Origin of the sequence: Anabaena sp. CCY 9910, from assembly GCF_963920875.1 — a bacterium.
GTDB lineage: Bacteria > Cyanobacteriota > Cyanobacteriia > Cyanobacteriales > Nostocaceae > Trichormus > Trichormus variabilis.
In genome coordinates, this window is record NZ_CAWUDJ010000013.1 from 1 (window position 1) to 57,671 (window position 57,671).

Annotated in this window: 40 protein-coding genes, 1 pseudogene and 1 CRISPR repeat array (1 of these 42 running past the window's edge); of the genes and pseudogenes, 24 read left to right on the top strand and 17 right to left on the bottom strand. The window is 40.2% G+C overall.

The window, feature by feature from the left end; translation table 11 throughout:
• The first annotated feature begins 86 nt into the window (after window positions 1–86).
• The 6 genes from ACM5QX_RS12115 to ACM5QX_RS12140 all read left to right on the top strand — a co-directional run bounded on the left by ACM5QX_RS12115 (window position 87) and on the right by ACM5QX_RS12140 (window position 5,616).
• Window positions 87–1,217, top strand: a complete 1,131-nt coding sequence (locus ACM5QX_RS12115; protein ID WP_414753816.1) for a M20 family metallopeptidase — start codon at window positions 87–89, stop codon at window positions 1,215–1,217.
• 97 nt (window positions 1,218–1,314) lie between these two features.
• On the top strand, window positions 1,315–1,569 hold the full coding sequence (locus tag ACM5QX_RS12120) for a type II toxin-antitoxin system Phd/YefM family antitoxin (protein ID WP_414753729.1): 255 nt from the start codon (window positions 1,315–1,317) through the stop codon (window positions 1,567–1,569).
• Window positions 1,570–1,672: 103 nt separating this feature from the next.
• A complete protein-coding gene (locus ACM5QX_RS12125) occupies window positions 1,673–2,443 on the top strand; it encodes a hypothetical protein (RefSeq protein ID WP_414753730.1) in 771 nt (256 codons plus the stop codon).
• A gap of 253 nt (window positions 2,444–2,696) precedes the next feature.
• A complete protein-coding gene (locus ACM5QX_RS12130) occupies window positions 2,697–3,074 on the top strand; it encodes a sulfite exporter TauE/SafE family protein (protein ID WP_414753731.1) in 378 nt (125 codons plus the stop codon).
• Between the two features lie 203 nt (window positions 3,075–3,277).
• Window positions 3,278–4,777, top strand: a complete 1,500-nt coding sequence (locus tag ACM5QX_RS12135; protein WP_414753732.1) for a Rieske 2Fe-2S domain-containing protein — start codon at window positions 3,278–3,280, stop codon at window positions 4,775–4,777.
• A gap of 152 nt (window positions 4,778–4,929) precedes the next feature.
• The gene (locus tag ACM5QX_RS12140) at window positions 4,930–5,616 is read left to right on the top strand and encodes an alternative oxidase (RefSeq protein WP_414753733.1); all 687 of its coding nucleotides are present in this window, start codon (window positions 4,930–4,932) and stop codon (window positions 5,614–5,616) included.
• Between the two features lie 268 nt (window positions 5,617–5,884).
• Here the strand turns inward: ACM5QX_RS12140 and guaA are convergent, their stop codons facing one another.
• The 5 genes from guaA to ACM5QX_RS12165 form a co-directional block, all read right to left on the bottom strand.
• Window positions 5,885–7,507: a glutamine-hydrolyzing GMP synthase gene (guaA, locus tag ACM5QX_RS12145; protein WP_011317902.1), complete on the bottom strand. Its 1,623-nt coding sequence runs from the start codon at window positions 7,505–7,507 to the stop codon at window positions 5,885–5,887.
• Window positions 7,508–7,735: 228 nt separating this feature from the next.
• The gene (gene cbiD, locus ACM5QX_RS12150; RefSeq protein ID WP_414753734.1) at window positions 7,736–8,848 is read right to left on the bottom strand and encodes a cobalt-precorrin-5B (C(1))-methyltransferase CbiD; all 1,113 of its coding nucleotides are present in this window, start codon (window positions 8,846–8,848) and stop codon (window positions 7,736–7,738) included.
• Window positions 8,849–8,884: 36 nt separating this feature from the next.
• Complete coding sequence (locus tag ACM5QX_RS12155; RefSeq protein WP_414753735.1) at window positions 8,885–9,181, bottom strand: hypothetical protein; 297 nt, start codon at window positions 9,179–9,181, stop codon at window positions 8,885–8,887.
• 40 nt (window positions 9,182–9,221) lie between these two features.
• Entirely contained in the window at window positions 9,222–9,815 is a 594-nt protein-coding gene (locus ACM5QX_RS12160; protein WP_011317899.1) for a DUF3177 family protein, read from the bottom strand.
• Between the two features lie 450 nt (window positions 9,816–10,265).
• Window positions 10,266–10,502 (bottom strand): Calvin cycle protein CP12, encoded by a 237-nt coding sequence (locus ACM5QX_RS12165; protein ID WP_011317898.1) that lies wholly within the window; start codon window positions 10,500–10,502, stop codon window positions 10,266–10,268.
• A 343-nt stretch (window positions 10,503–10,845) separates the two neighbouring features.
• Between ACM5QX_RS12165 and ACM5QX_RS12170 the strand changes: the two genes are divergently transcribed.
• Complete coding sequence (locus ACM5QX_RS12170; RefSeq protein WP_414753736.1) at window positions 10,846–12,066, top strand: FIST N-terminal domain-containing protein; 1,221 nt, start codon at window positions 10,846–10,848, stop codon at window positions 12,064–12,066.
• A 108-nt stretch (window positions 12,067–12,174) separates the two neighbouring features.
• Here ACM5QX_RS12170 and ACM5QX_RS12175 read toward each other — a convergent pair whose 3' ends face one another.
• The 3 genes from ACM5QX_RS12175 to ACM5QX_RS12185 form a co-directional block, all read right to left on the bottom strand.
• Window positions 12,175–13,284, bottom strand: coding sequence for a metallophosphoesterase family protein (locus ACM5QX_RS12175; RefSeq protein ID WP_414753737.1), 1,110 nt, complete (start codon window positions 13,282–13,284; stop codon window positions 12,175–12,177).
• Between the two features lie 315 nt (window positions 13,285–13,599).
• A complete protein-coding gene (gene galE, locus ACM5QX_RS12180) occupies window positions 13,600–14,610 on the bottom strand; it encodes a UDP-glucose 4-epimerase GalE (RefSeq protein ID WP_414753739.1) in 1,011 nt (336 codons plus the stop codon).
• Window positions 14,607–16,016, bottom strand: a complete 1,410-nt coding sequence (locus ACM5QX_RS12185) for a sugar transferase (RefSeq protein WP_414753740.1) — start codon at window positions 16,014–16,016, stop codon at window positions 14,607–14,609. Before ACM5QX_RS12185 ends, galE begins: the two co-directional genes overlap by 4 nt.
• Window positions 16,017–17,507: 1,491 nt before the next feature.
• Between ACM5QX_RS12185 and ACM5QX_RS12190 the strand changes: the two genes are divergently transcribed.
• From ACM5QX_RS12190 to ACM5QX_RS12230, 9 genes and pseudogenes are all read left to right on the top strand, one after another.
• Window positions 17,508–19,718: a GumC family protein gene (locus ACM5QX_RS12190; protein ID WP_414753741.1), complete on the top strand. Its 2,211-nt coding sequence runs from the start codon at window positions 17,508–17,510 to the stop codon at window positions 19,716–19,718.
• A gap of 394 nt (window positions 19,719–20,112) precedes the next feature.
• A complete protein-coding gene (locus ACM5QX_RS12195) occupies window positions 20,113–21,435 on the top strand; it encodes a flippase (RefSeq protein ID WP_414753742.1) in 1,323 nt (440 codons plus the stop codon).
• A gap of 20 nt (window positions 21,436–21,455) precedes the next feature.
• On the top strand, window positions 21,456–22,160 hold the full coding sequence (locus ACM5QX_RS12200) for an FkbM family methyltransferase (RefSeq protein WP_414753743.1): 705 nt from the start codon (window positions 21,456–21,458) through the stop codon (window positions 22,158–22,160).
• A gap of 1 nt (window position 22,161) precedes the next feature.
• A pseudogene (locus tag ACM5QX_RS12205) lies at window positions 22,162–23,010 on the top strand (glycosyltransferase family 2 protein); the annotation flags it as partial.
• A 138-nt stretch (window positions 23,011–23,148) separates the two neighbouring features.
• Window positions 23,149–23,814 carry an FkbM family methyltransferase gene (locus ACM5QX_RS12210; protein WP_414753817.1) on the top strand — a complete coding sequence of 222 codons (666 nt, stop codon included), beginning with the start codon at window positions 23,149–23,151 and terminating at the stop codon, window positions 23,812–23,814.
• A 94-nt stretch (window positions 23,815–23,908) separates the two neighbouring features.
• Entirely contained in the window at window positions 23,909–25,186 is a 1,278-nt protein-coding gene (locus ACM5QX_RS12215; RefSeq protein ID WP_414753744.1) for a glycosyltransferase family 4 protein, read from the top strand.
• Between the two features lie 93 nt (window positions 25,187–25,279).
• Window positions 25,280–26,458, top strand: a complete 1,179-nt coding sequence (locus ACM5QX_RS12220; protein WP_414753745.1) for a hypothetical protein — start codon at window positions 25,280–25,282, stop codon at window positions 26,456–26,458.
• Window positions 26,459–26,486: 28 nt separating this feature from the next.
• Window positions 26,487–27,254, top strand: a complete 768-nt coding sequence (locus tag ACM5QX_RS12225; protein WP_414753746.1) for a glycosyltransferase — start codon at window positions 26,487–26,489, stop codon at window positions 27,252–27,254.
• Window positions 27,251–28,318 (top strand): glycosyltransferase family 2 protein, encoded by a 1,068-nt coding sequence (locus ACM5QX_RS12230; protein ID WP_414753747.1) that lies wholly within the window; start codon window positions 27,251–27,253, stop codon window positions 28,316–28,318. Before ACM5QX_RS12225 ends, ACM5QX_RS12230 begins: the two co-directional genes overlap by 4 nt.
• A gap of 10 nt (window positions 28,319–28,328) precedes the next feature.
• Here ACM5QX_RS12230 and ACM5QX_RS12235 read toward each other — a convergent pair whose 3' ends face one another.
• The 5 genes from ACM5QX_RS12235 to ACM5QX_RS12255 all read right to left on the bottom strand — a co-directional run bounded on the left by ACM5QX_RS12235 (window position 28,329) and on the right by ACM5QX_RS12255 (window position 34,238).
• On the bottom strand, window positions 28,329–28,895 hold the full coding sequence (locus tag ACM5QX_RS12235; protein WP_414753748.1) for a YdcF family protein: 567 nt from the start codon (window positions 28,893–28,895) through the stop codon (window positions 28,329–28,331).
• A gap of 98 nt (window positions 28,896–28,993) precedes the next feature.
• Window positions 28,994–29,677 (bottom strand): hypothetical protein, encoded by a 684-nt coding sequence (locus ACM5QX_RS12240; protein ID WP_414753749.1) that lies wholly within the window; start codon window positions 29,675–29,677, stop codon window positions 28,994–28,996.
• Window positions 29,678–29,716: 39 nt separating this feature from the next.
• A complete protein-coding gene (locus ACM5QX_RS12245; RefSeq protein WP_414753751.1) occupies window positions 29,717–31,021 on the bottom strand; it encodes a hypothetical protein in 1,305 nt (434 codons plus the stop codon).
• Window positions 31,022–31,341: 320 nt separating this feature from the next.
• Entirely contained in the window at window positions 31,342–33,237 is a 1,896-nt protein-coding gene (locus tag ACM5QX_RS12250) for an ArnT family glycosyltransferase (RefSeq protein ID WP_414753752.1), read from the bottom strand.
• A 389-nt stretch (window positions 33,238–33,626) separates the two neighbouring features.
• A complete protein-coding gene (locus ACM5QX_RS12255) occupies window positions 33,627–34,238 on the bottom strand; it encodes a hypothetical protein (protein WP_414753753.1) in 612 nt (203 codons plus the stop codon).
• Between the two features lie 777 nt (window positions 34,239–35,015).
• On the opposite strand from ACM5QX_RS12255, the gene ACM5QX_RS12260 reads away from it, so the two are divergent.
• Together ACM5QX_RS12260 and ACM5QX_RS12265 are read left to right on the top strand one after the other, a co-directional pair.
• The gene (locus tag ACM5QX_RS12260) at window positions 35,016–35,348 is read left to right on the top strand and encodes a DUF565 domain-containing protein (RefSeq protein WP_414753754.1); all 333 of its coding nucleotides are present in this window, start codon (window positions 35,016–35,018) and stop codon (window positions 35,346–35,348) included.
• A 29-nt stretch (window positions 35,349–35,377) separates the two neighbouring features.
• Entirely contained in the window at window positions 35,378–36,382 is a 1,005-nt protein-coding gene (locus ACM5QX_RS12265; protein ID WP_414753755.1) for a glycerate kinase, read from the top strand.
• Between the two features lie 43 nt (window positions 36,383–36,425).
• Here ACM5QX_RS12265 and ACM5QX_RS12270 read toward each other — a convergent pair whose 3' ends face one another.
• The 3 genes from ACM5QX_RS12270 to ACM5QX_RS12280 all read right to left on the bottom strand — a co-directional run bounded on the left by ACM5QX_RS12270 (window position 36,426) and on the right by ACM5QX_RS12280 (window position 45,127).
• A complete protein-coding gene (locus ACM5QX_RS12270) occupies window positions 36,426–37,418 on the bottom strand; it encodes a response regulator (protein ID WP_011317878.1) in 993 nt (330 codons plus the stop codon).
• Window positions 37,415–42,877: a PAS domain S-box protein gene (locus ACM5QX_RS12275; RefSeq protein ID WP_414753756.1), complete on the bottom strand. Its 5,463-nt coding sequence runs from the start codon at window positions 42,875–42,877 to the stop codon at window positions 37,415–37,417. Before ACM5QX_RS12275 ends, ACM5QX_RS12270 begins: the two co-directional genes overlap by 4 nt.
• Window positions 42,878–43,669: 792 nt before the next feature.
• Window positions 43,670–45,127: a protein adenylyltransferase SelO gene (locus tag ACM5QX_RS12280; protein ID WP_414753757.1), complete on the bottom strand. Its 1,458-nt coding sequence runs from the start codon at window positions 45,125–45,127 to the stop codon at window positions 43,670–43,672.
• A gap of 579 nt (window positions 45,128–45,706) precedes the next feature.
• On the opposite strand from ACM5QX_RS12280, the gene ACM5QX_RS12285 reads away from it, so the two are divergent.
• The 6 genes from ACM5QX_RS12285 to ACM5QX_RS12310 all read left to right on the top strand — a co-directional run bounded on the left by ACM5QX_RS12285 (window position 45,707) and on the right by ACM5QX_RS12310 (window position 53,205).
• Window positions 45,707–47,083, top strand: a complete 1,377-nt coding sequence (locus ACM5QX_RS12285; RefSeq protein ID WP_414753758.1) for a CmpA/NrtA family ABC transporter substrate-binding protein — start codon at window positions 45,707–45,709, stop codon at window positions 47,081–47,083.
• A gap of 113 nt (window positions 47,084–47,196) precedes the next feature.
• Window positions 47,197–48,036, top strand: a complete 840-nt coding sequence (gene ntrB, locus ACM5QX_RS12290) for a nitrate ABC transporter permease (RefSeq protein WP_414753759.1) — start codon at window positions 47,197–47,199, stop codon at window positions 48,034–48,036.
• Between the two features lie 81 nt (window positions 48,037–48,117).
• Window positions 48,118–50,121, top strand: a complete 2,004-nt coding sequence (locus tag ACM5QX_RS12295; RefSeq protein ID WP_414753760.1) for a nitrate ABC transporter ATP-binding protein — start codon at window positions 48,118–48,120, stop codon at window positions 50,119–50,121.
• Between the two features lie 169 nt (window positions 50,122–50,290).
• Entirely contained in the window at window positions 50,291–51,157 is an 867-nt protein-coding gene (locus ACM5QX_RS12300; protein WP_011317872.1) for a nitrate ABC transporter ATP-binding protein, read from the top strand.
• Window positions 51,158–51,575: 418 nt separating this feature from the next.
• Window positions 51,576–52,451 (top strand): lipid kinase, encoded by an 876-nt coding sequence (locus ACM5QX_RS12305; protein WP_414753761.1) that lies wholly within the window; start codon window positions 51,576–51,578, stop codon window positions 52,449–52,451.
• Window positions 52,452–52,572: 121 nt separating this feature from the next.
• Window positions 52,573–53,205: an exopolysaccharide biosynthesis protein gene (locus ACM5QX_RS12310; RefSeq protein ID WP_414753762.1), complete on the top strand. Its 633-nt coding sequence runs from the start codon at window positions 52,573–52,575 to the stop codon at window positions 53,203–53,205.
• 306 nt (window positions 53,206–53,511) lie between these two features.
• Window positions 53,512–54,958: direct repeats of the CRISPR family, unit length 37 nt; unit sequence GTTTCAATCCCTGATAGGGATTTTTGTTAATTAAAAC.
• A gap of 267 nt (window positions 54,959–55,225) precedes the next feature.
• On the opposite strand, the gene ACM5QX_RS12315 is transcribed toward ACM5QX_RS12310, so the two are convergent.
• Window positions 55,226–57,671: the 3' portion of an ATP-binding protein gene (locus tag ACM5QX_RS12315; RefSeq protein WP_414753763.1), read on the bottom strand. It continues 854 nt past the right edge of the window; 2,446 of the gene's 3,300 nt are visible here — the last part of the coding sequence; its start codon lies off the right edge, out of view; the stop codon is at window positions 55,226–55,228.

The window sequence follows — 57,671 nt, forward strand, 5'->3', positions numbered from 1 at the left end:
ACTTTCGGCGTTTTTACTTAATTATTCTCTCATGGAAGTGACAACAAAGGGTTAAAGACTTAGCCACAAAACTAGCGCCTCGCCTCATTGAAATTCGCCGTCACATCCACTCTCATCCCGAACTTAGCGGTCAAGAATATCAAACTGCTGCCTTTGTGGCTGGTGTCTTATCTTCTAGTGGTCTGCGTGTACAAGAAGGTGTTGGTAAAACTGGTGTAGTTGGGGAATTACAAGTTACTGAGAAAAATCATAATTTCTTGGCAATTCGCACAGATATGGATGCCTTGCCCATTCAAGAACGTACTGGTTTAGAATATGCCTCAAGGGCGGATGGTGTAATGCACGCTTGCGGTCATGATATCCACACTACAGTAGGTTTAGGGACGGCAATGGTACTGTCCCAAATGACAGAGGAGTTGGGTGGAAATGTGCGGTTTTTATTCCAGCCTGCGGAAGAAATTGCTCAAGGTGCAAGCTGGATGGTGGCAGATGGGGCAATCAAGGATGTTTCCGCTATTTTAGGTATTCATGTTTTCCCTTCGATTCCGGCTGGCTCGATTGGAGTGCGTTATGGGGCTTTAACGGCGGCGGCGGATGATTTAGAAATTATGATTATTGGTGAATCTGGACATGGTGCGCGTCCCCATGAGGCGATTGATGCCATTTGGATCGCTTCCCAGGTGATTACTAGTTTGCAACAAGCCATTAGCCGTACCCAGAATCCTTTACGTCCGGTGGTGTTGACCATTGGGAAAATTACTGGTGGGAGAGCGCCGAATGTGATTGCGGATAAAGTACAGTTGTTGGGAACAGTGCGATCGCTCCACCCAGAAACCCGCGCGCAACTCCCCAACTGGATTGAAAGAATTGTTGCCAATGTCTGCCATTCCTACGGGGCAAGTTATCAAGTGAATTATCGCCAAGGTGTCCCCGGTGTCTACAATGACTATGGTCTAACCCAGTTGTTTCAATCAGCAGGTGAAGAAGCTTGGACAAGCGATCGCGTCCAGGTATTACCTGAACCTTCCTTGGGTGCAGAAGATTTTTCTGTATATTTAGAACACGTTCCTGGTTCTATGTTTCGCTTAGGCGTAGGCTACCCTGAGCGAATTATCAATCATCCCTTACATCACCCTGAATTTGAAGTCGATGAATCTGCGATCGTCACAGGTGTGGTAACTATGGCTTACGCTGCTTACAAGTATCTACGAGGATGATTACTCAATGTGTTCAGCCTATGGGCGATGTCCTCATGGCTGAATTCATTTTGTTTGCTCAATTCCCTCTGTTGAAATTACCACTTTGCAAAATATTATGATAAATCCTGTTAGCGCTACCGAAGCCCGTGCCAAATTCCCAGAAATTATCAATCGGGTAGAGTACGGAAAAGAGCGCATCTTGATAGAACGCCACGGTAAGCCAGTTGTAGCGATAATTGGAATGGATGACTTGAAACGCTTAGAAACTCTAGAAGATGCCATAGACTCGGCTCAGTTGAGAGAAGCTATTACACAAAACGCAGGTTTTACAACTTTAGAAGCCGTGATTGCTCAACATCCTCATGAATGAAGTGTATCAAAATTTGTGAATAAAGGTGATGTCTACGGCGGGCTGAACCTACGCACAGCATAACATCTCAAGATAAACTAAAAATTTATTACGGAAATTGCCAATGCAACTTCTTGAATTCCCCAATATTGCCATCATTGCCGGAGAAAACGCTGTTCCTGTTGCTCAACTACCTCTTGTATGGCAAGACATCGCTAAGGGTACAGCCAATGTGGGACTCTGCAATCCCCAAATTTATGTGGAGATGGCGCAGTTATTCTTATACAAGTTAGAACAGGGTGATGTTGATTTGTTTAACGAACGTCCAGAGTTAGAACACCTCAAATCATCATTTTGTCAGTTATTTGGACAACTAGGACGAGAAACGCTGGAGTTCTATGGTTATGATTTCATGACTCATAACTATCCCAATTTTGAGGAAATTCTGCGGGAAGTGGAATCGAAAGATGCAGATTACGGGAAAGTTGCACGGATTGGTTTAGAACTGTTCCAAGAATTTGGTTACGAACTACCAGCAAGTTTTTATCATGTGCATCTAGCACCGATTTACCGAGATCATGTGTTTGAGGAACGTGCCTTGAGATTTGATAAGCGGGATATTGAACACAAGCGTTCTTGGGATGCCATTCTTCATGCTGGTAAAGTATTTGCCGTGCAAATGAAGGTGCAGAGTATCGCCTCCAAATATGGTTTTACTTACCAACATGGTTGCGGTTGTAACTCTCACCTATCTTCTATTGATGAGTCTCGTGGCACCTTTGCTTATGAATTGAGCCAAGAAAAACGCGATCGCTGGATTCGCAGTTTTATCTGGACTGCTTGGTATGAGTATGCCTTTTTCCCCATTGTACCAAATACAAGTTATCTAGTTTAATAATATGGGGATATTTCCCAGATAATTGGGCTGTACAATGACCTACTATTGAAGTCCAAATGTAGGGTGGGCAATGCCCACCATTCTTGATTTTTGCTAGACACTTTCTACTCTACTTATAGTTCAAAAATTAGGTAATAATTGTATAACAATCGTTCTTATAGCCGTAGCCAGATAGATTCTGTATAATATTTGCTCAATTTAAAATAATACTATTGCATATACTAAACGTAAATCGAGGCTAAATATAAGCATGAATAGCATTTTAATTTGCTTAATTCTAGGACTAGTGGCAGGAATTGTTAGTGGTATGACAGGTATTGGTGGCGGCATAATTATCTTACCTGCACTGATTTTTCTCTTAGGTTTTTCCCAACAGCAGGCGCAAGGTACTACATTAGCCTTATTAGTGCCACCAATTGATTTATTAGCAGCTTGGGTCTACTACAAACAGGGATATGTTGATATCAAAGTAGCCGCACTTATTTGTTTAGGATTTATTTTAGGTGGCTGGTTAGGTGCAAAAGTAGGAACAGATTTACCAACTGGAACTTTAAGTAAAGTATTCGCTGTTCTGATGATCATCAGTGCGCTCAAAGTTTTATTTACGAATCCAGCCGAGGGCATATAAATAATTGCAGAAATGTAGTATGAGGTGAAGTAAAATTACTGGGAATATCTCTCAGGAAATAGTATTGGTAATCTATTCCTAAGATAAAATCCACTAAGTACAGCCTTTAATTAAGTTCCTAGCTGACATCTTCCAGCAGAGGATTAAAACCCCGTGCTTCTGTGCGCTTAAATTTATACGTCACAATAGGCAAAAACTCTACCATGACTACTGAAACCAGGTTGCAAGGGAACTCCCAAAACGAAAATTTATTAGACAACGCAACTAACGAACAATCCTCAAAAGAAGAAAATACCTTCCAATGGACAAAACAATGGTATCCGCTAGCTGTGGTAGAGTTCCTTGATCCTAGCCGTCCTCATGCTATGCAATTATTAGGTAAAGATATTGTTTTGTGGCGGGATGGTTCTAGTCAATGGCGCTGCTTTGAAGATTTTTGTCCCCATAGACTTGCACCACTTTCAGAAGGTCGAGTCGAAGCAGATGGTACACTTTTATGCGCTTACCATGCTTGGCGTTTTGATGCTCAAGGGAATTGTGTAAGTATACCCCAGTCTAAAGATGAAAAAACGGCGGCGAAGAACTGTGAAAGTCAAAAATCCTGTGCAGTAGTTTATCCGACGCAGGAACGCCAGGGGTTACTGTGGGTATGGGCGGAAGCAGGAGAACAAGCCAAGGTAGAAAGCCAATTGCAGACACCGCGAATTGTTCCAGAACTAGAAGATAACTCAGGTAAAGTGATAAAATCACCCTGGAATTTCCGTGATTTGCCCTATGGGTGGGACTACTTTATGGAAAATGTCTCAGACCCTGCTCATGTACCTGTTTCCCATCACGGTATCATAGGCGATCGCTACAAGGATGCTAAATTCTACGATATGATTCCTGTACGCCACATATCTACCCAAGAAGGGTTTGCCTTTGAAGTTCAGCCAACACAAGGCAAAACAGTACGGGGAATTCACGATTTTCAACCACCTTGTCACATGAGAATAGCTTCGACCTCTGAGGATGGTGGACAGTTAATTTTGGCTTTGTATGCTACGCCAACTCGTCCCGGTTGGTGTCGCCACATTGGTTGTCAAGTTTTCGTCAAAAATCCCCAAGGAAAGAAACCCCAAGGATTATCTTTCTTTGGACTACCATTACCTGTTTGGTTGGTTCATGTATTAGCATCCTTATTTCTGCACCAAGACATGGTCTTTCTGCATTACCAAGAAAAAATTATTGCCCAGAAAAGAAACGGTAAATGGCTGAACGCTGTATATACACCAAATCCTCAAGACAAGATGGTGATTACATTGCGTCAGTGGTTGAAAAACCGAGCTGGTGGTGGTATACCTTGGGCAGAAGGATATAGCAGCGATATACCTCCAGCCGAAAAAGACAAGCAGAAGCTATTTGATGTCTGGACAACCCACACTCAACATTGCACAGTTTGCCAAGATGCGCTAAAAAACATCAATCGTCTGACTGTACTAGCTTATATATCTGCGGCTGTCTGCTTGTTTTTAGCTGTGATTTTAGATGCCAGAACTGTGGCAATGCAAGCAGCTTTAGGTGCATCTATATTCACATTACCTCCTGTAGGATTTTGGTTAGCACTTGGCGGCGGTATTTTGTTGGCAGTAGTTGGATATCAACTCAAAAGATTTAGTCGGCTATTTTATGTATACGAATTTGAACACGCTCGTAATGATTAAGAACAATTACTGAGTCTGTGTCAGAGTCTCATAATTTTTCTAATTACCAATTATTCATTACCTCCAATCCTCACAAGTTCCTCAACTTTCCCGTTTATAACAGGTTAAACGGTGAAAAAAAGCACACTGTCGATACTTGATGGAGAGTCAGAATGATCCGCTTATTAGTTGGTATTTTAGTATTTGTCATTAATACAGTTTATCGCGATCGCCCCTATCCTCGCTTTTATGTACTAGAAACCGTGGCGCGAGTACCTTATTTTTCTTATCTGTCGGTTTTACACCTCTACGAAACCCTGGGATGGTGGCGTAAAGCAGACTGGCTAAAAGTTCACTTTGCTGAATCTTGGAATGAGCTGCATCACTTGTTGATTATGGAATCTTTGGGAGGTGCAGGTTTTTGGGGCGATCGCTTTTTAGCTAAGACAGCTGCTTTAATTTATTACTGGATTATTATTGCGGTATATTTTGTCTCTCCCCGTTCTGCCTATAACTTTATGGAACTGGTGGAACAACACGCTTACAGCAGCTATGACAAATTTCTGACAACTCACGAAGCAGAGTTAAAAACCCAGCCAGCTCCTGAGGTAGCAAAAATATACTATCGTGACGGAGACTTCTATATGTTTGATGAATTTCAAACAGCGCACTCTCCTTCGGAACGTCGTCCCAACATCGATAATCTTTATGATGTGTTTGTCGCCATCCGTGATGATGAGATGGAACACGTCAAAACGATGGTGGCTTGTCAACAAACTAATGCTCAATACTCCCTCAAGAGTCCTCATAACTCAGAAGGTAAGACAGTAGTATTAACAAGTGCGGAGATGAATCCTTAAGTATAACTGAGACAGGTTCAAGGGTTGGAAATGGGTAATTGGTAATGGTAAAAACTAATTACCCATTAGCTATTACCTATTACCGCCTAAACGAATATATAGCTGTCGCCAGTAGTGTTAGGACATCAATAGATGATACAACCTAGACACAAAAGGACTTTTCACCCAGTCCCCAGTCCCTAGTCCCCAGCTATATCGCCAGAATCAGCCGGAATCTCAAAAAATAAGGTGGGCATTGCCCACCCCATCTAATAGTTTAAAATTGCTATTATTCCCACTCGATGGTTCCGGGTGGCTTGGAGGTAATATCAAACACTACGCGATTAACGCCTTTAACCTCGTTGACAATGCGGTTAGAAATTGCTTCTAAAACATCGTAAGGTACACGCGCCCAATCTGCTGTCATGCCATCTTCGCTTTTAACAATGCGTAAGACTATAGGATAAGCATAGGTGCGTTGATCACCCATTACGCCCACACTACGGATAGGTAGTAAGACGGCGAATGCTTGCCAATATTCGTTGTATAAACCACGTTGGTTAATTTCTTGGCGCACAATCAAATCAGCATCGCGCAGAATGTTCAATCTGTCGGCGGTGACTTCACCTAAAATCCGAATAGCTAAACCAGGGCCAGGAAATGGCTGGCGTTGGACAATCTCTTCTGGTAAGCCAACAGACCGCCCTACTTTACGGACTTCATCTTTAAATAGTTTCCGCAGGGGTTCAACTAGTTTAAATCTCAAGTCTTTGGGTAATCCACCAACGTTGTGATGGCTTTTGATTTTTACTGCTACCCGTTCCCCGGTTTGGGGGTCAACATTGGTATCAGCCGATTCGATGACATCTGGGTAAAGAGTTCCTTGTGCTAGATAGTCAAAGGGGCCTAGATTTCTCGATGTTTCTTCAAATACCTGGATGAATTCATGTCCAATGCGACGACGTTTTTCTTCTGGGTCTGTCACGCCAACCATGATATCTAAGAAGCGATCGCGGGCGTTAACATATTCAACAGGGATGTGAAACTGCTCTTGAAATAGCTTCACCAACCTTTCCGGCTCATACTTCCGCATAAAGCCTTGGTCGATAAATACACAGGTCAATTGGTCGCCGATGGCTTTGTGCATCAAGAAAGCCAGTGTAGAAGAATCGACTCCTCCCGAAAGCGCCAATAGTACTCGCTTGTCACCAACTTTTGCCCGAACTTCCCGAATAGCTTCTTCCACAAAAGCAGCTGTTGTCCAGGTGGGTTCACACTCGCAGATGTGATACACAAAGTTGCGGATTAATGCCAAACCACCGATGGAATGGACTACTTCTGGATGGAACTGCACGCCATAAAGCTTTTTGTCATGGTCAGCAACAGCAGCACAGGGAGTATTATCTGTATGTGCCAACACTTCAAACCCTGGGGGCATTTTTGTGACTGAATCGCCATGACTCATCCACATTGTTGTGCCATCTTCAACGTTGGTCAGTAAGTCGGTGGGATCATCAATATGTAATGATGCTTTGCCATACTCACCCCGGTCGGCTTTGGCTACTTCGCCGCCGAGTTGGTTGACCATCAGCTGCATTCCGTAGCAGACACCCAAAATGGGAACTCCCAAATTCCAAATTTCTGGGTCACAATGGGGAGCGCGATCGCTATAAACTGAACTGGGGCCACCAGAAAGAATGATGCCCTTGGGATTCAGTTGGCGTAAATGTTCAGCAGAGGTGCGATAAGACAAAACTTCAGAGTATACTTGAGTCTCGCGGATGCGCCGGGCAATCAGTTCTGAATACTGAGAGCCGAAGTCTAATATGATAATGATTTGACGCTCAAGCTGCCCAAACTCTTCTATTGGTTGAGGGGCTTGTTCGGTTAGTAGAGTCACCGCTGTATTCATATAAATGGCGAAAGTGTGAGTCTGGTAGTAGATGGTTGTTTTGGTTTCTGAACATAAACACCATTTTCAGCTTGTTTAAACTGATAGATGGTGAGTTAATCCGTGACAAACGCTAGATAGAATGCGTTTGTTTTACCACTAAGGGATTTTATGAAACTGTATAAATTAAACTAAGACCACTACTGAAAAAGATATTTATTGGGATTATTTATGATTATTCATAATAAATTAACATAAATTTCCCATTAAGTTACAAGCAGTTTTGCTCTTCACGATAATTTTGCGATCGCGATCAAAGAGAATTGAGCCGCAGATTGTGGTTGCTGTGCCTCTGCTGCTATGGCTTTGCATATATTCTTGGCAACGAGAATCGATAGTTTCGGCGATCGCACTATAAACTTGATTTACCCAATCACTACCTGTAGAACTATCTAACGCTTTTAAGTGCTTGAGTGCAGCTTCAGCCGTTGGGGCGTGAAACACTATTTCTATATCTTGTTTACTTAAACCCGCCAAAGCACAGTGTGTTACCAATACTTCCCGTCGTCCATCAGCCAAGTGGTGGTGGGTATGAAAAATACCCCCAGCTAGTTTCATCAACTTGCCATGATAGCCAAACAATAAGATTTCCTTAACACCCAAAGCATCAGCTTCTACCAGCATCGGCCCTAACCAATTAGCAGTTTTTACTAATTTCTCAGCATTAATACCGATTTTTCGCGCCAAATCTAAACCATTCTCGCCAATGCAGAATACCAGACTTGCATACAAACTAGCTTTGTGCTGCAATTCGCTACGAAACGCGTCTAACTGATCTGGTGAACTCAAAGGTTGAGAAATACCTGTGGTTCCCAGTAGGGATAATCCCTCGACAACCCCAAAGGCAGAATTAGAAGTCCGAACAGCGAGCGATCGCCCCTCCGGTAAGATGATAGTGACAATAATGCTTTCCTCTGGGGCTAATAATCGAGTTAAGTTGGCTTGTAACAATCTTTGAGCATAACTATAAATAGCCGCACGGTTATCAGCATTAACCTGCTTACCAATCCCTTCCCCACCCTTGATGGTTACCTGCTCACCCCCACCTTGTCCCCATTCCACCACAGCCCAAATCGGGGTATTTTTAGTCAAATCAAGATTATCACCCGGATCACTGCGGGTAATTGCCAAGGCCATATTTTCTGATAGTCCCGCCACCTGCTCAATAGGTACTTCAGCGATTTGTGCAGGCTCAATTAAATCTACCAACCCAAGTTGTAGAGATTGACGCTGGCGTAACCAGTGTAAAGCGGCGATCGCGCCAGCACAAGCAAAAACAGGTAAAGTATATCCGCTACGCATTAGTCATTAGTCATTAGTCATTAGTTCTCCTCTGTCCTAAACACCCACTTCCGTGAGAACACTTTCCATCGCTTCCCAGGAGATATCACGTTGGATATAACGGGGGGATTCTGGATTGTAGGGGCTGGCTATGCGATCTACACTAATAACTCTTGCCTCATCTGGAATCACTGGAACATCGGGATCAAATGCAGTGGGACGCATCAATGAACTAGAAAAACCTTTGAAGATGGCTATTTTGTCTTGTTCATTAGCGATTTCCACCGTGACTAATAAAACTTCTTGTGGACGTTTGCTGGTGTATTGTTCTAGCCGCTTGCCAATTGAATTCATTTTGAAAGCTGGAAATTGAGAAACGAAGCGCAGTGACAGTTTACTGTGGTGTAGCCGAGCGTCCCTGCTTGCCCAGCTTCACGACGACAAAGTAGCTTAGATATAGTACATAAATAATTAGACAAACTATACCTAAAAAGCCTAAGAAACCGGGTTTACTATTGTGGTGAAAATAATCTTTAAACAGTAAGGGAGCTTCTAACCAGACGCTGCAAGTGGGATTTTGTCCAATATTGCTGGAAAACGCACAACCCAAAAAAGGTACGAAGGCTATAGTTCCCAAAATAGAATAAATGGTCACAGCCCAGCGCCAAGAAGTAAAAGCGAGTTTTAACACTCCACTGGGTTGATACTCAATTTCATCGTTGATATCCACCCAAAACCACAGGGAAATCGGAATAAGGATTTGTCCTATTAACCCAGAGATAAAACTAACTGGATATTGGGCAATCATTAAGTAGATGGTGATGGCTAGTAGGCTAGAAACTCGCCAATAAATCATTAATAGCTTTTGTATTGCTTCTGCTTGTTGAGCATAAGCCCAAATTAACAGAACTATCGGCACAATCATCAGAAATAATACTGCTAGTCGGTAATCAATCCAGACTAACTGGCGCAACACGTTATTTGGCATAGTTAACTGTCAGTTTTTAAGAATAGGGACTAGGAATAAGGAGTGAAGGATATTTTAAGTTAGATAGGACTTACGCAAGTGTCATAGTCAAAGTAACTTTAGGGCGCGTCAGTCCCAATAATTTCGCACACATTAGAGGATTTTCCGCATCTGACACACCCTAATATTGTGCCAGTTGCTTAAGTCCTGTTAGAAATACTTTTGTTGATTTTGTTGTCACCATGTCCGAGTGTAAAAAAACAAGCAACTGACAGAATCTCATCGCCAATATTTTGCACCTACCGTAGCAAATTGCTCTGAGAACTATCTCATCAACAACTAGCTCAACAAGCTTAAACTTGTGTAAGTTGCAAGGAGATGGGGTGCAAAAGCCTCATGAACAGAGGTGAAAACTACTGAATCAAAGGATTCTGGTTGCTTGTCTGCCGAAAAAGTTCACAAACTTAATTGTTATTCATCGTAAACACGGCACTCAGCAGCATCTGGATTATCATCGCAGTACTGTTCTAGAGAATTTTTCTTTTTGTCTTGGCGTTGGTGGGAGGCTTCCGCTTGCAGTTCTTCAACTGCATCCCAAGCCGCAGCACACTCAGCTGAGTTGCTACCTGAGATATCGCAAACGGCACGCGCTTGTTCTACTTCTTCTTGGATTTGGTCTTGAATGTCTTTTGCTTGAGTGTCAGTCATTGCTTTAGTCTCGTTGTGTGTTGATAATAACAGTATAGAAAAGTTGCAAAAGTTGCTATTTTTTTGTTCTATCAATCACCATTCTACCTAATGAGCTGCATCAGCTAGTTGGGTAGCTTGATGTATCGATTAAAATTACCGCCAACTGTAGCATTTATTTTAAGATTTTAGAAAATGGTAACGAAGTAAATAAAATGTGGAAGTAGGGGAGATGAAGAAGATCAGGGAGATGTGGCGATAGTTTCCCACGGGGTGAGAGAATAAAAATTACTTGTCGCACTCTTACTCATCACTGATAACTCAGCCAACGACTAACCACAACAGAAAAAGAAGCCCAAAATTCATGGCAGACCGAATGCAGTGGGCAAATGCCCTATCAACTCGCCCTTCTCTAGAAGCAGCTGTTACAGATGTAGTACAACGGGCTGTCTCGACTTTAACAGCTCCTGCGGATTTGGGGTTAGTGTTCATTTCTTCTGCCTTTGCTAGTGAGTATTCTAGGGTGTTACCCTTGCTGGCTGAACAACTTTCTGTGCCAGTGATGATTGGCTGTAGTGGTGGTGGTGTGATTGGCACGGCTGCTAGTGGACAGACCCAAGAATTGGAAGCAGAAGCCGCCCTCAGCTTAACTTTGGCGCACCTACCAGGGGTGAATTTACAGGTTTTTCATGTTCTGGGGGAAGAGTTACCAGATTTAGATAGTCCTCCAGATACGTGGATTAATTTGATTGGTGTGCCTCCATCGCCAACGCCGCATTTTATTTTGCTGTCTAGTGCTTTCTCTTCAGGAATTAACGATTTATTACAAGGGCTAGATTTTGCTTACCCAGGGTCAGTAATTTTAGGTGGACAAGCTAGCGTCGGGGGGATGGGTGGTCGTCTGGCTTTGTTTTGTAATGGTAATCTGCACCGTGAGGGTACTGTAGGCTTGGCTTTAAGTGGCAATATTGTTTTAGAACCGATCGTGGCGCAAGGATGCAGGCCGATTGGTGAACCATTACAAGTAACTAAAGCTGAACGCAATATTATTCTGGAACTGGATGAGAAAGTGCCGTTAGTGGTGCTGCGAGATTTGATTGCTAGCTTGAGTGAAAAAGAACGAGCTTTGGCACAACATTCATTGTTTGTTGGTGTAGCAATGGATGAATTTAAGCTATCTTTGCAGCAAGGGGATTTTTTAATTCGTAGTATTTTGGGTGTAGATCCATCTGGAGGTGCGATCGCTATCGGTGATCTCGTCCGTCCTGGCCAACGCCTACAATTCCACCTGCGAGATTCCCAAGCCTCCGCCGAAGAATTAGAATTTCTGTTAGAACGGTATCAAACAAAACCTGAATTTGACAACTCTGCTGTTGGTGCGTTGATGTTTTCTTGTGTAGGACGTGGTGAAGGACTCTACGGCAAACCTAACTTTGATTCTGAGCTATTCAAACGTTACATTCAAGATGTCCCCGTAGGTGGTTTTTTCTGCGGTGGTGAAATCGGCCCAGTCGGCGGCAGAACTTTTTTACATGGTTATACATCCGTATTTGGGATTTGCCGAGAGTTGTCGGTAGAAGATTAAGGGGCGAGAAAGAATTTGTATAGTCAATGGTCAGTAGTCAATAGTCAATAGTCAACAGTCAATAGTTAAAGTAACTCTCCCCCCAATCCCCAATCCCCAATCCCTAGTTTATTTCCTGTCTAGCAAGAGGGTACTATTGTTATCAATCATGGTGGGGGTACCAGTGTGGGCGATCGCACTATAGGTTTGAATATAGCGGCGTACTTGTTGTGGGAACTGGGGGTAGTCTAATACTGCGTCTCCATCGGCGATGGTTGCCCAAAAGTCACGCAAGCTGGGAGCTAGTTCTTGTGCCTGGGCTAATGGTAAATTTAAGGGTGATAAAGTAAGTAGTTTTACTAGGAAGGGAAAAGAGCGATCGCCCATCCAATCTCGTGATAATTGTTGTAAATTTGGAAACTCTGGGACTGATTCCACCCGATGAGAGAGAATTTGCAACCATTCCTGACCCTGCTGATCACGATGAAACTCTAAAACCCTGTAGGGATGAGGATAGCTGACTAAAGAACCTGTAGTAATATCATATACACCTTCAGTACAAGCAACATCTTGGACGTGTAAGTGGCCTGTAAATACTAGTTTGACCCCATATCGTTGCAATAGCCGCACTAGTTCTGGTGCATTTTCCAACATATAGCGAGATGCCATTGGGTGGCGAGATTGATGAGGTAAATGTTCAACTACATTGTGATGCACCATCACTAACACCAGTTCATCCACGGTTGCGGCTAATACTTCTTCTAACCATTGGAATTGCTGGGCATCTAAACGCCCCATTTGCTGGCCTTGTTCATTAAAAAAGTTAGAATTTAGACCAATTAATCTCACTCCAGGTAATAATTGTTGAGTGTAGTAAAGTTGATCAGTATTGTCATAACCAAACTGACGATAATACTGGGGAAAATCAGCACAAGCGATCGATTGCTCATTTGCCATGACTACAGGAACATCATGGTTACCAGGCACAACATAAGTAGGAAAAGGTAGTTTAGATAATCTTTCTTCTAACCATCTATGGTTTTCTGGTTCACCGTGCTGGGTTAAATCTCCAGGGAGCAAAAGAAAATCTAAATTAAGTTTTGTTAAATGGTTTATGGCGTTTTCAAAAGCGGGAATACCCACTTCTACCAAATGAAATCGGCTCGGATGATCCCAGATTGTGTGAGGAAGCGCGATGTGTAAGTCGCTGACTACAGCAAAGCGAAAATTTAGCACCATTGATTTCTAAAAGTGATTAAAAACAGTAATTTAAGCAGGTCTTTTCCACAAAGTATAACCTTTGCTACGTTAACCTGCTGAAGAACTACTTGTCTTAATATTTGTACACACGTACATAATTATCGCTTTTGCAGTGAGTCTCTTGCTTAAGTCCTAAGTTTGATTTTGATCCCTTATGGTTTCTATCAATTTATAATTTGCAATTTGTAATTCTTAACTAAGATTTTGTTACCTAGTAATCACATAGACTTTCTGCATGAACAAGTATTGAGTTATGAGCGAAAAGTCTTGAGTCCTTAATTACGCATTTCTAAATTATGCAACTCCAGCTAATGAATTGAGGAACAATTCTTGTTTACTTATTTCCCAGGTGAGGGTGCTATAAACTATTTGATCCATATCATCATACTTAGGTTGCCATCCTAGTACTTGACGAATTTTATCACTACAAGCTGTTACACAAACCGGATCACCAGAACGACGCTCCGCTTCTATCACCGGAAAATCTACGCCAGAAATTGCCTTAACCCGCTCGATAACTTGACGAACACTATAGCCTTGTCCATAACCACAGTTAAGGATTTGGCTAGCATTACCTTGCTCTAAATAAGCTAAAGCGTCTAAATGTGCTGTTGCGAGGTCTTCTACATGAATGTAGTCTCTAATTGCCGTTCCGTCCGGTGTGGGAAAATCTGTACCAAAAATTTTTACTCCCAGTCTGCGTTTAAGTGCAGCATCACAAGTGACACGAATTAAATGGGATGCGTCTTTTGACATCTGTCCCAATCGCCCACCAGGCTCGGCTCCAGCAACATTAAAGTAACGTAGAATGACATAGCGTAGATCAGAAGCCTTGGCGTGGTCACGAATCAACCATTCACAAGAAAGTTTTGAGCGTCCATAGGGATTAATCGGTTCAGTTGGTGTAGATTCAGTGACAACGGCAGTTTCCGGTTGTCCATAAACTGCGGCTGTGCTGGAAAAGATAATTTGGTTAACACCAGTTTCGTGACAACAGCGAAGTAAATTGAGGGTGTTGCGCGTGTTGTTAGCGTAGTAGTCCAGGGGACGGGCAATAGATTCTGGTACGCTCAGACTAGCCGCGAAGTGTAAAACTGCCGCAAATTGATGTTGATGAAATACTTGAGAAAGACATTCAGAATTTTTTAAATCGCCGATAATTAGCTCACCATGTAGTACGGCTTGGGGTAAACCAGTAGAACAGTTGTCATACACAACAACATCGTAACCTGCTTCACCTAGCTGACGCACCACATGAGAACCTATGTAGCCAGCACCACCGGTAACTAAAACTTTTTGATTCATCTACCTTTACCTAGTAATACTACTCGAATAGTTTTGAGAGCGATCGCTAAATCTAAAGCTAGGGAGTAATTCTTGATGTAGTAGAGGTCATAAGCTAGCTTTTCGTAAGCATCTTCTATGGATGCACCGTAGGGATACATGACCTGCGCCCAGCCTGTAATACCGGGTTTGACCACATAACGCAAATCATAATAGGGAATTTCTTGACGCAGTTTGACATCAAATTCTGGTCGTTCTGGGCGAGGGCCAATGAGGCTCATTTCTCCCCAGATAACGTTTAATATCTGCGGTAATTCATCAATTCTAGTTAAGCGTAACCAACGCCCTACCCTGGTAATTCGCGGGTCTCGTTCATCTGCCCACTGCGCCCCACGTTTTTCGGCATCTTGATACATGGAACGAAATTTGTAAACTTTAAAAGGCTTACCTTCTAGTCCGGTCCGTATTTGAGAGTAGAACACCGGGCCAGGGCTATCTAACTTAATTGCTAAAGCTGCCAACAACATCAATGGAGATAAAAACACACATAAACAACACGTCAGCATAATATCTACTGAGCGCTTGAGCTTTTGACTAATGCTGTCAGCAGTTAAATTAAAACCATTACCAAAAGCCAGCCAATTATCCTGAAGCAGAGACGAGGGAAGCTTATACCACAAGGTTTCACAAACATCGGGAAGACCGTAGATGGAGACACCAGATAAACGCAACTGCATCAGTTGTTGCATTTGTACGTCAGATAACTCCGTTGGAGTCGCCACTACTACCCCTGACCAAGGTTGTTGGCTCCATTGAGGTAAGTCATTAAGACTCCCTACAGAAACTTGATGATTTTCTGTTAACTCATTGCTGTTCTGCTCTGGGGTTGAGAGAAAAATCAAGCGCCCCAAGGAACTGCGTTCGAGAAAAGTTTTGCCGAAGAGGATGGCTTTTTTACCTGCGCCCAAAATTAACCAACGGCTATGTTGAGCTTGGGCTTTTGCCCATTTTGCTGCTGTTATTCTTAATCCCACAGCCCAGATAGTGAATAGCCCTAAGCTAGGAAGCCAAACTCCCCGTTTCCAAAGCAAGTCTGTTGCCCAAGCACTGGTACAGTAAATGAGTGCTGCAATAATAGCGCCAACGACAAAATTACTAATCAGAATGCGGGATGGGGCGCGTAAACCTGCTATTTGCCTATCTGGATGGTAGGTATCTGCTAAATACAAACCTGTGAGAACTAGAAAGAAAAAGATATAAATTAACGGGTCAAAACCATGCAGGTTTTGACCCAATCGCAACCATAAACAGATGGAATAACTCAACACCAAACCCAAAATATCCCCTATCAGCAGCAATACACAGAGGATGTTACGTGTCTGATGTGAATTGCTGATTTTTTTTCCAGCAATAATACTAATAACCATGTATGTCGGCTACTAAAAATTTCCAAGATTACAGAAAAGATACTGACAAGATGAGATATAAAAAGTAATTACTCTGGAACTCTTAGCGGTAGATGCAAAAATCTCAAATATTTGCAAATCTGTCACAACAAAATATATTCAGCATTGATGTGAAGAAGCGCAATCCTAATACCCAATAACAAAAGCAACGTATGGCCACTCAAAAAAAAGACGAGTGTTTGAGAGTAATTTACTAACCATTTATTTTTAATCCTGTTTATGGTGATATAACCATGTGGATATTACGTAAAATGATGCTCATGTTTGATAGATTAATAAAAATAATGCTTAATAAAAAGATACGAAATCGACCTGTTTCTAATGTGAAGTGATTTTCATTTTTGTAAATTTGTAATTTTGCAAATAACAGATATACAGTATCTGATTTTTGAAATAAGCTTGTGTTGTGTAATGACTGTCATCTAAGCACAATGCCTAGATGTTGCCTACCTTACATTTAAAATTATTTTCCGTGGAGTTAGTCACAAGACAAAAGCGAATTTACATAGATTGTGCGTAAATTTGATAGACAAAAACTTGTGTAATGATAGTTAGAATATATTGAAGCGCTTTATAAAATGCTAGTAAAAGAGTTAGCCAATTACTGACAGCATATATTCCTCAATTGGGTATTATTGTTAATACAGTGACTTAAACTCTGCTGTTATGTGCGCCTTACGCGATCGCTAAAATTTTCCATAAGAAAATAAATATAACTTAGTATTTGGCATATTAAGCAAGCAAAACAACATAAAAACGTAAAAATCCGGCAAAAGTGGGATGTATCATGCTTTAACTAACGTATAGCAACAGATATCAAGATGTTACATTGGACTGTGTGACAAAACAAACTGCTTTTTTGACCTACCAGATAAATAGATATTGACTCAGAAAAAAGAACAGTGAAAATACGTAGGCTATTCTGGGGAAAAAGCTTGATAATCTTTTATTAAATCTTTATTGATTATTTAAATCAGGTTGCATCCAGTCAGTAGCAGTTATTAAGGAAATTAAATCAGCGAACAGTGATTACAGTTTCACAGCTTTAATCAATAGAGAAACCTGGCATAATGCTTGAAAAAAGCCCGTACACTCGAACCCTAATTTTAGAGTGAACAATGCCTACAATACCCCTATTGTGATAGGTACTGACCTACGTGGATCTCAAAAAATATAGCGATTCTCATTTGTATGCAATACACTCTGAACTCTTCTCATAGAGTACCTTTCTCCTACAAGGAGAGAGGCTTTGATTCTTACTCCCCTTCCTTTGTAGGGAAGAAGCTGGGGGTTAGGTCTGTATTTGACTCAACTGCAAATCGCTTTATTTAGGAATTCTATAAGTGATAACTGTTGAATATTTCCTATGTTCATCTGCATTACTGCTCTACATCAATATAAATGAAATAACTAATTTTTAGTAGTGTCAATCTTTAGGGTATTATCTGAACTATGCCTTCCCATCAAGACGATCAAGACCTGATTAACTTCCAACAGTATTGGCTGATTGCAAAAAGACGTTGGTTACTGATAGCCACGATTATGGGATCGGTGTTTGGAGTCACAGGGTTGCTTACTTTTAGTCAAAAACCAATCTATGAAGCAGAGGGTAAACTCCTCTTTAATAAGCAAAGTGGCGTTTCTTCCCTGACAGGTGTAAGTGAGCAATTGGGACAACTTAGTGGGGTGACTAATCTTTCTAACCCTTTGGAAACTGAGGCAGAAATTATTCGCTCAAACCCCATAATTCAAAAAACCATTGCTGAGTCGCAGCTTAAAGATGAACAAGGAAAACCTTTAGAAATAGATGATTTCCTACGAAACTTAAAAATAAAAAGTGTCCGAGGGACTGATATTTTACAACTTACCTATCGTAGTGCTAATCCTGAAGAAGCAACAGCGATTATTAATAGACTGATGAACACTTATCTGGAGAACAATGTTCGCAATAATCGTTCTGAAGCTACAGCCGCAAGGGAATTTTTAAGCAAGCAATTACCTCTAGTCGAAGCGAAAGTCACAGAAGCAGAAGCAGCACTACGTCGATTCAAAGAAAAATACGAGGTTGTTTCCCTACAAGAAGAAGCTATACAAGGAGTCAAAAGGCTGAATGAATTATCCGGCCAGGTAACTCTACTGCGCGCACAGTTAGTTGATGCTAGAACTCGTTCTGGTGCTTTGCAAAATCAATTGGCATTGAACACAAAGCAAGCTATGGCACTGAGCAGCTTAAGCCAATCCAATGCAGTACAACAAGTGCTATCAGAATACCAGAAGGTTCAAGACCAGTTAGCTGTGGAGAGGTCACGATTTACTGATGAACACCCAGTTATTGCTAATTTATTAAATAAAGAACAAGCTCTCAAAGAGCAGCTAGAAGGAAGAGTGAGCAAAACTTTAGGTAGTTCGCAGCCGATTCCAGAGCAAGATTTACAAATAGGGGAACTCAAACAGACTCTAACCGCTAATTTAGTGCAGGTAGAAGTTGAAAGATTGGGATTAGAAAATCAAGTTGGTGTGTTGATGAAGGCATTTGTACTTTATCAAGCACGTCTGAGAGTCTTACCCAAGTTAGAACAACAACAACTACAGTTACAAAGACAGCTACAGATAGCCCAAACAACCTATGAACAAATGCTAAAACGATTGCAAGATATTGAAGTGGTGGAAAATCAGAATGTGGGTAATGCCAGGATTGTTTCTGAAGCTTTACTTCCCAAAACACCAGTTTCTCCTCGTATCTTCTTAAGTTTAGCACTAGGTGGATTTTTGGGGTTTTTCTTAGCTATTGGCGCAGCTTTGTTGCTAGAGGCTGGAGACAAGTCTGTAAAGACACTAGAAGAAGCTCAACAGTTGCTGGATTATCCTTTGTTGGGTACAATTCCAGCTTTTGACCAAAAAGCTAGACTGGCTCGTGGTGAGAGTATCACCGAATTACCCGTACTCAATAACCCTTACTCTTCAGTTAATGCAGCTTTTGAAATGCTCCAGATTAACCTGGGCTTCTCCTTTTCTGATAAGAAACTGAAGGTAATTGTGGTTAGCAGTTCTGTGATGAATGAGGGTAAATCTTTCATCGCGGCTAATTTGGCGGTAGCAACTGCCCAAATGGGAAAACGAGTATTATTGATTGATGCAGATATGCGCCGCCCACGTCAGCACGAAATGTGGCAACAACCCAACTTGATGGGATTAAGTAATGTTTTAGTGGGTCAGGCTACCTTAGCCGAAGCTACTAAGGAAGTGGTAATTAATCTAGAGTTACTTACTTCTGGCACCATACCACCTAACCCAGCTGCATTATTAGACTCACAGCGCATGAATGGGTTACTTCAACAAGCGGCTCAAGATTATGATTACGTAATTATTGATACTCCTCCTTTAAGTGTTTTAGCGGATGCTTCGATCATAGGCAAAATGGCAGATGGAATGTTGTTAGTTGCACGTCCTGGTGTGCTTAATTCTGCTGCGGCTAAGACTACAAAGACACTTATTGAGCATTCTCGTGTGTCAGTGTTGGGGATGGTAGTGAATTGTGTAGCTACTGATAGTAATGACTACGGTTACTACTACTCCCATAAAAATACTGGAGATAATAATTCTGGCAAAAAGGATAGGATTAAGTCAAATTTAAGTAAAATCACTGGCTTAAGATTGCTTTAACCAGTGAATAATTTAGGTAAACTAGTGTTTTTCCTGAGGCATTAAAGATTTAGCTTGTTTAAAGTTATAGGCGCAATATAAAGTTAATAAATTCAATTCAGAGATTGAATAGACGCATAGCAAATATGCTAAATATTCCGTGCTGAATGTAGCAAAACATCTTACAAATTTATTAACTGCATTGAATTTTATCCTTCAAGAAAAGGCTAAGTTTACATAATTAAACTTTTAAGAAATCCCATAGTTTAAGGTTGCTTATATCTGCCTTCTGACACTGATGTAAATAATAGCGATGCCTTGATTTTGACTTGTTTTATGAGCAAGGAAAGAATATATACTTTTCCACACAAGGTATCATGACCTAAATTGAGTCCTCTTTTTAACCTTGAGCCAAATGCCAGACAAATATAAAACTCAGATTTTATTCTCATTTCGTCAAAAGTTTGGCTCTGACAAGTTAGCGGTTATTCAAAATATAGCTTGGTTATTCATTGATCGCATTCTTCGTATGGGTTTTGGGTTAGTTGTAGGTGTTTGGATTGCTCGTTATTTAGGAGTGCAGCAATTTGGTCTTTTTAACTATGCCACCGCTTTTGTAGCACTATTCAATCCTTTGACAACTCTAGGGCTAGATAACTTGGTCATACGTTCTATTGTGCGTGAACCCGAAGCTAGATACCAAATTTTAGGGACAGCTTTTTTGCTCAAGTTAGCTGGTGGAATAGGATGCGTATTGTTAACAGTTAGCTCTATTTTTGTATTGCATCAAAATGACCAGTTGACTATTGGGATAGTAGCAATTTTAGCAACGGCAGGGATATTTTCTGCCTTTGACACGATTGACATTTGGTTTCAGTCTCAAGTGCAGTCTAAATATACTGTAGTTGCTAAAAACACTGCATTTATTATCATTGTACTCTTAAAAGTTACTTTGATTAAAATGCAGGCACCATTACTTGCCTTTGCTTGGGCTGGATTAGCAGAAATTGGATTGGGTGCAGCAGGTTTAATACTCGTTTACAAAGCTAAAGGTTATTCACTATGGTTATGGCGTTGGAATCTTCCGCTTGCTAAGACTCTTCTTAAGGAAAGCTGGCCTTTGATGTTATCTGGTTTAAGTATCATGATTTATATGAAAATTGACCAGATTATGTTGGGGGAAATGGTTGATGCTAGTGCCGTAGGTCTTTATTCAGCAGCAACCCGTATTTCCGAAGTTTGGTACTTTATACCAATGGCGATCGCTTCTTCGGTTACTCCTTCAATTTTTGCAGCTAAAGAAGTAAGTGAAGAACTTTATTATCAACGAATAAAAAAACTACTCCGAGGGTTGGTATTGATTTCAATTGTAATTGCTTTACCAATATCGTTTATGTCTGAAAGAATAATTACCTTGTTATTTGGTAATGGCTATACCGCAGCAGGATCAGTATTAGCAATTCATGTCTGGGCCTCTTTATTTGTATTTATGGGGGTTGCTACATCCTCTTGGTTCGTTGCAGAAGGTTTAACTCACCTTTCTTTACGCAGAACACTAATTGGTGCAATTACTAATGTTTTGTTAAACCTATTGTTGATTCCCCACTATGCTGGAGTTGGTGCTGCGATCGCAACTGTAATTTCTTATGTAATTGCCGCATTTTTAGCCAATCTTTTTCACTCGAAAAGCCATAAAATTTTCTGGATTCAATTTCAATCAATTTTATTATTTTTATAGTTATTACATCGTTTAATCTCATGAAAGATTATTTATATGAATTACGCAGAAATATTTATGAATCTTTTGGAAACTCTAAATATTCTAAACCTGGGCTTAATAATTTGGATAAAAAACTTGAAAATTATCTTAATTTCAGAAATGGTTTTTTTATTGAAGTTGGTGCTAATGATGGTTATAGACAAAGCAATACTTATTACCTAGAAAAATTTTTGGGTTGGCATGGAATTTTAGTTGAAGGTATTCCTAGTTTGTATAAAGAATGTAAAAGGATCAGGAATAATTCATCTGTATATAACTGTGCTTTAGTTGCGCCTGATTTTCCAGATAGTTTTGTACAAATGCACTATGCAAACCTTATGTCAGTAGTTGAAAATTCGCTAAAAAATAAAGAAAGTCAATATGAGCATATTCAAAGAGGTTTAGAACTTCAGAAAATTCAGCAAAGTTATGGTATTCAAGTTCCTGCAAAAACACTTGAATCTATTTTAGATAAATTTGTCGAATTACCTCAAATAGATTTTTTATCTTTAGATGTTGAGGGATATGAGTTAGATGTATTAAAAGGTATAAATTTAGCAAAGTATCAACCTAAATATATTCTTGTGGAAGCAAGATTTTTTGAAGAAATAAATTTATATTTAAATTTTAATTATGAGCTGACAGATCAGCTTTCTCATCATGATTATCTTTATAAATTAAAACCTGCTAATAAAATACAGTAGTATGAAAACACCAGTAACTTTTTTAATATTTAATCGCCCTGATACAACAGAAAAGGTATTTCAAGCTATCCGTCAAGCTAAACCTCCTAAGCTTTTGGTTGTCGCAGATGGGCCACGTAGCGATCGCCCTGGCGAAAAAGAAAAATGTGCTGCTGCAAGAGCTATTATTAATGGCGTGGATTGGGAGTGTGAGGTTTTGATAAATTATTCTGATGTTAACTTGGGGTGTAAAAAAAGAGTTTCGAGTGGGCTAGATTGGGTTTTTGATACAGTTGAAGAATCAATTATTTTGGAAGATGATTGTCTTCCTAATCCAAGTTTTTTTCTGTTTTGTGAGGAGCTTTTAGAGCGTTATAGAGAAGATAATAGAATTGCGGTTATTTCTGGACAAAATGTACAGTTTGGCCACAAAAGAACACATTATAGTTACTACTTCTCTCGATATAATCATTGTTGGGGATGGGCAAGCTGGAGACGTGCTTGGCAAAATTTCGACTATGATATGCAGTTGTGGCCTTTAATCAAAGAGAATGGCTGGTTAAAAGATATTCTTAAAGATGAGATTGCTGTTAAATATTGGACTAAAATTTTCCAAGATACTTATGATGATAAAACAAATAGCTGGGCATATCGTTGGACATTTTCTTGTTGGACACAAAACCATCTGAGTATTTTATCTAATATCAATTTAATATCTAATATCGGATTTGCTAGAGAGGCAACAAATACAAAAAAAGATGTAAGTATTTTTTCTAAAATACCTACTGAAGAAATTTATTTCCCTTTAAAGCATCCACCATTTATAGTTCAAGATGTTGAATCTGATGATTTTACCCAAAGAACCTTATACTGTCCGCCTTTAATAAATAGGATTAACACAAAAATAAAAAATATTTATTCTGATATTTTAGGAGTTTATTATTTAATATTTATGTTTTTGAAGCAATTAATATTAAAAGGAATCAAAAAGAGTTCTAATTTTATTTGTATGGCGCTTGGTAGGGATAATATAACTTTCACAAAGATTTTTCCTCGCAATGACTTAGTTGAATTAGGCACAAAATATGGCGGTTGGATTATTCCGAAAAATTTACTTGATTCAGGCTCTATTGTTTACTGCGTAGGTTGCGGAGAAGATATATCATTTGATCTGTCTCTAATTGATAAAGTTGGTTGCAATATACTGGGATTTGATCCGACCCCACGAGCAATCCAATACGTAAAAAAAGTAACCATTAATAATACTAAATATCATTTCAATGAAGTGGGTTTGTGGGATAAAGATGATGTTCTGAAATTCTATGCACCAAAAAATTCTGATCATGTTTCTCATTCTCTTCTCAATTTACAGAGAACATCAAAATATTTTGAAGCCAAGGTCAAAAGGCTAAGTACAATTATGCAGGAGCATAACCACAAAAAAATTGATCTACTAAAATTAGATATTGAAGGTGCCGAGTATAAAGTCATTAATTCAATAATTGAAGATGAGCTTGATATTAAAATTATTTGCGTTGAATACGACGAATATTTTAACCCCTTAGATAGTAGTTACAAACTAAGAATTAAGCAGTCCATTAATAAATTAGTCAATGCTGGTTTTTCTTTAGTTTGTACACAAGGTAATGGTAACTATACATTTGTTAAGAGATGAAAAGAAAGCCGATTAATTAAGGGTGTTTTATTTAAGTAAATTAATAAGCCTAGTAAATGTATTGGTGTATTTTAATAATAAAAGGGATTGATAATTGAAGATTTTACATCTTAGCACTTACGATAATCGCGGTGGAGCAGCAATAGCTACCTATCGATTACACGATGGGCTACAAAATATTGGCATAACTTCCCAGATGCTTGTACAAATTAAATTTAGTGACGATAAATCTGTTATTGCAACAGGCAACAAAATAGTTCATAAATATCCCAAACTTAAACCCCATTTAGATTCGTTACCGAAACTATTCTTTAGACATATCGATAAGAGTCGAAGAACTTCATACTCTTTGCAATGGCTTCCAGATTCTATAGCGACTAGCATTATAAAAATAGATACTGATATCATTCATCTTCATTGGATATCAGGAGGACTTATAAATATAGAAACAATAGCTAAATTAAATAAACCGCTTGTTTGGACTCTACATGATATGTGGGCTTTTACTGGTGGATGTCATTATAATCAAGAGTGTCAGCTTTACAAAGAAAAATGTGGCAACTGCCCACAAATGCCAAAAAGATTCAATATAGATTTATCTAGCTGGGTATGGGAACGCAAAGCTAAGGCTTGGGCTGATTTAAACTGTACAGTTGTAACTCCAAGTCATTGGTTAGCTAAATGCGCTGCATCCAGTTCTCTATTTAAAGATTGCAATATCAAAGTAATACCCTATGGTTTAGATACAGAAGTTTACAAGCCTTATCAAAAAAACTTGGTAAGAGATAAATTCAATCTACCTCAAGACAAACTCTTAATCCTCTTTGGTGCTGAAAATGCTGCTAGTAATACGCGTAAAGGGTTTCACTTTTTAAGGTGTGCATTAGAAATATTAAAACATACTTACTGGCATGATAAGTGTGAGCTTGTTATATTCGGTGCAAGTAAGTCAGATTCTATAAGTAACTTGGGTTTTAATACTCACTATCTTGGCCGCTTAAATAATGAATCTACAGTAGCGCAAGTTTATTCAGCAGCAGATGTTTTTGTTGCTCCTTCGATACAAGATAACTTGCCTAATACGGTTATGGAGTCACTTGCTTGTGGTACGCCCTGTGTTACTTTTGATATTGGGGGAATGCCTGACATGATTAATCATAAACAGAATGGCTATTTAAGCCGGCCTTACAACATTGATGACTTGGCAAATGGAATTATTTGGGTAATAGAAGATAAAGAGCGACATCAAAAGCTTTGTGCTAGTGCTTGTGGAACAGTCAAGGAAAAATTCACACTAGAATTACAAGCGAAAAATTACTTGCCTTTATATCAAGAGATATTAGAAAGAAAAATATTTATCAAAAAAAAATAACGGAAAATGAACATTTCTTCCATAATTGGATTAATTCATGGCTTTGATAATTTAATCATTAAATTAAAAAGTAAACTTAATAAATGAAATTATATGTTAAAAAAAATATTATATATTAATTTTTTTCTTTTATTCTTTCCTGCGTTTTCTTTATCTTATCCATTTACTGGTGTCTATTTTCAATCAAGAATATTAGGACTACCATTTTTGGTATTATACTTTTTATTAAATATTTTCAATAAAAAAATAATAATCACAAAACAAATATTTATATTTTTATTTCCTTTGAAAATAGCGATTATTGTTCCTTTTTTAGGATTATTAGCAAATAGAAAATTTAGCCTAATAGATATTGGCTATATGACTAGCTTTTTATATTTAATATTGTTTACCTTAGTGGTAAAGAAAGAAAAAGTTCTATTTGTTAAATTTACGAAAATATTTACAGTTGCAAACATAGTTTATTCAATTTGGCAAGTCTTTTTAATGAATCTTGGGTTAGCACAATTTGCTATGATACATTGTAATTTGCCCTCAAAATCTGACTATACAATCCCTGTAGGAATTTTGCCATCTATATACAGATTTAGTGGATTATTTAATGAATCTTCTCCTTTGCTTTTTTATCTGTGTTCTTCATATATATTTTTATGCGAGATTAATAAAAATAAACTAGAAAAAGATGTAAAAATAATTCAATATGCTACATTATTCATGATAATTATATCTGGTTCAAAATTGTCATTTGCTTTTTTAAGCTTATTATTCATTTCTAAATTATTATCTTTAATTAAAGATAGAGGCTATAGAAATTTGTTAAATATATCTTTGATTGCAATTGGACTATTTTTTCTGACTACAAATTATTCAGAGATAATTGATATACTATCCCAAAATCTCACCGCTTTCAAACCTAGATATGAATCTATTCATAACAGTACTACTTCACTTTTACAGATTGAAATTTTGGGAAATGGATTCCTTCCAAGCAGTACTGGTGAAGCTGGTGGATTAGATGCGATTACAATAATAATTGGCGGATATGGAGTTTTATTTGGCTTTACAATAATACTTACTTTCTTGGTTTGGATATTAGTGGAAACTAATTTTAACTTTATTTTTGTTGCTGTATATATTTTAGGACTGGTTTCTAATGGTTCTTTATTAGTTTCTCAATATACATTATTATTTGCAATGATATATGTTCTTGGTAAGCCATCATTGTATAAAATTAGTGATTTTTTAAAATATACGGCCAAAACTTCAAATTAGTTTAATAGTAGCAGAAAGGTCATATTCTATGAATGTAGTTGTTAATATAATAACCATAGCTAAAGATTGTGAAAAAATAATTACTAAAACACTTAATAGTGTAAGCTTTCAGGATTACAAGAATATAAGTCACATAATTATTTATGGTGAATCTGTAGATTTCACAAATAAAATACTTACTTCTTATCAACATACAAAAAAATATCAAATATACAACCAAAAAAATATTGGTATTGCATCAGCTTTCAATGAAGGAATTAAACAAAAATCTGGCGATTTAGTTTTATTTTTAAACGCTGGCGATTCACTAATAAATAATACAGTAATAACACAAATAGTAGAATCTTATAAAAATAAGAAATGGCTGTGGGCATTTGGAGAAACTATCTCAATTAGTCGTAAAGGATATTTAAAAAGATATATTAGACAGCATGAGGAGTGGCGGCAAGAATTATTTTTGTATGGTAATCCTATATGCCATCAGTCTACTATTTTTACTAAAGAAATTTTAGATACGGTGGGATTATATAATGAGTTACTTCCTCTAGGAATGGATTATGACTTTAACATTAGAGCTTCTTTAATAGAAGAACCACATCTTCTAAGGTTTCCGATTTCCTACTATGAAACTACAGGTGTATCTTCTATGAAAGTATTTCAAGCTTACAAAGCTCATAGCGATATTAGAAAAAAATACTTTATGTATACTCATCAGCGTAATTTACAAATTGATTCTATTGGCTTTATTAAGGCAATTAAACGTTTCTTGATGATCCCATTAAAGCTATATCTATGAGTATTGCAAATATAGAATATCCAAGCTTAATTTTAGCTATTCCAGCTTATAACGAAGCTGGGAATATAGAACATTTGATTAGGGAATTTTTGACAACTGAATATCCAAACTTAGTAGAAGTAATTGTGGCTGATGGTGGTAGCACTGATGGGACACAGGATATTGTCAATAAATTGTCATTAGAAGATTCTAGAGTCAAGCTGTTATACAATTCGTTGAAAATTCAATCGGCTGGTCTAAATCTTATATTGCAAGAATGCACTAGTGATATATTTCTTAGGGCTGATGCTCACTCTGATTATGCACCAGATTATATAGAAAAATGTGTGGAAGCATTATTAGAATCTCAAGCTTTTAACGTGGGGGGCGCACAAAGATTTGTGGCTAAAACTCCCTTTCAGGCTGGGGTAGCACTAGCTTCTAAAAGCTTTTTAGGTAGTGGTGGAGCTAAATACAGAAACCCTAACTATAATGGATATGCTGATACAGTTTATTTAGGATGTTTTTGGACGAAAGAATTGCGTGGCGCTTCTGGTTTTGATATTTCGCAAATTACTAACCAAGATGCTGAATTAAATCAAAAATTACTGAATAAAAACCCAAAAGCTATATATATAAGTTCAGATATTCATGTATGGTACTATCCCAGAAGAAGCTGGAAATCTATTTGTATTCAATATTTCAAATACGGAAGAGGACGTTACTTAACGAGTATTAAACACACAAAGCAACTGCAACTGAGAGGAAAGATACCATTTTTATTTATATCAGCTACATTGTTTTTATCGCTAATTGATTTCATCATTCCTCAGTTATCTCTACATACAGAAGTATTAATTTTGAGTTGCTTACTTTTTCCATTTGGGGAAAGTTTACGCACAATTTTCAAATTCCGTAACGAATTTACTAAAGAACTCTGGCGCGGTAGCGAAGATGAAATTCCTTCTAGTTTAAGTCTGTGGTTTTTCTGTGGAGTTACATTACTAACTATGCCAATTGCTCACTTTTCTGGCTATGGATATCAGCTATTTAGGCGTAGATTTCTAAAAGTTACAGGTTGGTAAATCAAAGAGATTATTTCAAACGAGAGTTAAATCTAGCAGCACTCCGCCCAGTCACAATCCACAAAAACGATCGCCCTCCGTCTCTTAATACTCTTACCAATGATTCTGATGGCTGATTTTTTGACGTTACAGCCACAGGTGTAACTACAATTCCCTGGCTACCCAAAACGATAGTTGCGATCGCCTGCGCTCTTCTCATGTGATAATCTGACGTGATCAAATATATATGCTGTAACCTCTGCTCAACAAAATCTCCTGCCAAAGTCGTAAAATTAGTCACAGTATCCGTTGCTCTCCCATCCAAATGCAACTTTACGTCAGGAACACCATACTTTAGACATATCCGAAGATTATTGTCTAAATTCCAAGCAAAGTCAGAAATCCAAATATCTAAATTCTGGTGAGATTGCCAAAATTTTGCTGCAAACCTCATTCGTTCAGCATCACCGCCCAACACAAAAATAGCCTGTGGGACGGGGGATTGTTGAAAAGCGATCGCCATCCTCACAGGAATGATACTAGTAAATATCAAGGCGATCGCTAAAATCAACTTTACTAATTTCAGTTTACGTCTCATCTCATACTATTTAGATTTTGAAAACAATAATCCTCTGGCTTTAGCCAAAGGATTATCAATTGCGCCTCTAATAACTTTAATATCATCGCATTGAACTTTTAACTTTGACTCAAAGCAGTCCTTAACTGCTTGAGTAGATTACCGATTTCTCGAAAATTCTCATCTTTTGCCAGTTGTTGAAGAACCTGTGGACTACTTTCCCTCACAATCTTGTTGTAAGCATTAATAGCAGCGCTCAATCTGTTGATATCTACATTCAGAAAATCTTTATTTTGATCTGTTTCTGAATCTACGACTAAGTTACTACTAAAAGCACATGACTCTGATGTGGATGTATTTCCAGCTAGACAGAACAAAGCTCCCATCAATGTTTGTATTGATGATGCAGAAGCTCCTGAATTTCCTAGAGAAGATTGTAGCTGATTAGCCGCTTCTTCTGCTTTTGAGTCTCCTTTTAAAATAGCTATAAAGTTAGCAACTGTGGTATTTTCTGGTGGAGTTTGGCTGAATGTATTAGCGATGGTTGCATTTAAACGCTCCTGAATTTCCCTGGATATAGTCAGGTCTCCATTTCTACTAAACTCCACATTTACACCAGGTGCAATTTCAGGTGACGATTGGTAACTTGCTGGATTAAAGCTATCACCAGATGAGGAAGAAGAATCTTCACTACCGCCTGTTATATTAGCAGTACCTGCATTTACACTCCTTGGCGTACCTAACGAATAAATAGATAAAATTAAGGCTAGAGCCAAGGTGAAAGAAAATTTGTGTTTTTGCATTAGCTTTACTGTTGATGAAATTTCCCAATTACTCAGCATCTAAAACCGAAAACTGTATCCAGCACTCAGGGAAAAACCCAGACCACTATTAAAGTTACTAGTAACATCCGTGAAGATAGCATTGATAACTATAGGTGTCTTTTTGAAAGGAGCAAAAGATGCACCCATATTGAGACGATTTCCCGTCCAGCTACTGACTAAAGATGCTTGAGGTATCACTCTCAAACCTAAACTAGCAAAAAGATTTGCCGGATTTTCATTTGCATCTATTGCACCTTTAGAACGGAAAGCACCACTACCAAGGCCGACGGAAACAGTCAAAGGTAATTGATTATTTGGATTTTCGGGTTGCAGTAGAAACGCTCTAGTAACTACACCATAGATGGTATCTTTAGACCTACTTACATCTCCCCATTTAATAGCATTTGACCACCCCACAGCTACTGCTGTACCGTCACCCAAATACCTATGTAGTTTGAATCCCACACCCCCGCTATCACCAAAATCAAAAGTGTCGCCACCACCCACACTGGTAATATTGACGTTAACTTCTAACCCTACAGATTTAGCAGTATCCCCTAACCCAAAACCAACAGATAAAGAACCATCTACCCTATCTTTGTTATCTTCTAGAGGAAAAAATAAACCACCACCAATATAGGCCTGACCAAAACTTGCACCATAGGCAGAAGGAGTACCAGCCGTTGAACCAGGAGAAGCTTTTGAAGTTTCCCTTGTTTGCACAATAGGTTCAATTAAAAGTTCTTGGCGTAGCTTATTAGTATCGCCAAAAGTATCCCCCACTGTTTCTGAGGAGTCTATTTGAACAATGATTGGTGGTTGTGGATTTTGGGATATGTTAGCTTGTTGTTCTGTGATTAATTCAGGATTACTAACTGGAGAAGTAAATAAATCTTGCTGAGAGTTATCCTCCGTTACTAAAGCATTTTGAGATATAGAGGAAAACGTGTTTTCAGCAAAGGAATTACTAAAGGTTTCTGGTGCAACATTAGCAGTAAAACTATCATTAATCTTGATAGTCTCAGACTGACCTAGCTGGCGACTTTTTTGATGTGCTAGCAAGCGTTTCTTCAGGCTAATATCTGGTTGTGAATTAACTTTAGATGCTGTGAACAAGTCTTGAGGTTTTGCAGAGGTACTCAATTCGGGCTGTTGATCTTCCGTGGTAATAGTATCTGCCGCGACTGCTGATTTGTGAGAAATAGCCGTAAACATGAGCAGTAGATAGATTAATCTTGTCCCCACGTTCCAGACAGTATAGTTAATACCAATAAATGGAGAGGTAAAATCACCAGTATTTATATTGGTTTGTATTTTATTCATCTAAATTTTCCTGCGGTCAAAAACTGTACGCAAAGATGTCAGCAATTTATACGTAAAATCTATTAATTGAAAATAGTGATCTTACGTAAAGATAATTTATTTATATAGAGCCAAAATTTTTGCGATCGCCTGTAGTGGAACGCAGTCATTTTCGCTCTAAGGTAGTGACCTGATCTAACTCAATTTTTGCCCAAAAAGCCATCATTTCATACATCCTTTGGGCAATACACTTAGGGTTATAACACAAATAAACAGAATTCATATAAAAATCCCTAACTTTTCCAAAAAGTTAGGGATATGAAGCTTTCAATGATTACCAATCAGGAAATTTTAACTTTTTCAGTTTTCATCTTCTTGAAATTAATCCGAGTCAATTGGTAAGCACCTTGAATTTCTAAATTTTCGTAATTATCTGGCGGTAAGTCCATTTTGAAAAAGTTTTTTTTGTTAGTCACAAGTAATAGGGAAGATGGTTTAACTGCTTGATTAGCTAAATTATGGATATATTCCACACCCTCTTCTGTTGTCTGGACAAAATTTATCTGTTTGTGACTATAAAAAACTACACTTGGCTTTTTGAAACCAACCATCATTATTTCTTCTTTTGGTTGTTGTACTTGAGCTACAACAGCCGATAAGTCTCTTAATGGTAGTTGACGCTCTTGATCCATCAAAAACAAAGCTGGCATGGTGACAACTAGCAAAAAGGCCGCGAATCCGAGCATATTAACGCCGATAATAGAATGCCAATAGCGACGCAATATTAAAACAGCAGCAAAAATTGCCCCGGCGAGCCAAAGCCAGCCGCCGATCGCCGGTAATCCAGAATCTTGTAAATTTTGGCGGAAGTTGGGGGCTGCATCATCATTACCCAACAGATGATATGTATGAAATGACGCTACTGCCACAATGGTTAAAAATATAACATTTACCCAGCCACTGGCTAGTAAGAGAGAAGATGGATAAGTAATCTCTATCTTGTTTGTTTGTTCACCACTGGGGAAGAAATCACTCCATAACAATGCTACTAAAATAGCGGCCGCCGGCATTAAAGGTAAGACGTAGCTGGGCAGTTTGGTAACAGCGATCGTAAAGAAACTAAAAACGCTCAGAAACCAAATACAGGCAAATAAACCCAACTGTTGAGAACGTTCTTGATTTTGCCAGTGCGATCGCTGCCAAAACTTCAGTCTGAAAAGTGCTAAAGGTAAATAGACTGAATACGGGGCGAAAAATAGTGTCACTATCACAAAGTAAAAATACCAAGGAGCCGAGTGACCATTAACTACTTCCGTAAAACGCTCCACATTGTGATATCCAAAAAAAGAGTTGATATAACTCTCACCATTACGCCAAATCACCAAGGCATACCAGGGAACAGATAAACCTAAGATAATAACTGTTCCTAAAACGAGGCGCATTTCCCGCAGTACTGTTCGCAACTGCCCCACATATAGCAAAAATACCAAGACAATGATCCCCGGTAAAACAATACCCACAGGGCCTTTAGTCAAAATTGCCCCAGCAGTTAGCACATAACAAGCCAAATACCACTTGTTAGGGAATAGCGATCGCTTATTTCTCGTGCCTTTTGGGTTCGGCAGTCCCCCATCTCCTGCTTCCTGCCTTTCTCCAGACTCCATTGCCGCGTATCCGAGGAAAAAGCATAACAAAGCTGAGGCGATACACCCAGTTAAGAGCATATCTGAGACACCAGTTCTTCCCCAGACAATCATTTGTGCATTAAGTGCCATGACACCTGCGGCTACACCGGCTGTTAAGTAGCGGCGAGTTGGCAGTGTCACTTGTTCTAACTCATCTTTTTTCGTTATAGACCAATGAACTGTATAAAAAGCTAGGGACACTGCTCCCATTGCTGCTAACGCTGAGGGAAGACGCACTGCCCACTCATTCACACCAAACACCGCATAGGCGATCGCTTGACACCAATAAACTAAAGCAGGTTTGTCAAAACGAGTTTGACCATTGAAAAACGGCGTGATCCAATCACCCGTAACTAACATTTGCCGTGAAGCTTCAGCAAATAATGGCTCTGTTTCGTCAACCAAGCCAACACTGCCCAAGTTCCATCCATAGCCTATCCAACCAATTAGAATCAACCACAGAATTGAGGCAGTCACAGCAAGGGCTGGACGCTTTACTAGATTATTGAAGCACCGCTCAACAGCGCCAAGAACGCTCAATTTTAACCTCATCAGTCAATAGTCATTAGTCAACGGTCAGTAGTTAGTAGTTAATAGCTTTTTGGCTGTAATACCGTTTCTTGATGAAGATGCACTTTATTCTGTACTGTAGAGACGTTGCATCAACGTCTCTACAGTATTTGGCGCAACTTCATAGAGAATTGGTATACGCTATTAACTTTTTATTTCTTGCATTGATCATAAGTCGTTCAGTGGCTATGTTTTGTTCTTGAATATTCCTACTTTTTTATTGCGTTGTGCGTGTCGGTTATTAGTAGGACTTACCCATGAAAACGCAAGATCAAGGGTTTAGAGAAGGGTATAAATGTTTAAAACCCCTAAACCCCTACGTAAGTCCTAATTAGTTATGTTGCCACTGACCACTGACAAAAACTCCATGACTATTGACTAAGAACTAAAACCCATTCTTGACTTTGGGGATTCCAAGTGGGTTGAGGCGTTTCTCCGACAACATAAGGACCCCAGTAACGTCGGGAACCATCTTGGGCAAAGGCTACTAAAATATCGCCTTTTTCCAGTTTCATGCTTCCATTTGGTAGAGAGAGTATTAATCCTCTGGCACTACCTTCTTGGGGATCAAAATCCCAATGAGCAGGAACACCACTTTCTTTGGTAGTTGAGCCTTTATTGGCTGACTGGCGAGCTAATAAAGCCAATCGCACAGGTTGATCCGTTTGATTACTCATACGTAATTTCCCCAGATGCTTGTTGTCACGGGGTAATGATTGGCGTGCAGCCAAGATGGAATTCGTTGGCTCACTCTTTTGCGTGATTAAATTCGTTGGTGAATTTGTTGTATTTACAACTTCAGTAGAATTACTCGGCAAAGACGAATTGGTTTTCATCTCTTCTATATCAGTAGATATACTTGAAGGAACATCTGGATTTGTAGCTTCAATTGATACTGTCATTCCCCAGCAACCTACCAGTAACCCCAGTAGACCCAAGGCGCAAGCTGTCACCACAGCGTTACGATACACTGAAGATTTCATATTGATATTGATTTTAGAAATAATTATTTTTGTAGGCTTGACCAAATAGTAGCCTATTCTCCCTAGAGATAATCAAAGAAAATTGCTTACTTCCTGGGTGTGGACTTCTGTAGAATTTGGCTCAAGAATGTAGCATAAGTATCAGTTTTTGGAAAAACTGGAAGCATGAATAATTACCTGATTTTTCAACTAAGAAAGGCTCTAAAAGCTTGATTATACTGGAAATGAAGTATAATTCTATCCAGCCTATGGGTATTTTAAAGTACATTAATTATATATTTATACTGATAGAGACAATAATAATTTTTGGGAAATAAGTAGTTTGAAGCACAGGCCATTTTCCCCCAAAACTGGATCTTGATCAACCAAAAATGTTTACATTTCGTAACATTTCTCCAGTGAATTAATCAGCTGCCCTTGCTTTAACTTGCACATCTTTCCGTTTTGACTATTAACCGTCAGTAGTCAACAAACCATACAAGAAATATACAAGGTTGGGCATTGCCCACCCTACAGATACTTAGAGGGTGTTTGAAAAGTCGAAAAGTATACTAGAAACCCCTCTCCAACCCTCTCCCCGAAGGGTCGAGAGGCTTTGAAACCCCCATTTCCTCGTAGGGAAGGGGGCTAGGGGGGTTAAGTTTTTAAGATTTTGGTGTTAGCAATGATACTTTTCAAACATCTTCTTAGATATTTTCAATAGCATCCCGGTAATTTGTGTCAAACTAATTTGATGGAGCATTCCTGACTGCCCATCATTTTCCAAAAACCTCACCGATGCAAAACACTCGTCTTAACAACTTGTTCGATACCATTGCTAGGCAGTTGGGGCAATGGTTTTTAAATCCTTGGCGGCGGTTGTCGCTACTATTGATTAGCTTTTTATTCGGCATTTTTCTGGGTACAGCAATCTCTACCACAGCAGGTCAAAGGTCAGAACTAGATATTGTGATCGCGGCATTTTTAGTATTTCTGACGGAGGTTACTAGCAGAATATTTTACAGTCAAGGTTTTTTCGCTAGGCGATCGCTCTTAGTAGAATCACTCAATCTTCTCAAAGTCGGCTTTACCTATAGCCTGTTTATTGAAGCCTTTAAGCTGGGATCATAGTTAGAAGTGGGGAGGAGTTGGGCGACGTGATGCAAGTCGGGCAGAAGGAAGCGGCAGCAGCAGCTTTAGCAGATGAATTGAGGGCTAAAGCTTTTGGGATCACGCCGGCAAACGTGGAGGAAATGATCCAAGAGCGATCGCTTCTTTTACAAGCGGTGCTGCCAGCTTTTAATCAGTTCTGTCAAAATAATCTGAAAATACCACCAGAAAAAATGTTCCGGGTTTTGTGGGACTTATGGCTACCACTGGGAATGAAAATAGCCGCACAACATCAAAAGTTAAAACGCCCCTTTATCCAAGGAATTTTAGGTAGTCAAGGAACTGGTAAAACTACCACTTCCCTAGTGATTCAGATCATTCTCCAGCAGTTGGGATATCGTACCTTAAGTTTGTCGCTAGATGACTTATATAAAACTTATAGCAATCGCCTAGCTTTACTACAGCAAGACCCTCGTTTAATTTGGCGTGGCCCCCCAGGAACCCATGATATCGATTTAGGTTTGAATGTTCTAGAACAAATCCGTCAAGGAAAAAGTCCTGTAATTGTTCCCCGCTTTGATAAATCTGCTCACTCTGGTGCAGGCGATCGCACTGATTCTGATGTCATTACAGGAGTTGATATTTTAATTTTTGAGGGATGGTTTGTTGGTGTCCGCCCAATTGATCCCAGACTCTTTAATTTCCCCCCACCGCCGATTCTCACTAATGAAGATCAGGCTTTTGCCCGTGATATGAATCGTCAGTTAAATAATTATTTACCACTATGGGAGAAATTAGACAGTTTAATTTTGTTATATCCTACAGATTACCGTTGCTCTCTGGAATGGCGCAAACAAGCTGAACAAAAAATGATTGCTGCTGGTAAAACAGGAATGTCAGATGCACAGATAGAAGAGTTTGTCAATTATTTTTGGCGATCGCTACATCCTGAATTATTTATTCAACCCTTATCTCAATGTGCTGCTCTAGTCGATTTAGTAGTTGAGATTCACCCTGATCATACATTTGGTCGAGTTTATCAACCGAATCGGTAATTGGTTATGGAGGAAATATCTGCCTTAACCTCTAACTTCTTACTCAAGCCAGTCGATGATGAGCGTTTAAAAAATAAACAGGAGAAGATGATTGTTTAATATATTGTTGACAGCGATCGCGTCCGGCCATTTTAGCTTGATATAAGGCGCGATCAGCCGCATCGATAATTTCTTGAAAATCAGAGTTGGGTACAGGAATTTCTGTAGCTACCCCAGCACTGATGGTGACACAAGTATTAGCTTGAGAAGTCAGATGGGGAATTTGCAATTCTCGAACAGCAGAGCAGATGGCGTTAGCTAAATGAATAGCTCCCTCAGGATATGTTCTGGGTAGGATAACAGCAAATTCTTCGCCCCCATAACGAGCGACTACATCAGCTGGCCGATTAACGCAGTTTTCAATAGCTTTTGCCACCAATTGTAAACAGCGATCGCCCGCCCGATGACCATAAGTATCGTTGTAAGCTTTAAAAAAATCGACATCACAAAGAATCAGAGATAACGGTAGTTGATCCCGCGCCATACGTTGCCACTCTTGAGCGCAATATTCCTCAAATCTGCGGCGGTTGGCTACTTGAGTTAACTCATCAATCGTCACCAACCTTTGCAATTCTCTGTTAGCCGCTTCTAGCTTTTGTTGGAGATGGGATTGCTGAATTAAACGTTTGACCCGTTGACGCAAAACTGGCCAGTGAATGGGTTTGGTAACATAGTCAATTGCTCCCACCTCAAATGCCCGATCAACTGATTCTTGATCCTCTAGTCCAGTAATCATTAAGACTGGTGTGTATTTACCATCTTCTAGTAGCTGCAAACGAGTGCAACACTCAAAGCCGTCCAGGTCAGGCATAATCGCATCCAGCAGTACTATATCAGGTTGCAATTCTTGAAAAATAGTCAAAGCCTTTCTACCATCTTCAGCCTCGGCTGTGCGATAGCCTTCGCATTGTAGCGAAAGCCGCAACTGCGCTCGGATAAACGGTTCATCATCAACAATGAGAATGAGGGACGGGCTTTCTGGAACTGTATTTTTCATGGTGTCTCCTTGTTCACTTCTCTGTACAAAGCCGTTTTGACTAGTTCATACTCTTGACATAACTGTGAGCCAAGTTCTATACAACCCTCTAGATTGTTATTGCGACCCTTAGCTTCTAGCAATTTACAAAGCTGTGCTAGAAAAACCGCCCCAACTGAGCCACTACTGGATTTAAATTTGTGCGCTGTCTTCCATATTCCTTGGGTATCTTCCGTATTAATAGCTACATTTAAATTTTCAATCAATTTAGGGGATTCAGTAAGGTAACAGTTGATTAATTCGGCAAATGCTACTTTATCTCCTCCTAACATATCCCGTAATGCTTGTAAAATCTTTGTATCTATTGTGGCAAATTTTAAATCACTAATATCTGTAAAAGTCTGATTTTGGCTACTGGTTTTCTCCAGTGCTTTCTCTGTAGAACTAGTTGAGGGGTGACATTTGCCCAGTGCCTTGGCTAACTCCTCCAGTTGTAAAGGCTTACTAATGTAGTGATCCATTCCCGCCGCCAAGCAAGCTTCGCGATCGCCCCGCATAGCATTAGCGGTCATAGCGATAATATATGGACGAGAACGAGGACTCCAAGTTTGACAAATGATTTGGCTGGCTTTCAAACCGTCCATTTCTGGCATATTCACATCCATCAGCACTACATCATAGGACTGACGTTGTAAAGCTTCCAGCACTTCTAGTCCATTAGCCACTACATCTGCCCGATAACCCAATTTTTTCAGGATCAGCAGAGCCACTTTCTGATTCACCACTATATCTTCTGCAAGCAAAATGCGTAGAGGTATCTGCTGTGCCAGACATGAATTGACTTGAGCGGAACGATCAGGAACAACACTAGCACGGATAGGTTGATTGCCCAAACTTGCAGCTAAGACATCAAAAAGTTGAGATTGTTTAATTGGTTTATTTAGACAGGCTGCAAATTCGATATCACTCAAGTCAGTATCTGGTTGACCCCAAGAAGTTAAAATCACCAAGGGTAAGTGTTGATAACTGGGACGCTGACGAATTTGCCTTGCCAGTGTTAGACCGTCCATTTCCGGCATCTGCACATCCAAAATGGCAATATCAAACGCCATTCCCTGGTCTATCAGCGCTAAAGCTTCAGCACCAGATGGGGCTGTGTAAGTTTCCATCTGCCAAGGTTTGGCTTGTAATCTCAAAATCTGGCGATTTGTCGGATTATCATCGACAATTAGTAACCGTTTACCGCTTAGTTGAACTGGGGAAGTGATGGAAGTCTCTAAATCTGCATGAGCCACCACAGGTACAGTCATAGAAAAATAAAAGGTGGAACCTGTAGCCACAGAAGCAGATGAGATTGAGTTTTTACTTTGCCATCCAGGGGGAGGGTTTCCACCAACGCACCCCCGACTTTCTACCCAAAGATAGCCGCCCATCATCTCACCCAATCTTTTGCTGATCACGAGTCCTAGTCCTGTACCTCCATATTTTCTTGTCATCGAGGCATCAGCCTGGACAAATGGTTGAAATAACAAATCCATTGTTTCCGGGGCAATACCAATACCTGTATCTTTGATGGTAAAGATAATTTCGCAACAGTTCTTGGTTTTTTGGTTGGGTGATGGCTGGCTACGCACAGAGACTACAACTTCTCCTTCTGGGGTAAATTTGATCGCATTATTGAGGAGATTCGTCAAAATCTGCCGCAGGCGAGTTAAATCTCCAGCGATTTGCATGGGTACCTGGGGATGAATCAGGTAAGCGAGTTCAATATCTTTTTGGGCAGCTTTAGCGGCTAAGAGGTCGATGACTTGTTCTACACAAGTCCTCACCTCAAAAGGTTGTTCTTCCAGTTCTAACTTACCAGATTCAATTTTGGAGAAATCCAGGATGTCATTAATAATACTCAACAAAGCATCGCCACTTGTGAGAACTGTTTCCACAAAGTCGCGTTGTTGGGAAGTTAATTCCGTATCTAAGAGTAATCCTGTCATGCCGATCACAGCATTCATGGGAGTGCGGATTTCGTGGCTCATCATAGCCAAAAATTCGCTTTTTGCCCGATTAGCGGCTTCTGCTGCCCTTTTTGCTTGTTCTAAGGCAAAATTTTTGATAGTGAGTTCTTCCCGTTGGCGGGTTTCCTGCTCTAATAACTGAGCTTGGGCTAACGCTATGCCCAATTGAGCAGCCACTGCTTCTAGTAATTCAATTTCTTCGGGAGTCCACTGGCGAAAATACTTACATTGATGTAAACAAATAGCTCCGTTTGGTTCCCCTTGATAGGAAGTGCGGACGGCTAGCATGGACTTGACCCCGATTTCACAGCAGCTAGGTACTGCTGTTTGTAGTAAAGGATCGGTGTAGACATTGGCAGAGGCGATCGCCTTATCCTGGGACATCATTTGTAAAATGTGACGATTCCCAGTGGTAGTAAATTCCCATTTCTGCATTGAGCAGTAATCGAGAACGTTATTATATTCAGCGACTAAGGGAATATGTGGGTCATGATGACTAATGTAAGAATGTATCAGGCAGCGATCGACTGCTAAAGCCTGGCCAATTTGGGTGGCAGCTGTTTCAAAAATTTCTTTACTATCGAGACTCTGGCGAATTTTTTGGGTAATTTTTTCTAGTAATAGGGTTCTGTGTAATTGTCTTTGTAACGCTTCTTGCGCTTCTATGCGTTCAGTAATATCTTTGATAGAACCAACCATCCGCACCGGATTACCCTGCTCATCCCATTGAGCAGTTGCATGAACTAATACCCACCTATAGCTGTCATCGTTGCAACGCAAACGATACTCCACCACATAATTAGGAGTTTTCCGACTAAGACAATCTTGCTTAACTGCCATCACCCGTTCATAATCATCAGGATGAATGCGGCTAACGCAATCTGCATGATCAGCTATGGGTTGATAGTTTTGTTCTTTGATCAATTCTGCCCACCGCGCAGAACGAAAAGTTTCATTGGTGATGATATTCCAATCCCAAATAGCGTCTTGATTACCTTCAATGACTAATTGCCAACGTTCTTCACTTTTTCTCAGGGCTGCTTCGGCTTGTTTGCGTTCAGTAATATCAATAGCAATACCGCCAATTAAACACTCATCAGGTTTACTAGATATGGGAAATTTATAAACCAAAAAATCTCGCACTGTGCCATCACTACAAGGTACAGACTCTACAGTTTCCATAACTTGATGGGTACGCGCAACTATGCGGATAGTTTCTCGGAAATTTTGAGTCAATTCGGGTGGATAAATATCAAAAATATTTGTACCAATGAGTTCTTGTGTTGGTAATTGAAAAGTCCGCCGATAAGTTTCGCTTAGATAAACAATTGTGCCATTTATATCCGTAATCCAAGCAGGTGTGGGGCTATGATTCATGAATGCTTGAAAACGTTCTTCGCTCCGCCTGAGCAATAATTCAGCGTGCTTGCGTTCAGTAATGTCACGATTGACGCTAATTGTAGCGACAGTTTGTCCCTGATCATCTTGTAGGGCAACAATGGTTGTTTCACAAATTCCTTGACTACCATCCTGGCGCACAAAGTTAATTTCTCCTGACCAGCGTCCTTGGTTGGTGATTTCTGCAATAATGGCGCTGTTCAGGGCTGCATCTTCTTCTACCTTGTGCAGAATACTAATACTTTGTCCACAAATATCTTCTTTGCTATAACCAAACATTCTTTCTGCGGCAGGATTCCAATCCAGAATTTGCCCTTGTAAGTTGGTGATAATCACACCATCGTAAATATTTTCAAAGGTGAGGGCTTGCCGTCGTAAAGAAGCTTCTGCTTGTTGGCGATCGCTAATATCAGTTTGAATCCCAATAAAGTGACTTAACTGGCCACTGTCGTTATAAATGGGAGAGACGCTCAACTGATTCCAAAACAAACTGCCATCTTTGCGATAGTTACGCAGAATCACCTTACAATTTTTGCCTGCTTTGAGTGCCGACCTCAACTCTTCGATTGCTGATTGTGTAGTGTCGTTACCTTGCAAAAAACGACAGTTGCGTCCGACGACTTCTGTAGCTTTGTAACCTGTGATCTGTTCAAAGGCAGAGTTCACATATATTACTGGATAATGGGGAAGTTTAGCATCGCTAATAATAATGCCATTACTGCTGGCGGCTAATGCTCTCTCCCGTAGTCTCAAAGTTTCTTCCACTCGCTTGAGGTCGGTAATATCAAACATGAACCCCCGCAACATTACGGGAGTTCCATCAACTTGCACTACATTCACAACGTCTCGTAACCAGACAACTCTGCCATCAGCAGCTAGCATTCGGTATTCCAACTCGTGGTTTTGCCCTTTGTTGGCCGCTTCCTGGCAAAATCTCACAGCCCAATCTCGGTCATGGGGATGTAGATGATTGTCCCAGAAATTTTCCTCGTACCATTCAGCAACAGGGTATGCCAGTAAAGTTTCTGCTTGCGGCCCAACATAGGTGAAATGCTGAGTTTTTAAGTCAACTTCCCAAGGTATAACTCTGACTGTTTCTAATAACTCTCGCAAACGGTTTTCACTGGCACGCAAGGCAATTTCTACTTGTGTTTGTTTTTCAATTCTGTCAGCTAGTTCTTGGTTGATTCTGCCAATCTGATGGTTACTAAGTTTGGTGGCTTGAGCAAAATAAATTAGTAGGGTGACTGCCCCAGCATTGAAAATTCCGGCTACTAATACAACTGTTGGTAGAGGGGAATATAAATTTTTTAATAGCTCTGGGGTTGGGTAAATCTGCAATTGCCAAGTCATCCCATCAAAGTTGATGTTTACTGACTGTTGCCAAGATGCTAGGGTTGAGGACTGTCTATCTTGGCCATAAATTAACTCTTGACCATCAAATACTCTAATCTTGTAACCTGATGCTATGTGTAAAACTGACTCAAAGAACTGTTTAACTTGAAAAATTCCTAAGACTGCACCACCAAATTTATCTCCCATCCATAAAGGTACACAAGCGAAAAATACCCGATCGCCTTGGTTGAGATTAACTGTACGAGTTAGCGTAGTTTCATGGCTTGGCTGTGCCTTTGCTCCCGTCCATTGTGGGAACTTTGGCATTATCTCTAAGTTCTCGGCTACTTTGTTTTTTGCTACAGAAACAGACCGCAGCACTTGCCATGATGGGTCAACCAGCTTGATGGCTTGATAACCTCCGTAATCTTCAAGATATGCTCTTGCTTCCAGTTCCCATTGCGCCTGGGGAATGCCGCCGTGCATTTCCCAATGTTTGCCTATGCGTTTTAATGCCAGAATGCGAGTCTTTAGTTGTGTTACTAATTCAGTTTGGGTGGCGATCGCTTGCTGTTTGATCAACTGTTGAATTTTGATTTCTTCTTCGGCTTGTAGTCTCAGCCACAGCATCACCACAACCAATAAAATCACAATACCAAGCAAAAACGGCAGCAAATTTTGTTTGCTTAAAAAGTTTACTGAATTACATCGGTGATGTTTGTGCTGCCTATTCACTTATTTCACCTCCAGCACATTTGATACAAGTCACACTACTTAACACTAGTCTTCATTTGTATGTCAATAAAAACACTAATAATAGCAGGACATTTACTTAAATTATTTCTCGAAAAAATCAGGTGGGAAATCCTCACCTGAGTTAAGTAGTTTTTATTGCAGAATTTTTATGGTAAATTCTTTATAAAAACTGTGCAAGAGATATTAATTGATATTTGCTTACTACACAACAAAAATTAATTTAACTTTAATATTTATATATCTAATCACAATCAAAGTTATTAACTTAAACCATAGCTAAAATAGCTTAAATATGTGATTATTAACCTGTTATTTGCTGTTAAATATAGTTATTTTTTTTATTAAAAATAAAACAGGTATATTAGTTAGACAATCTGGGTGAAAGTTCTATGTCTTTTTAGTTTTCATGAGGAAACAAAATACGCTACTGCATTAATTTTTAAATCCTGAAAAGTTACAAAATCAATAACCTAGAGCCAGGGGCGTGGGCGTGTTCCCGACTTGAAAGCACTGGTGTTGGTTTTCTACCGTTCCGATTTCGGCCGGCGTGAGCGTTCAGTCGAACGCTCACGCCGAAGCCTACCTTGGAAAAAAGGATGTCTTGCCTACAATGCTACTCGGTTTTAAACCTAACTTTTTCCAGTAAATAATCAATAACTACCAACAAAAAATGCTTACTTTATATTAATTTTGATTTCTGTAGCTTGCTTTCCTGGGTCGGCGTAAGCCTCCCCGTAGGATATTCCGCCTTGAAGACCTTCTGCTTAGTTACTAGCCTCTTGATTGAATGCTCTTAACTAAATCATAAAAAGGTTGCCAATTATCTTCTTGAACAATCGGTTCCCAAGCTTCTTCGATGGTGGGTCTCAATAATGAAGTTTTTGGATTGTAGTAAGTAAGATTCTGAGCAATTATCTTCACTTGTTCATAGTCGAAATTATTGAGAATTTTATGGTAAAGCACACACCAATTATCAAAGTTTGCATCTGTACCTGATGGAGGAACAATATCTGAACCACTTAATACCAGTCCTGGCTCATCTCTCCATTTAACTGAAAATGTACGCGCCATCTCATAGAAAAACTGGTGATAACCAACTTGACTCTCTTGTAAAAACTTGAGGGTGAGGCTTAAAAGCTCTTCTGCTTCTGGGGTGGTTAACTGCTCAAAGCCTAATTTTTTCAACATTAAAGAGTGATATTCTGCATGGCAATACTCATTGAATTTGGCTAATCCTGCTTCCATATCAGCTTTATCAATAACTGCTCTTAATGGGACTTGCAGCATTTCCAGGTTCCACTGACAAATACTTGGTTGTTGGATGTAACAATAGCGTCCGTAATAATCAAAATATGCAGCTGTAAAGTAGGGATTATAAGTAGGAATAAACGCATAAGGCCCATAGTCAAAGCTTTCTCCAGTAATTGACATATTGTCAGTGTTGAGAACCGCATGACAAAAGCCTGCGGCCATCCATTGAGCGACTAATTCCGCCACCCGTTTCACTAATTCCGCATAAAATAAAGCATACTTATCTGATTCATGGGCTAGGTGTTGGTAATAATGCTCAATTACATGATCTAAGAGTTTTTTAATTAAATCTGAGCGTTGAAAATAGTGCAGACGCTCAAAAGTCCCAAAACGAATATGAGACTTGTTCATCCTCACCATCACCGACGAACGGGTGGGTGAAGGTTCATCACCGCGCCACAAACCTAAACCAGTTTCTATCATGGTGAGACAGCGAGAGGTTCTCACTCCTAATTGGTGTAATGCTTCGGCGGCTAAAACCTCTCTCACGCCACCTTTGAGTGTCAGCATTCCATCACCACCACGAGAATAGGGTGTTCTTCCAGAACCTTTTGTCCCAAAGTCATACAGTTCGCCATCAGTACCGCGAACTTGTCCATACAAAAAACCTCTACCATCACCCAAGTTGGGGTTATACTCACCGAATTGATAGCCGTGATAACGCAGTGCTAACAGTGGCTTGCGTCCTTGGAATAAACCAAAAGCGGTGATGAAATCTTCATCTGTGACTGTTTGCGGGTCTAGTCCCAGTCTTGGTAGTATCGCGTCATTCCGCCAGCGTAGAGTGAGTTGAGGAAATTCGGCGGCTGTGACTTCATCATAGTAGTCGTTACCCAAAGATTCTAAGGCCGGTTCGTAGTTCAGGGTAATCAAAGGATTGGGATGATTTTCGGTATTGAAAGTTTCCGCTAAAGTCATTGATAAGCCAAGCTTAATTGATTCTTCCCTCAATACTATCGTCCTAGCTAAGTTCTTGTGAATCGCCAACTAAACTTGGCAATTTCAGCCAGCATAAATACTCAATCTATAGTTTTAGATAATAGTTTGTATTGATAAATCCCCAGGTTTTTACCAGAAAATTACATCAATATATGGATCAATTGAGTAAATCCCCTTCTTCATAAATGCTCATCATTGATAAACATCGATACATTGAATGAATATGCCTACTTTTGTCTGCGAAGATAAATTTTTACTTATATAACCAATCTAATATTTATTTAATAATTACCTGTTCAAAGTTAACCACTTTGAGAATAAAACCTGTAAACTAAATTTCAATACAGCGAGCGACCGCAAGGAAAGCTCAAGTAAAGCCAAGTAATTTAGCTATTTTTATTTACTCAGTAGTGATTCAATCTATTTCTGCATAGAAATCGAGGGGATCGTTTTACTCAGTATGGTGAAAAAAGTTTTTGTATATTGCACGAAACATCTGTTTCGCCTGCATAAATTGTCATGTCTACAAAAATTTAAATTCAACTCAAGGGGCTATATATGACAGAGTTTTTTAATCAATTTTCTCGCCGCAAGTTTATAGTTACAGCAGGAGCTTCGGCAGGTGCAGTATTCCTCAAAGGTTGCTTGGGAAATCCGCCTGAGACTACCGGAGGAACACAATCTGCACCAACTGCTCAACCTGCTGCTAATGTGAGCGCAGAGCAAGCACCAGAAGTCACTACTGTGAAGTTGGGATATATTCCCATTGTGGAATCGGCTCCTTTAATTATTGCCAAAGAAAAAGGTTTCTTTGCTAAATATGGATTAACTAATGTAGAACTTTCTAAACAAGCTTCTTGGGGTTCTGCTAGAGATAACGTAGAAATTGGTTCGGCTGGTGGTGGTATTGATGGCGGTCAATGGCAAATGCCTATGCCACACTTGATTACCGAAGGTTTAATTACTAAGGGTAATCAAAAGATACCCATGTATGTGTTATGTCAATTAATTACACATGGGAATGGAATTGCGATCGCCAACAAACACCAAGGTAAAGGTATCAGTTTAAAATTAGAAGGCGCTAAGTCTTTATTTAGCCAACTCAAGTCTTCTACACCCTTCACCGCAGCTTTTACCTTCCCCCACGTCAACCAAGACTTATGGATTCGCTACTGGTTAGCCGCAGGCGGTATTGACCCAGACGCAGATGTCAAACTGCTGACAGTCCCGGCGGCGCAGACTGTAGCTAACATGAAAACCGGCACAATGGACGCTTTCAGCACAGGTGACCCCTGGCCATTCCGCTTGGTCAACGACAAAATTGGCTACATGGCCGCCTTAACCGCAGAGATTTGGAAAAATCACCCAGAAGAATACTTGGCCATGAGAGCTGATTGGGTGGATAAATACCCCAAAGCAACCAAAGCGTTACTCAAAGGCATTATGGAGGCGCAACAGTGGTTAGATAATTTTGACAACCGCAAAGAAGCAGCTCAAATTCTGGCTGGAAGAAATTATTTCAACCTCAATAATCCAGAAATTCTGGCAGACCCATATGTCGGCAAATATGACATGGGTGATGGTCGCAAAATTGATGATAAATCAATGGCGGCTTACTACTGGAAAGATGAAAAAGGTAGTGTTTCTTATCCCTACAAGAGTCATGATTTGTGGTTCATCACAGAAAACGTGCGTTGGGGATTCTTACCCAAAGATTACCTAGCAAATGGTGCAGCTAAAGCCAAAGAATTAATCGATAAAGTCAACCGCGAAGATATTTGGAAAGAAGCAGCTAAAGAAGCGGGAATTGCTGCGGCTGATATTCCCACAAGTACATCTCGCGGTGTTGAAGAATTCTTTGATGGCACAAAATTTGACCCCGAAAAGCCAGAAGAATATCTCAAAAATCTCAAAATCAAGAAAGTTAGTGTTTAGTCATTAGTTAACAGTCATCAGTCAACAGTCATCAGTCATCAATCAAGAGAATCGCTACACTCTTGAGTCAAGTTTTCCTTCCACAAGTCGTCATCTGAGGAGCATAAATTAACATGACCGTCGCACAGAAAAGACCAGTAAATCCTAGATTTGATAACAGTTTCTTATCAAGTTTACAAAAGCAGTTTCCTGATTTATTCCCGCCAGCGATCGCCATCATAATTTTTCTGGTAATCTGGCAGTTATTCTCGTGGACTCCTGGCGCTACATTACCAGGCCCTGTACAAGTAATCCAAGACACCTGGATACTTATTTTGTATCCCTTCTACGATAAGGGTGGCACAGACAAAGGTCTATTTTGGCAAATTTTAGCCAGTCTCCAACGGGTAGCAATCAGCTATAGTTTAGCGGCCTTTGTTGGCGTTGCTTTAGGGGTTTTAATTGGCATTAATAAAACCATGTCCAAAGCTTTAGACCCTATATTCCAATTACTACGGACTGTACCACCTTTGGCTTGGGTTCCCATTTCCTTGGCAGCTTTAAGACAAAACGAACCAGCAGCATTATTCGTAATTTTCATTACTGCCATTTGGCCTATCTTAATTAACACGGCAGTAGGCGTAACTCAAATTCCCCAAGATTACAACAACGTTGCTAAAGTTCTTCAACTTAGCCGCAAAGAATACTTCACCAACATCCTTATTCCCTCTGCTTTACCCTACATTTTCACTGGCTTGAGAATAGCGATTGGTTTGGCTTGGTTAGCGATTATCGCCGCAGAAATCGTTATGTCCGGTATCGTTGGGATTGGTTTCTTCATCTGGGATGCTTATCAAAACAACAACGTCAGCGAAGTAATTTTAGCCCTGGTCTACATCGGTGTTGTTGGTCTGATTCTCGATAAGTTAATGGCTTGGTTGCAGAACAAAATTTTACCAGCAGAACAGAAATAGAGATTAGTCGATAGTCATTAGTCAATAGTCATTAGTTAATGGCTATTGACCAAGCGAACAAAGTCATGGGGAACAAAGGAAATGAGCGTATTTGTTGCAGTTGACCAAATTGATAAGGTATTTGAATTAACCGGCGGTGGGAAATATATCGCCCTCAAAGGAATTGACCTCCAAATTAGAAAAGGTGAATTTGTTTCTTTGATTGGTCACTCCGGTTGCGGTAAGTCCACTTTATTGAATATGATTGCTGGTTTGGATTTGCCAACTGAAGGTATAGTAACTCTGGAAGGACAAAGAATTAGCAGACCAGGGCCAGACCGGATGGTGGTTTTCCAAAACTATTCTTTGTTGCCTTGGCGGACGGTGAGAGAAAATATCGCCCTAGCTGTAAACTCAGTTATGAAGGGGATGCCGGAAGCTGAACGCAAATCAATTGTAGAAAAACATATAGATATGGTGGGTTTGCGTCCCCACGCTGATAAACAACCGGGGATGTTGTCTGGGGGACAAAAACAACGGGTAGCGATCGCCCGCGCCTTGGCAATTCGTCCTAAACTATTACTATTGGATGAACCCTTTGGGGCTTTAGATGCCCTCACCAGGGGTAATTTGCAGGAACAGTTAATGCAAATCTGCGAAGAAAATGAAGTCACTGCGGTAATGGTGACTCACGACGTAGATGAAGCTGTGCTGTTGTCTGACAGAATTGTCATGCTGACCAACGGCCCCGAATCCAAAATTGGTGACATTTTGGAAGTTGATATCCCCAGACCCCGCAAACGCATGGAAGTAGTAGAACACCCAAGCTACTACAGTTTGCGGAGTGAAATGATTTACTTCCTCAACCAACAAAAGCGGGTGAAGAAAATTCGCGCCCGGAAAACCGCAGATGTGGCTCGTCATGGGTTAGAAAAAGTTAACCTAGAAATTGGTTTCTTACCTTTGACAGCTTGCGCCCCCTTAGCTGTGGCTAAAGAAAAAGGTTTCTTTACTAAGCATGGTTTAGATGAAGTTAACCTAGTGCGGGAAACTAGCTGGCGGGGTATTGTGGATGGTATGAAAGGCGGTTATATAGATGCTGCCCAAATGCCTTCCGGGATGCCTATGTGGTTAACCTTGGGAGGACATGACAACCAACCCCTGCCTGTGGTTACCGCCCTCACCATGACCCGCAACGGTAACGCCATCACTTTGGCGAAACGCTTTTATGATGAAGGTGTCCGCAGCTTATCGGACTTCAAAAATTATCTGTTGCGTACCCGTGACCAACGCCACATCATGGGGGTAGTCCATCCCGCATCGATGCACAATTTATTGCTACGTTACTGGTTAGCGGCTGGTGGAATTGACCCTGATTTAGATGTGGATATGAGAACCATCCCACCAGCCCAGATGGTAGCCGACTTGCAAAACAAAAGTATTGATGGTTATTGCGTGGGTGAACCTTGGAATTACCGCGCCGCCGTGGAAAATATCGGCTTTACCATTGCTACCGACTTAGAAGTGTGGTTGGGACACCCCGGTAAAGTCTTGGGTGTGCGGGAAGATTGGGCAGAAAAATATCCTAATACCCACATCGCCTTAACTAAAGCTTTGCTGGAAGCCTGTGAATATTGTTCTCGACCAGAAAATGTCGAAGAAGTTAGAAGAATAGTAGCGGGTAGAGATTACGTCAGCACAGATTTAGATTACATTCAACTGGAAGACCCGAATAGCCTTGTCTGTGATATAGACCACCCATTACGGGACTACGCCCACCACCAGTTTTTTGCTGAGTCAGCCATCAACCGTCCCAGCCGTACCGAACAAATCTGGATTATGAGTCAGTTGGCGCGCTGGGGTGATACGCCTTTCCCCAGAAATTGGGTAGAAGTTGTAGAACGGGTTTGTCGTGTACGGGTTTTCAGTACCGCCGCCAGAGAATTAGGTCTGGACATCAGCTACACTCGCCAACCCATCGAATTATTTGATGGAACACCCTTTAACGCCGACGACCCTATAGCCTATCTCAACAGCTTGCACATTAAGCGTGATTTCTCCATTGCGGAAGTCATCTTAGACTCGCCAACCAGAAGAGTAGCTTAACAATTCAAAATACTCCTATCGGAGAAGCAAGCTACAAAATTCAAAATCACAGCCAGTAGGGTGTGTTATGCCGCAGGTTAACACACCGCACCCATAATCTTCAATGGTGCGTTAGGACTAACGTCCTGAACACACCCTACAAAACTCCCCCACTACCCCCTTCACCACCATGCAAAACCGTAGTTCAAGCGTTACCGAAACCACCAGAAGCAGACAGGAAAGACACTCAGTTAGTGCGACTAACAACAGACCTTTCCTAGAAATTAAAGATGTTAGTAAAGTCTATCCCACCAAGAAAGGCCCCTTCACCGTCCTTGATGGCGTTAACTTAAATGTAGAACAGGGTGAATTTCTCTGCGTTATTGGTCACTCTGGTTGTGGTAAATCCACACTGCTAAATATGGTGTCTGGTTTTAACTTTCCTACCTCCGGGCAAGTTTTACTGGAAGGTCAACCCATCACCCAACCTGGCCCCGATAGAATGGTGGTGTTTCAGAACTATGCCCTCCTTCCTTGGCGGACTGCTTTTGAAAATATCTACCTAGCGGTGAATGCTGTTTACCCCAACAAGCCAGAACCAGAGAAAAGGGCAATTGTTCGGGAACATCTGGCAATGGTGGGACTGGCTGATGCGATGGAGAAAAAACCCATGCAAATGTCAGGGGGTATGAGACAACGGGTATCTATTGCCCGTGCTTTGGCAATTCGTCCCAAAGTCCTGATTTTAGACGAACCTTTTGGGGCGCTAGATGCCATTACCAAGGAAGAATTACAAGAAGAATTGTTGAAAATCTGGGGTGATAATCGCTGCACAGTATTGATGATTACCCACGATATCGATGAGGCGCTATTTTTAGCCGATAAATTGGTCATGATGACCAACGGCCCCCACGCCAAAATCGGTGAAGTGTTGGAAATTCCATTTTCTCGCCCACGCGATCGCGCCCGTATAATGGAAGATCCAGAATACTATAAACTGCGTAACTACGCCCTAGACTTTCTCTTTAATAGATTTGCCCATGATGATGTGGGATAACAACGTTCCCCAGATGACGACTGTTAGCACTTAGGTAAAAGATAAAAGGTAACATCACCCGATTTTACCACTTATCTTCTACCTTTTTTTTAAATAGCAATCATCAATAATTTGTGAGATACTAGATCCCCGACTTCTCAAAGAAGTCGGGGATCTATAGTATTTTATGGCGACAATATTTATGTTTTTTAACTATGATAAATATAGTTGCTTGTTAGAGGTTATTGATAAAGTAAAAATAAAATTTCTGCCGGGGAAGCATTGCGTTACGGAGGTTTGCTGTGTTGTGGCAACTGGCGTGGTGTTAGTATCTGTATATGTCCGGTTTTGATGGGCTATGCTTACTACGGATAATTCACAAATTCAATAGTAATCTTATCTCTTAACCACAGATTACGTATTACAAATTACAATTATTATGAGCCTCCGCGCACTGTTATTAGTCAATCGTCATGCCCGCCAAGGACAAGCGCGTCTATTGGAGGCAATTAATCATCTGAAGAAATTTAATTTTCAGTTAATCGAGGAATCAACAGAACATCCTAAGCATCTTTCTCAAGTTATACATAAGTATAAATATCAAGTCGATTTAGTCATAGTTGGAGGGGGTGATGGTACATTAAATGCTGTCGTTGATGCTTTAGTCGAAACACAATTACCTTTAGGAATTTTACCACTAGGAACTGCTAATGACTTAGCTAGAACACTAGGAATTTCTAACTCATTGCCTGAAGCTTGTAGAACAATTGCCGAAGGAGAATTAAGACGTATTGATTTAGGTTGGGTAAATGGTAAACACTTTTTTAATGTTGCCAGTTTAGGACTGAGTGTAAAAATTACCCGCCGACTTACCAAAGAATTTAAACGTCGCTGGGGAATATTTGCTTATGCTGTGACAGCAATACAAGTTATTTGGGAATCTCGTCCTTTTAGTGCAGAGATTCACTCTAAAGACAGAGTTTTTCGTGTCAAAACTGTACAAATTGCTGTCGGAAATGGCCGCTATTACGGCGGTGGTATGGCTATAGTTCCCGATGCTAGTATTGATGACCAAAGACTAGACCTTTATAGTTTAGAAATTAGTCATTGGTGGGAAATTATTCCCTTATTACCTGCAATGCGAAATGGCAGACACATTCATCGACAAAACGTCCGCGCCCTCAACGGACAGGAGTTTGAAGTTTATACACGTAAACCCCGTGCTATTAATACCGATGGTGAAATCACAACCTATACCCCCGCCACCTTTCGCGTTATTCCTAAGGCTGTAGCTGTTTTAGTTCCACCAGTGTGAAGTATAAATGTTTGCAACTCTTACACTCCTACACCCCTACACCCGGTTTCCACAGAAAATCTGGGTGCGTAAGTTGTATTGATATGTTGTATTTATTTTATTTAGATTAAGTGGGATTATTGTGGCAATTCACCTCAATTCACACCAAGTGCGTTTAAGCTTTTCTCAAGAAATTAAGTCATTGCTGCAACGTTTAGCCGAACAGCATTTGACACTTGGCGACATTTTGGCGGAAACCTCAGAACGTGGTTTTAGCTTGGTAATTGCATTATTGGTTTTGCCTTTCTTATTTCCTATGCCACCAGGGGCAACCGGGCCTTTTGGTGCTGCTTGTCTGATATTATCGGTACAGATGGTTTTGGGTAGGCGATCGCCTTGGTTACCAAAAAAAATCGCTCATTATAAATTCCCGCGTCCTTTTGCCCAGTTTCTTCTTCAAAATCTGCGGCGTGTCACCAAGGTTGTAGAGAAAATCGCCCGTCCCCGCTTAAGTAAAATTGCGGATAACCCTTTAACTTGGCGTATCAACGGGTTTTGTATATCTTGGTTGACAATATTACTCATCTCACCAATTCCCTTAACTAACCCGATACCTACTGTAGGTATTTTATTATTAGCGATCGCCACAATTGAATCTGATGGTTTACTAATTTGCCTCAGCTATGTTGCTACGGCTGTCATTACAGCCGTATTTGCATTTATTGGTTACGGTTTATGGTTGGCTCCTAGTATTCTACCCTCTATTTTTAAATAGATAATTAGTCGGGGTTTGTTTTTTAAAACCCTATGTAAAGCGGCTGTAGGTATAGGTGATATTAAGAGTTTGTTCAGTCCCTGATAGGATTTTTGTTAGTTAAAACAATGTGGGTTTGATAAATTCGGAATAACCCCTCTCCAAACCTCTCCCCGCGTCGGGAAGAGGCTTAAAACCCTGATTATTTGGTACTTAGTTGTGGATTTTTAGCCCCTTCCCTTGTAGGGAAGGGGTTGGGGTTAGGTTTCGTCGAACTAACACTAAAACAAGGCAATGAATGGGCAAATCAATTGCTCTAGCTGCGCCGTTTCAATCCCTGATAGGGATTTTTGTTAATTAAAACCTGACCTTTAGAGCTAAGTAAATCTAAAGTCCTGGCACGTTTCAATCCCTGATAGGGATTTTTGTTAATTAAAACTTTTGTAGCAACGACGCTAGAGTATGCGCTTACGAGACGAGATGTTTCAATCCCTGATAGGGATTTTTGTTAATTAAAACAATACCGCGATCGTTGCCGTCATTAGAAGTTAACGGGTTTCAATCCCTGATAGGGATTTTTGTTAATTAAAACATGTGTGCAACTCTAATTGAATTTGGAATTCTTTGTTTCAATCCCTGATAGGGATTTTTGTTAATTAAAACCTTTAAAGGAAAAATGTATTTATGGCTACAGCAAAAGCAAGTTTCAATCCCTGATAGGGATTTTTGTTAATTAAAACTTGCTACCATTTTTGTCGCTACGGAACGACAACTCAATGTTTCAATCCCTGATAGGGATTTTTGTTAATTAAAACAGGCGGAATCAGCGCTCGATACTGTACTCAGTGGTTTCAATCCCTGATAGGGATTTTTGTTAATTAAAACGGTAAAAGAGTATGAATCAAGACGTGAATAAGTTTGTTTCAATCCCTGATAGGGATTTTTGTTAATTAAAACATTAACACCTGAAAACCCGTACTTGGAAAGTTTTAATCGGTTTCAATCCCTGATAGGGATTTTTGTTAATTAAAACGGATTTACGCTCAGTTATGTTTGAGCGTAGGGTGAGCGCGTTTCAATCCCTGATAGGGATTTTTGTTAATTAAAACCTGTTCAAACTTGCGGAGATTTCTTAGTAGATGGGTGAGCGCGTTTCAATCCCTGATAGGGATTTTTGTTAATTAAAACTTTACGGCGGTGAGCAAACCTCAAGTGACGATTCTATCTACGTTTCAATCCCTGATAGGGATTTTTGTTAATTAAAACGATGGTTGATAGGCTTCCCGTATAGGTTTGTGAAGTTTCAATCCCTGATAGGGATTTTTGTTAATTAAAACTAACAAAGCATTGGCAGAGGTAGTTACCGAAAGAGTTTCAATCCCTGATAGGGATTTTTGTTAATTAAAACTTATCCCAAAGCATAGAAGAGAGTTTTGCTAGTATTGTTTCAATCCCTGATAGGGATTTTTGTTAATTAAAACTAAGCGGTGGAATAGCTGGTGGTATGTTATTCCATGCGGTTTCAATCCCTGATAGGGATTTTTGTTAATTAAAACTAAAAGTGCAATTGGCTCTGAAAATTACCAACAGATGTTTCAATCCCTGATAGGGATTTTTGTTAATTAAAACATACGCAACTGCGTTGCTGTTTCTCAGGGGTTTTCGTTTCAATCCCTGATAGGGATTTTTGTTAATTAAAACCTTGCTTATAGACAGAAGTTTATTAATAGAGTACTAGTTTCAATCCCTGATAGGGATTTTTGTTAATTAAAACTGCCTGGGTCTAGAAGGCTTACTGTATTTAGTTTTCAAGGTGCGGTTGCGTCAATCTGAAACTAAGGTAGCTTTTCAGCCATTGAGTTGTCAAGAGTAGCAGCTTCAAAAATCCCGAAAAAGCCACTCTGGTAAAAGATTCAAGCGATCGCGTCAACCTCGTACTGAAGCCAAACAGATTCAAATCCTTACAGCATAAGCATTTCAGCCGTAAAATTTGGTACTGGGGAAAAAACACCCATAGATTGACGCTAATCCTCGCCACTCCTTAGCGTTCATTGAGAATCAAAGTTTGATGAATTTGAGTTAACAAGTCTTCCATTGAGATGGAACGTGGGACAATTTGGGTAGCGATCGCTTTTGCCACGTCTGTGATAGATTCTGACTCCTGCTTTTTATGATGGGTCAGTCTACTGCGAGAAGTTACTTGAGTGCGGCTTAATTGTTGGTCAATCACTAAAATTGGTGGCAAATTACAGGGCAAATCCTGTAATGCTTTCAAAGCGTTGACGGCTTCTGGATGGATAGCTGATTCTCCTAGACAAATCAGCAGTAAATCGACGCTATTATGGCCAATTTGTTGTAAAACTTCTGCCCAACAGCGCGCCATTGTGGCTTTCAAGCCGGCTGTTTGTAAGTACTGAATTAAAGCTTGGAACCATTCAGTTCCCCGTTCGGCAACTTCTCCACGGCTGACAGTTTTTCTCTCTGTACTAGAACCCTTGCCTGGCTTGCGTCTAGCTTGTGGTAAATCCTCTAGCATGGTCAAGTCTACTACAAAGATACTTGGTGGGTAGCAGATACCGGAGGCAATTTGTAACACCGATAGTAAGGGATCTACTTTACCTTTGCGTAGTTCGCTGTCCTGATCTTTCACACGGGGTGTTAAACAAGGAAACACCGAAAGACCAGAGATTTGGGAAGCAGCCAAGGTTGTTTCCACGTCACAAGTGACTAAGGGTAAAGCGGCTAGGCGGGGATGTTGAGTTAACTGTTGTAAATAGGCTTTGGCTAGAGAAGTTTCTACATCCAACAAAATGACATCAAACTGCCAAACTCTGGCTAAAAGTTCGGCTTGGTCTAAATCATCCACTTCAATCACCCGGTGTTCTTGTAGTGAAGGATGGGGATTGATAGATTCCAGTTCCACATCCACTAACCGCAGAATCCGTAGAGTCTTTTTTGATTGATTCCTTTCATTAATCCCTAAACCTAGTGACTGCACCGTCGATTTGCCACATAATTTATCTAACAATGGTGTCAGGGATTGCTGTTCTACTGGCAAGCTGAGGAAACCATCGGCGCGGTTAGCAAAGGCTATTTCTTTTTCTGCCCCTGTAGCGGTCACTACTACCGGAATATGACGAGTTGCGCTATCAGATTTCAGCAGAGTCAGCACATCCCAACCAGACAGCAAAGGTAACAGGGGATTTAAAAAGATGGCTTTTGGTTGTAAACGCCTGGCTTTTTCGACAGCTTCTGTTCCTGAACGAGCAATTACTACTCGATAGCCTAAAGTTTTCAGTTGGTCGGTTAAATCTTCTATATATCTGGCTACGGCTTCCACCACCAGGACTAATCTTTGACAGGAAACTGGATGATTTTGTCCAGTATTCGTTACCCGATTGCGGGTGTTGGTGTTGGAGGTGGGTATATTTTCTACTTCCACTTCCGACTCAGCAAAACCACTGCTGGGTGGGCTAGGTGGTAACAACAAGGTAAATTGACTGCCTTTACCTTCCCGCGACAAAAAGCTGACATCACCGCCGTGGAGACGAGCTAAAGCCCTAGTTAAAACCAGTCCTAAGCCTGTACCTTCAAATTGGCGAGTCAGAGGATTTTCTAATTGTTGGAACTTTTGAAAAATTAAATGTTGTTGGTGTTCGGGAATACCAATCCCTGTATCCCAAACTGTAAAGGCAATCCATCCTTCCCAGTGACTTACTCTTAAGCCAATTTCGCCGGATATTTCTGTAAATTTGAAAGCGTTAGACAGCAGGTGAACTAGCATTTGCCGCAGACGCAGTTCATCAGCCACTATCTGGTCTAAGTCCAGTTCAATGGAGAGGGTAAATTCTGGCGTAGATTGGCGGGTGGCTTCTGTGGTGCTGCCTTTACTAGTTTGATTATGGATCGCTTTGGCTTCAGAAAGGGCGCGATCGCACACAGCCCGAATACTCACTGGTACTGGGGTCAATTCCATTTGCCCTGTTTCCATGCGAGTTAAATCCAAAATGTCATTTACCACGCTCATCAGGTGGCGACCACTTTGGTGAATTAGCCCCGCATAACGGGCTTGGCGTTCGTTCAGTTCCCCCAACTGCTGGTCTACCAGCAACCGCGATAAGCCTAAAACTGCCGTTAAGGGTGTTTTCAACTCATGACTAATACAAGCTAAAAATTCATCTTTTAAGCGATTTAACTGAATGAGATCAGCATTTTTAGCTGCAAGTTCTTTACAAAGTTGCTGCTGTTCTGTGACATCCGTCGCCAACACCAGCCATAAATCATCGGTGTTGGGCAATTTTAAATCAGTATTATCTAACAGAATTTTGGCAAACTGCCAAACTCGCTCCTGTCCGTTCTGCACTTCTACTACACAGGTACAAGTACCCATTTGACTATCTAAAAAACAGCGACTAGAGCTAGTTTTGGCGCTGGTTGTTGGTTCGTAGGGTGACAGGGGTAGCAAACCTGTGGCTGGTATTTGGGCT

Coding starts and splice junctions, on each gene's coding strand:
- ACM5QX_RS12120 (WP_414753729.1), top strand. CDS start 1,315: ATGATAAATCCTGTTAGCGCTACCGAAGCCCGTGCCAAATTCCCAGAA.
- ACM5QX_RS12125 (WP_414753730.1), top strand. CDS start 1,673: ATGCAACTTCTTGAATTCCCCAATATTGCCATCATTGCCGGAGAAAAC.
- ACM5QX_RS12130 (WP_414753731.1), top strand. CDS start 2,697: ATGAATAGCATTTTAATTTGCTTAATTCTAGGACTAGTGGCAGGAATT.
- ACM5QX_RS12135 (WP_414753732.1), top strand. CDS start 3,278: ATGACTACTGAAACCAGGTTGCAAGGGAACTCCCAAAACGAAAATTTA.
- ACM5QX_RS12140 (WP_414753733.1), top strand. CDS start 4,930: ATGATCCGCTTATTAGTTGGTATTTTAGTATTTGTCATTAATACAGTT.
- guaA (WP_011317902.1), bottom strand. CDS start 7,507: ATGAATACAGCGGTGACTCTACTAACCGAACAAGCCCCTCAACCAATA.
- cbiD (WP_414753734.1), bottom strand. CDS start 8,848: ATGCGTAGCGGATATACTTTACCTGTTTTTGCTTGTGCTGGCGCGATC.
- ACM5QX_RS12155 (WP_414753735.1), bottom strand. CDS start 9,181: ATGAATTCAATTGGCAAGCGGCTAGAACAATACACCAGCAAACGTCCA.
- ACM5QX_RS12160 (WP_011317899.1), bottom strand. CDS start 9,815: ATGCCAAATAACGTGTTGCGCCAGTTAGTCTGGATTGATTACCGACTA.
- ACM5QX_RS12165 (WP_011317898.1), bottom strand. CDS start 10,502: ATGACTGACACTCAAGCAAAAGACATTCAAGACCAAATCCAAGAAGAA.
- ACM5QX_RS12170 (WP_414753736.1), top strand. CDS start 10,846: ATGGCAGACCGAATGCAGTGGGCAAATGCCCTATCAACTCGCCCTTCT.
- ACM5QX_RS12175 (WP_414753737.1), bottom strand. CDS start 13,284: ATGGTGCTAAATTTTCGCTTTGCTGTAGTCAGCGACTTACACATCGCG.
- galE (WP_414753739.1), bottom strand. CDS start 14,610: ATGAATCAAAAAGTTTTAGTTACCGGTGGTGCTGGCTACATAGGTTCT.
- ACM5QX_RS12185 (WP_414753740.1), bottom strand. CDS start 16,016: ATGGTTATTAGTATTATTGCTGGAAAAAAAATCAGCAATTCACATCAG.
- ACM5QX_RS12190 (WP_414753741.1), top strand. CDS start 17,508: ATGCCTTCCCATCAAGACGATCAAGACCTGATTAACTTCCAACAGTAT.
- ACM5QX_RS12195 (WP_414753742.1), top strand. CDS start 20,113: ATGCCAGACAAATATAAAACTCAGATTTTATTCTCATTTCGTCAAAAG.
- ACM5QX_RS12200 (WP_414753743.1), top strand. CDS start 21,456: ATGAAAGATTATTTATATGAATTACGCAGAAATATTTATGAATCTTTT.
- ACM5QX_RS12210 (WP_414753817.1), top strand. CDS start 23,149: ATGGCGCTTGGTAGGGATAATATAACTTTCACAAAGATTTTTCCTCGC.
- ACM5QX_RS12220 (WP_414753745.1), top strand. CDS start 25,280: ATGTTAAAAAAAATATTATATATTAATTTTTTTCTTTTATTCTTTCCT.
- ACM5QX_RS12225 (WP_414753746.1), top strand. CDS start 26,487: ATGAATGTAGTTGTTAATATAATAACCATAGCTAAAGATTGTGAAAAA.
- ACM5QX_RS12230 (WP_414753747.1), top strand. CDS start 27,251: ATGAGTATTGCAAATATAGAATATCCAAGCTTAATTTTAGCTATTCCA.
- ACM5QX_RS12235 (WP_414753748.1), bottom strand. CDS start 28,895: ATGAGACGTAAACTGAAATTAGTAAAGTTGATTTTAGCGATCGCCTTG.
- ACM5QX_RS12240 (WP_414753749.1), bottom strand. CDS start 29,677: ATGCAAAAACACAAATTTTCTTTCACCTTGGCTCTAGCCTTAATTTTA.
- ACM5QX_RS12245 (WP_414753751.1), bottom strand. CDS start 31,021: ATGAATAAAATACAAACCAATATAAATACTGGTGATTTTACCTCTCCA.
- ACM5QX_RS12250 (WP_414753752.1), bottom strand. CDS start 33,237: ATGAGGTTAAAATTGAGCGTTCTTGGCGCTGTTGAGCGGTGCTTCAAT.
- ACM5QX_RS12255 (WP_414753753.1), bottom strand. CDS start 34,238: ATGAAATCTTCAGTGTATCGTAACGCTGTGGTGACAGCTTGCGCCTTG.
- ACM5QX_RS12260 (WP_414753754.1), top strand. CDS start 35,016: ATGCAAAACACTCGTCTTAACAACTTGTTCGATACCATTGCTAGGCAG.
- ACM5QX_RS12265 (WP_414753755.1), top strand. CDS start 35,378: ATGCAAGTCGGGCAGAAGGAAGCGGCAGCAGCAGCTTTAGCAGATGAA.
- ACM5QX_RS12270 (WP_011317878.1), bottom strand. CDS start 37,418: ATGAAAAATACAGTTCCAGAAAGCCCGTCCCTCATTCTCATTGTTGAT.
- ACM5QX_RS12280 (WP_414753757.1), bottom strand. CDS start 45,127: ATGACTTTAGCGGAAACTTTCAATACCGAAAATCATCCCAATCCTTTG.
- ACM5QX_RS12285 (WP_414753758.1), top strand. CDS start 45,707: ATGACAGAGTTTTTTAATCAATTTTCTCGCCGCAAGTTTATAGTTACA.
- ntrB (WP_414753759.1), top strand. CDS start 47,197: ATGACCGTCGCACAGAAAAGACCAGTAAATCCTAGATTTGATAACAGT.
- ACM5QX_RS12295 (WP_414753760.1), top strand. CDS start 48,118: ATGAGCGTATTTGTTGCAGTTGACCAAATTGATAAGGTATTTGAATTA.
- ACM5QX_RS12300 (WP_011317872.1), top strand. CDS start 50,291: ATGCAAAACCGTAGTTCAAGCGTTACCGAAACCACCAGAAGCAGACAG.
- ACM5QX_RS12305 (WP_414753761.1), top strand. CDS start 51,576: ATGAGCCTCCGCGCACTGTTATTAGTCAATCGTCATGCCCGCCAAGGA.